The organism is Streptomyces sp. NBC_00442, from assembly GCF_036014195.1.
Taxonomy (GTDB): domain Bacteria; phylum Actinomycetota; class Actinomycetes; order Streptomycetales; family Streptomycetaceae; genus Streptomyces.
On the sequence record NZ_CP107918.1, the window covers coordinates 1,194,540 to 1,252,210 of the forward strand.

Here is a 57,671-nt window from a genome sequence, read left to right on the forward strand (position 1 = left end):
GTATATCCTGCTGCGGGGGCATGCAGACGAACATTTCGGCCGCCCGCCGGGCCGGTCGCAGAGCGGGAGGTGAGGTGGCCATGCCGGACCGACACGACCGCCCCGCGCGACCGTCGAAGCGGCATTCCTGGCGCAGACAGCCGTCCGCCGACGCCACGCCTCCCCCGGATCCGGCTCCCGCCGCCCGGCCCCACGGAACATGGCCGGCCCCCGCCGGACCCGATGCCACCAGCGACGCGAACGTACCGGCGACGGACGGGCAGGACGGCGGCCGGCCCGGCGGGCCGGTCGGCAGCATCGTGCAGTCCTCGCTGTACCGGGACGGGCGGCACATCGCCTCGCCAGGCACCCTCGCGGAGACATTCCGCCGACTGCGCGAGACGCCCGACGGCATGGCGTGGATCGGCCTGCAACGCCCGTCGGAAGCCGAACTCCACTCCCTGGCAGCCGAGTTCGACCTGCACGAGCTCGCGGTCGAGGACGCCCTGGAAGCCCATCAGCGCCCGAAGCTGGAACGCTACGGCGACACACTCTTCGTCGTGTTGCGCGCCGCGCGCTACCTCGACGCCCCGGAAGAGGTCGACTTCGGCGAACTCCACGTCTTCATCGGCCGGGACTTCCTCATCACGGTCCGCCACGGCGCCGCCCCCGACCTGTCCGCGGTCCGCCACCGCATGGAAGAGGACCCGGCGCTGCTGGCCCTTGGCCCGGAAGCGGTGCTGTACGCCATTCTCGACGCGGTGGTGGACGGGTACGCGCCCGTGGTCGCGGGCGTTCAGAACGACATCGACGAGATCGAGACGGAGGTCTTCCGGGGCGACCCGGAGGTGTCCCGCCGCATCTATGAACTCTCCCGCGAAATGGTCGAGTTCCAGCGCGCCACCCGCCCGCTGGTCGGCATGCTGCACGCCTTGATGGCCGGCTTCGCGAAGTACGGCACCGATGAGGAACTCCAGCGCTATCTCCGCGACGTGGCCGACCACGTCACCCACATCAGCGAACGCGTCGACGGCTTCCGCCAGGCCCTCACCGACATCCTCACGGTCAACGCCACACTGGTCACCCAGCAACAGAACGCGGAGATGCGGGCGCTGGCGGAGGCGGGCTTCGAGCAGAACGAGGAGATCAAGAAGATCTCGTCGTGGGCGGCCATTCTCTTTGCACCCACACTGGTGGGAACCATCTACGGCATGAACTTCGAGAACATGCCGGAGCTGGGCTGGGGCTTCGGGTATCCGTTCGCGATCCTGCTGATGGCGGTGGTGTGCGTCAGCCTGTACTTCATCTTCAAGCGGCGGCACTGGCTGTAGGCGGGGGCGTCAGTGCGTTGGCGCTCGTACTGACTGGGCGCAGCCCCAGTACCAGCTCCAGCTCCAGCTCCAGCAGTAGGACCGGCTTGCACCGGGAGTTGTCAGAGGCATGGGGCACACTGCGCCCCATGAATTTGGTGACCGCACACGACTACGCCTGGATCCGCACCGCGCCGCTCTTCCGCCACGCGATGGAGAGTGGATACACCCTGACTTTGATACAGGGGCGCAGCCCGCACGAGGTGCTGCGCGCGATGGAGGCAGAACCGCGCGGCACCGGGATGGGAACGACCGGGCTGATCGAGGCGAACGACGCCCACCGCGCCGAGACGGACTACGACTACTGGGACGAGTCCTACGTCGCGGGTGCCTTCAGCACCCCGGGCGAGAACGGCGACTGGACACTTGTCCTCGGCTTCGACGGTGGGCTGGAGATCGAGGGCTCGTGCGTGCAGGCCCTGTCGAAGGGCGGCCGGGTCGTGGTGCACTCGACCAACGGGGGCAAGCCCATCCACCTCTTCCACTGGTTCGAGGACGGTGAGCTCCGTACGACGTTCGAGGGCCCCTCGGCGCGCGACGGCAGCAGCCCCGATGCGTTGGTTCCCCTCATGCGGGCGGTCGGCTTCCCTCTGACTTCCGGGGGAGAGCACGACGAGAGCGCCCCGGTCGTCGACGAGAAGGCGGCGGTTCTCGCTCTGGCCGAGAGACTCACCGGCGTACGCGTCACCGAATCCCTCCTCCAGGACGCCATGTACGAACTGGGGCTCGTCCCGGAACAGCCCGCCGAGGAGTGGGCCGGCCTGGTCATCGACATCACCGATGCCCACGGGGAGCGTCTCCACAAGGAATGGACCTATGAGGAGATCGCGGCGGCTTCGGACCGGGCACGGGCGGAGGCGAACGCGCCCGTCGTGATCACCTACAACGAGCCTCTGACGACGGACCGTTCGCAGCGCGAGCCGCACGAGCCGCACGAGCCGCACGAGCCGCACGAGACAGGTGAGTAGCCAACGGGCGCGTGGAGGGCTCCCGGAGGGCGCCCCGCTTCGGCCGTCTCTCCGGCTGCGAGGGGATCCCCGATCAGCGGCGTCCGGTGGCCAGGACGACGAGGAACTGGCCGCCGCCCTCCTCGATGGCGGCGGTCACCGGCACCCCCGGTAGCAGTCGGGAGAACCGGTCCACCAGCCAGTCCGCCGCCTCCTGGGCGTCATTCCTGGTCGGGCAACGGCCCACCATCTCGCGGCCCCCTTTGCGCTCCAGCCTGTCGGCAACGGCGATCAGCGGCGCGGGTTCGACTACGTACAGGCGCTGTGGCCAGGCGATGGCCACCTTGACCGCGCCCTTGCGGCTGTTGCACCCGCGGTGCGCGAGCCGCTCGGTGACCTTGGCCTTCCGGTCGGCGGTCCGGCTGTCGACACTGGGCCCGCGCGGATCGTTCACCGACTCGTCGGGGTCGACCGGTTCGTCACACACCCAGCATCGCCAGCCGTCGCGCTCGGCCACATCATCAAGAAGGCTCATCCCGGCACGTTAGCCTGCCCGGCCGCCACGCACATACCAGGGCCCCGGCCGGCCAACAGCGCTGCGACGCCAGCCGCTCCATGGACGGCGCGACCCTCGCTGGAAAGGATCCGGGGCGGTCGCGACGAGGTCTGTCCCGTCCGGCCGTGAACCGGCAGCTGTCCGACGAGCAGGACCGTGGAACGTCGATGTCCGACCCCCTGGCTAGCCTGTTCTCGTGAAGCAGACCGACGACCGCCAGTTCCCCTCCGCGCTGGCCACTGCGATGGCCGTCCGATTCGACTGCGCCGACGGGAAGTCCGGCGTCGACTTCGAGCCCTTCCCGGCCTTCCTGTCCGCTGCCGATACCACCGAGTGGTTCCGGGCATGGACCGGGAACAGCGAACTGGACGGCAGTGACTTCCGCGTGTTCGGGCAGGACGGCACGGGCGGGTACGCGGCGTTCTGGCTCATCCGCCCGAGCCGGCCACTGGCCGAGCAGCCCGTGGTCTTCCTCGGCTCCGAGGGAGAGACCGGTGTCGTCGCCCGCGACCTGGGCGACTTCCTGTGGCTGCTGGCTGACGGCTTCGGCCCCTGGGAAGCCGCCACCTCGTACGAGCCGGACTGGCAGGCGCGGCCCAATCCAGAGTTGGCATCCATCGCCGAAGGGTTCGCACCGAACCAGCGCCGGTCGGCTGCAGCCGTGATCGAGCTGGCGAGCCGGGAGTTCCCCGACTTCGACGACACCGTCATGGAGCTCTGCCGCTGAACCCGGCACCATCTCCTGCACAACTGGGGGCACCTGGGGCACCGGCTGCACAAGGCCGCACGAAGGCCGCACGAAGGCGAAAGATCCGGAAAGCTCTCAGTGCAGTGCAGACGACCCGTGCGGCGCGGAGTCGCTGCTCGGTACGGTCTACCGGGTCCCACGCCGCTCCCCCGTACGTCATACCGTGGTCCCACGCCGCTCCCCCGGGCGGCGGAGGCAGGTCGTTCAAGGGGCCGATGCCCGAGCGAGGCCTCCGTGCGACGTTCGGAACATGACCACTGATCCACGGATGATGAAGCCGCCCCTTCGCACGGGGAGGCAGCGGGGGCCGCGCCGGGTGCACCGGATATCCCTGTTCTGGGCGATGGCGTACGCCGGATTCGGCCTGGTCTGCGCGTTGGAGGGGATTCCCCTGTTCTCCCGCGGCGGCATCCTGGGGCCGCCCGTGGCGGGTTGGGCGGTCGCGGCAGTGGGGACCCTGGCGGCAGTGGCCTGTGCGGCGGTCTCGCGCCACGGAGTGCGGCCCGCCCTGCGAGCACTGTTGTGGACGGTGTTCGGCCTGGCCGGACTCGCCGCGTTCAGCTTGCTCATGGATGTGATCACGCTCATGTTCGGTCAGGGCGTGGACAGTTGGCCCGTCGCCGCGCATCACGCTCTGGCGGCGTCCGGGGCGCTCCTGCTCGCGGCCACCGCCCGCTCCGATCGGCCGCCGACTGGCGCGGCCGCCACCCCGGCGCCCTCTGCCGCACCCCGGCCGGTTCACCTCGCGGCCTGGGCCGGCACGGCGGCCTTCCTCCCCTATGCGGTGATGAAGCAGATCTGGGCCTTCGGCGGCACCTTCGCCGGCACATCCGGTGCGCGGATGCGCGCGATCTCCGAGCGCAACGGCGCTTCGGGCATCTGGCTCACCCTGGAGTCGTGGGGCCTGGACGCCACGATGCTGCTGGCCGTGCTCGGCGTGTTCCTGCTGTGGGGCCTCGTGCGGCCTTGGGGGCAGGTCTTCCCACGCTGGACGCCGTTGTTACGAGGACGTCGCGTCCCGCTCTGGCTCCCGCTGGCTCCGGCCCTGATCGGCGCCGCCACGCTCGCCCCGTACGGTGTGCTCGGCCTCGGCTATGTGGCGATGGCCACGATGGACGTGGTGACCATCCAGAAGGGCGATTTCCCCTCACCTCAGGACGTGCTCCTGGTCGGCTGGGTCGGCATGACGGCATTCGCCGGGTACGGATGCGCGTTGGCGGTGGCGGCCCGTTCGTACTGGCTGCGGACGCGCCGGCGCCCCCTGAGCCTCGATGCCCGTGGCTGTCCGCGGCCGGACGACTCCCCGCCACCCGGCCACGGGTCCTGTGTGCCCCCTCCGCCGGACAGGCTCTAGGGACTGGTCCAGCCTCCTCGGCCGACGGCGTCCTGAACTGTGGCGAGGGGCCGAAAGAGTTCCCGGAGCCCGGCGACTTCGAGAATCCGCAGGTGCCAGGGCCGGACACAGACCAGGGCCAGTCGGCCGTCGCGTTCCAGCACCCTGCGCCGTGCCCGGCACAACAGGGTGAGGGCGGAACAGTCGAGGAACTCCACGGGCCGCAGATCCACGATCACCTGGGCGCCGTGCGGGGCAGTGGCCGCGTCGATGTGCACCCGTATTCCGGGGACGGTGCTCAGGTCGATGGTGCCGTGGATCTCGACCACGGTGATGCCGTAGACGAAGTAACTACGGGTGCGCCGGTACGGGGCCGGCATGCTCCCCGGCACAAGGTGACGCCGGTGCTGCCCCGATGCTGCGTTCGCATCCTGGATGCTCAAGGCGGTTCCTGACGTGAGGCCCCCGCAGGACGGGGAGTTCGTGGTCGTCGGACCGTCACCAAGGGCTGGGGCAACGCTCAACTAGCGTAAGGAATGGCATGGTTGCAGAAACGTCAACACACCCGAACACCCACCTGAAAGGGTGATAATCGCGCCGCACCCTTGACACGGTCGCTCCACCAGTCGAGACAGCGAGGGCAGAGACCGGTCCACGGGTTGATCCGGGGTGGGCGCGGCAGTTGGGTCGACGGACCGTCGGGCCGGAGGGGCTGCCTCCGGCCAAAGCCGGGCCGGGCGGGGGCCAAGCAGGGCACCCCCGGGTAGATTCGAAGCACGCTCGAGGGCGATCCCGGGTCCATGACGAAGGGCCCGCGTGCACGGCAGAACGGCAGAACGGCGGAACGGCAGAACCGCAGATCCGAGGCCACGATGGGCAGTTGGAGCCTGCGTGGTCTCGACGTAGGGCAGGCGGCCGCCGTCCGGTCACGGACGGTGTGACGGCGGCCGCCTGCACGAGGAGGTGGGCTCCCCTCCGCACTCTCCTCGCTCCCGCAGTCCTCACCGGCATCCGGGGCCCGCAGGAAGGGCCCCGGCTCGAACAGCCATGGGAGGACGAAGGGCCGGAGCCGCCGTATGCGGAGCAGCGACTCCGGCGACCCCTGATCACAGGGGTGGACGGTGGCGCAGGCCCGGGGGCTGGGGGCCAAGGGGCGGTCGGCTGAACCACTCGGTGCGCGGTTCGCGTACCGCTCGCCCTTGTCTCTACCAGGCATCGTAGGCCGGTCTCCTCACGAAGCAACCATGCGAATCCAGCCGGTGCGCACTCGCCATGGCCGAGCGGGGTCCGGCCGGAGCACCTGGGCACCCGCGGCCCCTCGCCACGGCCGGCGGTGTCCCCACGGGGTCGGTGCCGGACGCGGGGTGCGGCAGCGTGGCCGTTCCGTGCCGGACGCGGGGCGTGGCGGCGCGGCCGTTCCGGTGCCGGAGCTGGGCATGGTCCGTGCCGACCGGGACGCGGAGGAGTACGGTTGGGCCACCGGGAGCATTTCGCACACTGGCCTTCACGCCGACGTCGTTCCCGGTGAGCAAAGACACCGGGCGTCGTCCAAGGACAGTGCCCCCGGAGACAGGTTCGCGCCATGTCCGCGACCACGACCGACCCGCGATTGTTCCTCCAGCGCGAGCCCCCGCCACCTCCGGCGCCACCTTCGGCCGCGCGCATCGCGCTGAAACCCCCCGGCGCTACCCCCGGGCTCCTCGACGGCGCTTGGTGGCCCCGCTCACGTGACCTGCTGCGTGAACTTCCCGCACTGATCGACGTCCTCGACACGCGGTGGGCCCGGATCACTCGTATCGCGGTCAACCCCCGGCACTGGCCCGTCGTTCCACGGAAGATCCCGGTGACCGGGCACGTGGTGAAGGCGGGCTGGTTCAAGGACGAGCTCGACCCGCACAAGCTTCTGCTTCTGTCCTATACGGCCGGACGCTGGGACCTCCTCGTCATCCCGCCGGAGACCGCCGCCCCCGCGGCCGCCCGGCTGATGGCCGCCGCAACCGACAGCGACGGCCCGCAGCTCACCGCGAGCGCCCTCATGGACGCAGAGGCGGCTCTGCACGACGCGACGGCCGTCGACGGGCTGCAGGACCCTGAGGAGGCGTGGGAGTACGAGGGCGGCGCCTCCTCCAGCTACGCCGTTGTGGCGGCGCGCCCCAGCCGCCTCCTCGTGGGGATGTGACCGCAATGACCACGGCCCTGACCATCGTGATCACCCTGCTCCTGATCGTCGGCGCGGCACGCGTGATCCATCTGCTCAACGCGCAGCACGCCGACCGGATAGCGCTCCACCGCTACTCCCGCTTCCAGCCCCGTGGCCGGGACGCGCGCAGCGGCCCTGCTCCGCGGGCTCCCGCCCAGGCGGATCCGCCTGCCGTACCGGCCCGCCACGATGAGCGCGAGGGAGGGCCAGGACGTCTGCGTCTTCTGCGGCGCCGCTTCCGCCGGGAGGACGGCAGTCGATCCATGCCTCACCTCTGATCCGCGTCCCGTCACCGGGACTCGGTCAGGGGCCGCCGGCCTCATTCACGGGAGCCCCACCATGCCGCTTCTGATCACGCTCGTTGTCATCGTCGCCCTCCTTGCGCTGCTGGCCCTGGCCCTGTCCCTCAGGATCGTCAAGCAGTACGAACAGGGAGTGCTCTTCCGCTTGGGGCGCCTGGCCGGCACGCGTGCTCCCGGGCTGCGGACCATCATTCCCCTCGTCGACGTACTGCACCGGGTGTCGCTGCGCATCGTGACGATGCCGATCCAGTCGCAGGGCATCATCACCCGCGACAACGTCAGCGTGGACGTGTCGGCCGTGGCCTACTTCCGCGTCGTGGACGCCGTGAAGTCCGTCATCGCCATCGAGAACGTGAACGCCGCCATCAACCAGATCGCGCAGACCACCCTGCGCAAGGTCGTCGGCCAGCACACCCTGGACGAGACGCTGTCGGAGACCGACCGCATCAACCTGGGCATCCGCGAGATCCTCGACGTCGCCACCGCCGAGTGGGGCGTCGAGGTCACCCTCGTCGAACTCAAGGACATCCAACTGCCCGACAGCATGAAACGCGCGATGGCCCGACAGGCCGAGGCCGAGCGCGAGAAGCGAGCCAAAATCATCAACGCCGAAGGCGAATCGCTCGCCGCGGCAGCACTCGGAGACGCCTCCGACACCATGATGGCCCACCCCCTCGCGCTCCAACTCCGCAACCTGCAAAGCCTCGTGGAGATAGGCGTCGACAAGAACACCACCGTCGTCTTCCCCGCACCCCTGATGAGCACCATCGGCGAACTGGGCGCCTTCCTCAGCCGGGAAGCGGCAGCCGCGGGAGCGCCGCCGACCCCGCACCCGGCCGACGTCACCGAGGCCGCCCCGGGGCCGAACAACAAGCCCGGCTCACTCCCCCAGTACAACTGACCCCCCTCTGGCCCCAGACCCGGCCGGTCCGCCCGCAGCGCCACGCCGAGCCCGGGAGCCCACCGTGTCCGTCAGTTCCCTCCCATCGCCGCCCCTCACCGGGCCTTCGGCGGATGCTCCGTCGGCCTTTGCGACCGCCGGCCGGCAACCGGCAGCCGGTCGGCGCACGGTCGGCTTCGGTGGATGCCCACGGGATGCCCCGTCCCCGCACTCCCGCTCGCCGTGCGCCGACCGGGCCGGACGGACCCGTCCACACGACGTCATCCGCCCGCTCGGACGTCTCGGCCGCGTGGATGAAGGTCTACGGGCCCGTTCCCGGCCACGACGACGCCCGCCGCCCATCCCCCGCCCGCCCTCCCCACCGAAGGACCCGAACCCATGACCACGACCCTCCGCCCCCCTTCGTCCCTGCTGCCGGTACGCCTGCACCTGACGCCGCCGGGCAACGGGCCCCGCCCCGTCGACGGCGTCTGGTGGCCCCGCTCGGACGACCTGACCACCGAACTGCCGCGCCTGATACGGGCGTTGCCCCACTCGTGGCCGCAGATCGCCCTTGCCACCGTGAACGCTGCCATGTGGTCGGCCTTTCCCGGCCGGATCCTCGTCGCCAACCACGTGATCCGACTGCACCGGGCCACCAGCAACCGCACCCCGGACACGATCTGCCTCGTCGCCCCCGGCCATGGCCGATGGGACCTGCTGGTCGTGCCGACGCGCACCGAGAAGACCGAGGCACTGCGCCTCCTGTCCATGGCGGACGGCCCCGCAGCCGACCGGCCGGGCGCACCCCTTCGGCGTGCGTCCGCGCAACGGACGTGAGCCGGGCCGGCTCAGGACTCGGCCGATGCCGCCCTGCCCCGGGACAGGCGTTCCGGGACCGGTTCCACAGGCCCCCGCCGCCCCTGGTCGCCGCCCGCCGGCAGCGGACGGCGGTCGGGTCGGGCGGTCTAGACTTGTGGCAGCATGTGTCTGCTGTCCGCGGGGACCGGCCTCACCGAGGTGTTCCCCACTACCCCGGCGTCGAGGGCGCCCGGCTGATCCGGCATTCCCATCTGCAAGCACAGGCTGTCGGCCGAAGGAAAGCGGGCGGGTTGTAGTGCTCAGCGAGCAGGCTGCCTACGTTCTGCGCGAAATCCGGTCGGGTGCTCGCACGGACGATCAGCTTGCGCACCTGTGCGCCCGCCTTCTGGATGCCGACGGTCTGGCCGTCTCGCTGGTCGTGGACAGGGGGCATACGGAGTTGGTGTGGTGCCACGGCAACGCGTCGGCCGAGTTCGAGGACCTTCAGTTCACCGTCGGCGAGGGACCCGGCCCCGAAGCTCTCGTCTCCGGCCGCACGGTACGGGTGCCCGACCTCGCCCAGGTGCGGCCAGAACGATGGCCGGCCCTGCTGGGGGCCCTGGACGGCCTGCCCGTGCGAGCGGTGTTCGCCTTCCCCCTGGACCTTGGCGCCATCAAGGTCGGGGTGGTGACCGCGGTGCGCAGTCAGCCGCGCGCCATGTCCGCGCAGGAAGCCGACGACGCCACGGCCCTGGCCCGGCTGCTGACCGCACGCTTTCTGGGCGGCACCCAGGGCGTGCCCCAGGCCCTGCGACGGGCGGTCGTCCACCAGGCCACCGGAATGATCAGCGTGCAGCTGGGACGGCCCCTCGCCGAAGCCGTGATGCGACTGCGCGCCTACGCCTACACACAGGACCGTCCGATCACCGAGGTCGCGCAGGACGTGGTGGCCAGGCGGCTGCGATTCAACGACGACAAGACCGGGCCCCAGGTGCCCGACGGCGATAGGGGATGAGTGTCATGGGTCGCGAACAACGCCTGGCCGAGGTCTTTGTGGAGTTGGCGGACTCCCTGATCGACGACTTCGACGTCATCGAATTCCTCCAGAGCCTCTCCGTGCGGTGCGTCGAACTGCTGGGGATCTCGGCGGCCGGCATCATGCTCGGCGACGAACACGGCGAGCTCCACACCATCGCCGCCTCCGACGAGAACACCCACCTCCTCGAACTCTTCGCCATCCAGCACGACCAGGGGCCCTGTGTGGACACCTTCCGCAGTGGCACGCAGCACACCAGCATCGACCTCACCGACCCGAAGGCCACCGCCGCCTTCCCGCACTTCGCCCAGCAGGCACGGCAGAACGGCTTCGCCGTCACCCACGCCCTGCCCCTGCGGCTGCGCACCCGCATCGTCGGCGCGATGAACCTCTTCCACACCGAACCCGGCACGCTCACCCCGGAGAACACCGCGCTCGCCCAGGCGCTGGCCGACGTCGCCACCATCGCGATCCTCCAGCAGCGCACCCTGGAGCAGACCTACGTCGAGCGCGACCAGCTCCAGGCCGCCCTGACCAGCCGCATCGTCATCGAACAGGCCAAAGGCATCCTCGCCGAACGCTGGAACACCAGCCTCGACGACGCCTTCGACCGCTTCCGCACCTATGCCCGGACCAACGGTCTGCGCATCTCCGACCTCGCCCGCCAGATCATCGACAACGGTCCTCAGCACAGCGCCCTGATCTGAGACCGACCGTTCCTCGGTACGGCGCTTTCCACCGCAGCGTCGTCGTTGCCTGGTGGACGCACCGGTAGCGTGGGCCCATGGACGAGGCCCGCAGCCAAAACGCGCGACCTTCCGCCGAGGATCGCGGCTACCCCGTGTTCCAGGCGGCGCGCGCCGGCGGGGTCGGCGAGCTCGATGGCCGGATCGTCGGGTGCCGGGCCTGTCCTCGGCTGGTCGCCTGGCGCGAGGAGGTCGCCGCGACGAAGCGGGCCGCCTTCCGGGACTGGGATTACTGGGGCAGGCCGGTGCCGGGGTTCGGGCCGCACGACGCACCCCTGGTGGTGGTCGGTCTCGCGCCGGCCGCTCACGGCGCCAACCGGACGGGCCGCATGTTCACCGGGGACGCGTCGGGCGATTTCCTCTTCGCCGCCCTGCACGCCGTGGGTCTCGCCTCTCGGCCCACGGCCACCACCGCCGACGACGGCCTGGAGCTGTACGGGGTCAGGGTGACCTCCCCCGTGCACTGTGCTCCTCCCGGGAACAGGCCGACGCCCGCCGAGCGGGACACGTGCCGGCCGTGGCTTGCGGCCGAGCTCACCTTGCTGGGCCCTCGGGTGATCGTCGTCCTGGGGGCCTTCGGCTGGCAGACGCTTCTGCCCGTCCTCGCCGACGCCGGCTGGCAACTGCCGCGCCCCCGGCCCCCGTTCGCGCACGGCACCGTGGTGACATTGCGCCGGGGCGAGGAGCGCGGACGGGCGGCCATCGGCGAACTCCATGTGATCGGCTGCTACCACCCCAGCCAGCGCAACACGTTCACCGGGCGCCTGACCTCTCCCATGCTCGTCGACCTGCTCCACCAGGCCGCGGAGCTGGCGGGCTTGAGCGGATGAGCCGGCAGGGTGAGCACCGCGGCGGCCGGTGAGCACCGCGGCGGCCCCCGCACAGCGATGGGCGAAGGCGCCGGATGTCCCGCCGTACCCCAATGGCATGATCGACCGCGGGGCGAGCCCCCGTCCTCACCGACCAGCACCTACCTAAACGGCCAGACAATTGATACGCATATTTTCGCGCATGTCCCCTGGGACGAGTCGGACACCTCGCACCGCGCAGCTCGCCCCCCGGGGCCGGGCGCGGGGGGCGGTGTGGGGCGCCGCCGGTGTGGTGGCGCTCGGTTTCCTCGTCGCGCTGGAGGTCTTCGCGCGGCGCTGCGGCATACCCGGGCCGGTCACCGCCCAGCTGCGCGAGCTGGTCTTCGCGGCCAAGCCGGGACCCCTGTACGGCGGTCTGGCCCTGACGATGGTGGTGCTCACCTGGCGGCAGCGGTTCGTCGCGGCCGGGGCGGCCGTCGGGGTCGACATCGTTTTCGTGCTGGTGCGGTGGGCGGCCGGCGCCAAGGTGCCCGAGGGGCAGTACTTCGGCAATGGCGCGCTGTGGGCGATGCTCGGCTGCGCCGTCGTCGCGATCACGCGCCGCACCGGTGACGAACGCGTCCTGCTCCTGAAGGGCGTCGGCCTGGGGCTGCTCCTCGTGACCGGCCGCAAGATCGGTGACACCTGGCTGCTCATCACCTCCAAGACCCGCCCCACCGTGCTCGACCCGTATGTGGCGACCGCCGATCACGCACTCGGCAATCCCTCCTGGGCCGCGGGCCGCATACTCAAGGCCATGGGCCCGCTCAGCGGCCATGTCGTGCATGTGGTCTACGCACAGCTCGCGGTGGCCGCGGTGGTGGTCGCCCTCTACCAGCTGCGCAACGTGGCGGCCGAGCGCCGCTTCCCGCGCCACCATCTCGTCCGCACCTTCCTGGTGATCGGCCTCCTCGGGCCGGCCATCTACATGATCTTCCCGGTGGTCGGGCCGGTCTTCGCCTACGGTCCCGGTACCTCCGGCACCGGCGGCGTGGAATGGGCGGTGGCCAATCTGTGGCCGCACACACCGCCGGCCGTCGGCGTTCCGCACCCGGTGCCGTACGACGGGATCACGCCGCGCAACTGCATGCCGAGTCTTCATACGGCGTGGGCCACCGCGATCTTCGTCCACACCCGGAAGGGGCCGCGACTCCTGCGGTTCGCGGGGGCGTTCTGGCTGGTCGCCACGCTCGGCGCGACGCTGGGCTTCGGGTACCACTACGGCGTGGACCTCGTGGCCGGCGTCGTGTTCTCGCTCACCGTCGAGGCGGCGCTGCGCACCTTCGACCGCGGCTGGGACCGGTCGGGGGTCCGTCTGGTCGCGTACGGCACGGCGGTCTTCGCGGCGCTCCTGCTGGCGTACCGCTTCGTGCCGGTGACGATGGCGGAGCACCCGTGGGTGTCCGGCCCGCTCGTCGTTCTGGCGATGCTCTCGGTCATCCATGGATACCTGCGGACCACGCGGGCCTGGGAGCCGGACCCCGTACCCGTACTGCTGCCGGAGCCGCACCCCGAGCCGGTGTGAGTCCTGCGGTGAAGGGCCGCGCCCCCGTCACAGCTCGTTCGCCGGCCAGTCCAGGAGCCGGGCCCCGATGACGGCGGTCTGCAGGGTGTAGCGGTGGACCGGGTCCGCCGGATCCGCGCCGGTGAGCTGGTGGATGCGCTCCAGGCGGTAGGTGAAGGCCCGCACGCTCAGGCTGAGCCGGCGGGCCGCCTCGGCCGCGACACAGCCCGCGTCGAAGTAGGCGGTGAGGGTGTCCAGGAGCGCCTGGGCGCCGCCGCGCGCCCGTTGCAGCGGGCCGAGCGCACGGTGCACCAGGTCCGCCATGGCTTGGCGGTCGCGCATGAGGACGGGGAAGACCAGCAGGTCGGCGGCGTGCAGCACCGGGCCTTCCAGGTTCATGCGTGTGGCGAGGTCGAGGGCGTTGAGCGCTTCCTCGTAGGAGTGCGCGACGCCTCCCGCGCCGGGTTGCGGCCGGCCGACGGCGACCCGGCCCGCGGTGGCCGCGTAGGCCTGCTTGGCGAAGTGGCGCAGGACGTCGTCCTGGTCGGCCGGGGCGACGCAGATGAGCCGGCCGTCCTTGGTGGTGGTCAGGATGTGGCGGTTGCCGAAGCGGCCGAACAGCGCCTGCTGGACCCGTTGGGTGGCGGGGTGCGCGTCGTCGTAGGCGTCCGGGCCCTCGGCCACGGCCACGGCATGGGTGTGGGAGAGCAGCAGCCCGAAGCGTTCCGAGCGCTCCGCCAGGTTTCCCGGGTCGCTGCGCCCGAACAGAAGGTCGTCGATGAACTCGCGGCGCGATGCCTCCTCTTGGCGTACGGCGAGGAGCTGGGCGCGTTCGTGTCCTTCGGCCAGGGCGTCGATGACCTGGCCGACGGTGGCCAGGAGGTGGTCGAAGGAGGCGCGCGGCAGGTCGGAGCAGGCGGTGCGGGCCGTAGCCAAGTGCTGCTGCACCAGCGCGCGCAGGCTGTGGCCCGCTTCGGCGGCGCGTCCGCCCAGGGCGCGGCGCGACTCCAGTTCGTCGCGGGTGAGCCGGCGGCCGGTGGCGCAGGTTTCGGCCAGTATGCGGGCGTATCCGTCGAGGTAGTCCGTCGATGTTGCCTGCCCGCCGGCCCGTCCGGCGGCCTGTCCCGTGCCCTGCGCCCCGCCCCGCCCCGTGCCCTGCCCCGTCACTGGTTCTCCTGATGTCCATGCGCCGGAGCCGACTCCTTGACGCTCCGTCGGCGCCCGCCGCTCGACGCGGGACCGCGTGAGCGGGTGGTGGGCCCCCAGGGTCAGTATCCGGCATCGGAGAAGCGTAAAGACTGCCGGGATCCGGCAGTGCGAACAGGCGTGCCCCGTGGCCAAGATGGCCGAGGGGAAACACGGGGGGACGGCTCCGGTGCCGGCGAGCGACGACGCGCCTGGTGCCGGAGAACCCCGGTGCGTCCCGGTATCACCATCACCGGGACATCAGCGAAGGGGGCGCCAGGATGACGGAGTTCGTCTCTGCCGCGCTCGGATTCCCCGCCGCACTGTTCAGCGCGGCCCTGATCGTCGTCGTCGTCTTCTGGCTCCTCGTGCTCGTGGGAGCCGCCGAGCACAACACCTTCAACGGGGACGTGCACGGCCACGTGCTCGGCGGGGGCGGTGTTCCCGTGAGCGTCGCGGTGTCGCTGCTCACCGGGATCTCCTGGTTCGTCAGCCTCACCGGTTCCGTCCTGGTACGCCGCTCCGGGGCGTCCGGTGCCGCGGGCGCGGCCCTCGACGCCGGGGTGCTGGCCGTGGCCCTGCTGTGCGGCTGGCTCCTCACCCGGTTCATCGCCGGCCTTCTGCGGCGCGCCCTCCCCGACCACCCGCCGCCCTCCCGGCTCGACTTCGTGGGCCTGACCTGCACGATCCGTACCGGCTCCGTCTCGGTCGACTTCGGTCAGGCGGAGGTCGCGGCGACCGACGGATCGACCGCCCTGGTGCAGGTCCGCCAGAGCGGGACCGAGCCCCTGCGGCTCGGCAGCACGGGCCTGTTGTACGCGTTCGACGACGACGGCGAGTTCTTCTGGGTCGCGCCCTACGACGCGGCGCTCGACCCGCGCACCCGCACCTGACGCGTCCGCCCCGCCCTCCCCCTTCTCACTCCACCTGTCCCAAGGACGTCTCATGGATGCCATTTCCCTGGGCCTCGGCGTACTCGTCGCCGTTGTCCTGCTCATCGCGATCGCCCTGCTCCTGGTGGTCGGCAAGCTGTTCCGGAAGGTGGAGCAGGGCAGGGCGCTGATCATCTCCAAGACCAAGAAGGTCGATGTCACCTTCACCGGAGCCGTGGTCCTTCCGGTGCTGCACAAGGCCGAGTACATGGACATCTCGGTGAAGACCATCGAGATCCGCCGCACCGGGCGCGAGGGCCTGATCTGCCAGGACAACATCCGGGCCGACATCCACATCTCGTTCTTCGTGCGGGTCAACAAGACGGTCGAGGACGTCATCAAGGTCGCGCAGTCGATCGGCACCCAGCGGGCCAGTGACCGGGTCGCCATCCAGGACTTCTTCGCGGCGAAGTTCTCCGAGGCTCTCAAGACCGTGGGCAAGCAGCTCGACTTCGTGGACCTCTACACCAAGCGCGAGGAGTTCCGGGACCGGATCATCCGGGTCATCGGCACCGACCTGAACGGCTACCACCTCGACGACGCCGCCATCGACCACCTCGAACAGACCCCGATGACACAGCTGGACGCGGCGAACATCCTCGACGCGCAGGGCATCCGCAAGATCACCGAGCTGACGGCCGTCGAGCACGTACGCACCAACGAGTACCAGCGCACCGAGCAGAAGGAGATCACCCGGCAGAACGTGGACGCTCGGGAGACCATCCTGGAGCTTGAGCGGCGCCAGGCCGAGGCCGAGATCAAGCAGCGCCGCGAGGTCGAGACACTGCGCGCCCGCGAGGAGGCCGCGACGTCCAAGGTGCAGGAGGAGGAGCGGCTCGGCGCGCAGACCGCGTTCCTGCGCACGGAGGAGCAGCTCGGGGTGCAGCGGGAGAACCAGGCCCGGGAGATCGCGGTCGCGCAGAAGAACCGTGAGCGGGTCATCGCGGTCGAGAACGAGCGCATCGAGAAGGACCGGATGCTCGAAGTCATCGGCCGTGAACGGGAGACGGCGTTGTCCGCGATCGCCAAGGACAAGGAGGTCGAGGCCGAGCGCCGCGAGGTGGCCGACGTGGTCAGGGAGCGGATCGCCGTCGACCGCACGGTGGCCGAGCAGGAAGAGTCGATCAAGAAGCTCCGCATGGTCGAGGAGGCCGAGCGCACCCGGCAGGCCGTGATCATCGGCGCCGAGGCGGAGGCTCAGGAGAAGCTGGTCAAGGACATCAAGGCGGCGGAGGCCGCGGAGGCGGCCGCCAAGCACCGCGCCGCCGAGCAACTCACGCTGGCCGAGGCCCGGTTGAAGTCCGCCGATCTCGACGCGCGTGCCAAGCTGCGGCTCGCCGAGGGTCTCCAGGCGGAGGCGGCGGCCGAAGGTCTCGCCCAGGTCCAGGTCCGCGACAAGGAGGCCGAGGTCATCGAGAAAACCGGCCGCGCCGAGGCCGAGGCGACCGGAGCCCGCCTGAAGGCGGAGGCCGAGGGGTCCCGGCTCAAGGCGCTCGCGGCCGCGGCGGGCACCCAGGCGCAGGCCACGGCGGACGCCGCGATGATCGGCGAGAAGCTGAAGGCGGAGGCCGAGGGCCTGACCGAGAAGGCGGCCGCGATGGCGGCGCTCGACGACGCCTCGCGCGGCCACGAGGAGTACCGGCTGCGGCTCGCCGCGGAGAAGGAGATCCGCCTGGCCGGGCTCACCGCGCAGCGGCAGGTCGCGGAGGCGCAGGCCTCGGTCCTTGCCACCGGCCTGGAGAAGGCCGACATCAACATCGTCGGCGGCGAGTCCGTCTTCTTCGACCGGCTGGTGTCCTCGATCTCCCTCGGGCAGAGCGTCGACGCGTTCGTGCGGCACTCCGAGACCGCGCAGGCACTCGCGGGGCCCTGGCTCGACGGGAGCGCGAGCTTCCCCGAGGACGTGACCCGTGTGCTCGGCTCGGTGTCCACCGGAGATGTGCAGAACCTGACGGTGTCCGCGCTCCTGATGAAGATGATGAACTCCGGCGGCGCCAACGCCGCCCGGCTGGGCGAACTGCTGGACAAGGCGGGCCAGTTGGGGCTCACGGACCTGCCGGTCTCGGCACTGACCGGCCCGGCCGGCGGGTCGTCCAACGGCCCGGTCAACGGCTCCGCCAACGGCCCGGTCAACGGTTCGGTCAGCGGGCCGGTCAACGGTTCGGTCAGCGGGCCGTCCAACGGTTCGGCCACGGCCTGAGTCCCGGCCGGGAATGAGCCCGGGTCCGGGCCGCGGCGGCCCAAGCCCGGGTCCCGTACGTACGCACCCGCAGGGAGCCCCCACCATGAACAGCACGTCCCCCTCGTCCTCGTCCGCGATGGACGCGGGCACCTACGAGGTGTTGCGGGACCGGCTGGCCGCGCAGGCGGCCGAGCTGGCCCGCAGGGCCGAGGCGCTCAATACCCGCCGCGGCGAGGAGTTCGGGTCCACCGAGCTGTCCCTGACCGGCACCGATCACCTGCGCACCGCGGAGCCCTGCGTGGCCCGCGATGTCGTCGCGGTCGGCGACCGGCTGCTGTTCGGGTACAGCGGGGCCCTCGGCTCGAAGGACGCGACCGCCGTCGGTGACGTCTTCGCGCTGTACGACCGCGATCTCGAACGGGTCCCCGAGGACGCCGTGCCCGGCCTGCTCGACGACCCGGCGTTCGTCCGCGAGTTCACCGAGCTCCACCGCTACTACCGGCAGGCCCGGCTGCTGCGGCTGCGCCGCGTCGAGGGGAAGCTGCTCGCCGTCTTCCGGACCGGCGAGAGCGGCGACGACATCCGGGTGCTGCGCTGGGCCGTGGACGCCGACGACAGCGTCACGTTCCTGGACGCCCGCGGAGAGCGCGACCACGTCTTCCCGCCGTCCCAGGACGTCGAGTGGACCGCGGCCACCCGCGAGGACCACGTGCTCGGCCGCCACCCGCACGTCTCCATTGGCGGCGAGGTGTTCGTGGCGACGGTCGGCGGCGTCCTGACCGTCAAGGACGAGAACACCACCGAGACGGCGCGGGGGATCTACTCCGAGCCGGTCGACGAGCCGCTGCAGTCGCTCGCCGACGCCGACGTCGAGTACGCCCGTGCGGGCCGGCTCATCCTGCTGCGCGTGCGCCCTTACAAGGAGGAGGCGTGGCGCCACCTCGTCTTCAACCGCGCCACCAGGACCGTTGTGCGTCTCGACGGCATCGGGCAGGCGTGCCTGCGGCTGCCCGACGACCAGGGCCTCGTCTTCCCCGGCGGCTACTATCTCGCCACCGGCGCCGCCAAGACGTTCGACATCGCCACCGACGGCCTGGAGTTCGAGCGGATCCTGCGCTCACCGGGCGGCGAGGACGTGCTGTACGCCTTCCACGCGCGGGCCGAGGGCCACGGCCTTCTCCTGCCGTACCACGCCATCCGCAAGACGGTCGCCGCCCCGCTCTCCTGCCACGGCCACGCGCTGTTCGACGACGGCACGCTGCTGGTGCTGCGCGCCGACCTCACGGGCGCCGCCGCCGAAGCCGCCCGGATCCACCCGATCCAGCGGTGGCGTTCGCCCTACGTCAGCGACACCCATGCGGCCGCCCGGCCCGCCGGCGGGGGGCCCTTGGCCCGCATCGGCAACGCGGACCTCGTGCGCGGCATCTCCGACTGTCTCTTCGTCGCCCGTGCGGTCACCGAGACCGGCGCGCCGACCACCGGCGTGTACGAGGCCCTGCTCGCATCCTGTGTGCGCACCGCCGACACCCATCACTGGCTGGGCGATTCCGACGTGGGCGACCTGCTCGGCCCGTTGAGCGAGGTGCGTACCACGGCCGAGCAGGTGCTGGCCGAGTTCGAGACCGTGCAGACCCTCACCCGGCAGGCGGCCGAGGCCCTGGAGGAGGCCGCTGCCCGGATCGCGTCGCTGGTGCGCCGGCTGCGCGGCGAGACGCCGCGCGGCGCAGTCGACTGGGTGGCCGGTCTCACCGAACTGCGCCGCGCACAAGGGCACTTGATCACCCTCAGGGACCTCCGGTACGCGGACACCGCGCGCATCGACGAGCTCGCCGCGGACGTCACGGGCGACATCGCCTCCTTCGCGCAGCGGGCCGTGGCCTTCCTCGCGCGCGACGACGCGTTCGCCGGGTATCACGAGGACATCGCCCAGCTCGCGTCGCAGGCCGAGGGGATCGCGACGGTCGCCGAGGCCGACCCGGTCGCGGCCCGGCTCGACGAGCGGACCGAGGGCCTCAGGACCGTCACCGAGGTGGTGGCGGGCCTCGACGTCGGCGACGCCACCGTCCGCACCTCGATCCTGGAGCGGATCGCGGAGGTCCTCGGCGGCGTCAACCGGGCCCGCGCCACCCTCGACGCACGCACCCGCGACCTGCGCACCCACGAGGGTGCGGCCGAACTCGCCGCGGAAATCGGATTGTTGGGCCAGTCCGTCACCGGGGCGCTCGCCACCGCCGACACCCCCGAGCGTTGCGACGAACACCTCGCCGGGCTCCTGCTGCGCCTGGAGGACCTGGAGTCGCGGTTCGCGCACTGTGACGACGCGCTCGCCGAACTCGGCACCAGGCGCACCGAGGTGTACGAGGCGTTCTCGGCCCGCAAGCAGACGCTGCAGGACGCCCGCGCCCGCCGCGCCGAACGCCTGGCCGACTCGGCCGCCCGCGTCCTGGAGACGATCGCCCGACGCCTGACGGGCCTCGCCGACCTGGACGCGGTCAACACCTACTTCGCCTCCGACCCGATGGTCGCCAAGGTCCGCAGGACAGCGGACGAACTGCGCGAACTGGGCGACCGCGTCAGGGCCGAGGAGCTGGACGGCCGGATCAAGGCGGCCCGCCAGGAGGCCGGGCGCACCCTTCGCGACCGCAGCGAGCTGTACGCGGACGGCGGCAGGACCGTACGCCTGGGGCGCCACACGTTCGCGGTGAACACCCAGCCGCTGGACCTGACCCTGGTGCCGCACGGCGACGGCCTGGCCTTCGCCCTCACCGGCACGGACTACCGCTCCCCGGTCCAGGACCCGGCGTTCGCGGTGACGCGCCCCCACTGGGAGCAGTCTCTGCCGTCCGAGAACGCCGAGGTGTACCGCGCCGAGTACCTCGCCGTGCGCCTGTTCACCGAGCACGGGGCGGCCGCCCTCGCCGACGCCGATCTTTCGGCGCTCGTGCGGCGGGCCGCCGGCGCGGCGTACGACGAAGGGTACGAGCGGGGCGTCCACGACCATGACGCCGCCCTGGTGCTCGGCGCCCTGCTGCGGCTGCACGAGGGCGCGGGCCTGCTCCGCCACGGGCCCGTGGCCCGCGCCGAGGCCCAGCTCTTCTGGGCGCACCGCACCACCGGTCCCGAGCGGGCCGCCTGGACGCGGCGCGCGACGTCACTGGCCCGCGCCCGCGCCACGTTCGGTCTCGCCCCGGCCATCGACGCGTTCCTGGCCGAACTCGCCGCCGCCATGGGGGATGCGGGCCCGGCGGCCGCGTACCTCTTCGACGAGCTGGCGTGCGCTCCCGACGGGTTCGTCACGCGCGCCGCCACCCGTGACCTGCTCGACAAGTTCCGCCGGGCGGCGGGCACTTCGGCATACGAGGAGGACGTGACGGCGCTCGACGCCCTGGCCGACCGGCGCCAGCTCGTCGAGGCCTGGCTCTCCTCCTACGCCCTGGCGGCGGGCGAGCCCCTCGACGAGGGCGATCTGGCGGAGGCGGTCGCCGTGGAACTCTGTCCGGACCTCGTCCGCTACGACTGCGAGGCGCCCGTGTCCGTCACGGTCGAGGGGCTGCTCGGCACCCATCCGCGCATCACCCCCGGCCGCACCCTCGTGGTGCGCATCGACGAACTCCTCGCACGGACAAGGGAGTTCATGGAGCAGACCGCCACGGGATTCCGCGACTACCAGCGGCTGCGCACTGCCCTGGTCGCCGCGGAACGGGGGCGGATCCGCCTGGAGGAGTACCAGCCGCGGGTCATGTCGTCGTTCGTGCGCAACCGCCTCCTCGACGAGGTCTATCTGCCGCTCATCGGCGACAGCCTGGCCAAGCAGCTCGGCACGACGGGTGACACCAAGCGGACCGACAGCAGTGGCCTGCTGCTGCTCATCTCCCCGCCCGGCTACGGCAAGACGACCTTGATGGAGTACGTGGCGAACCGGCTCGGCCTGGTCCTGGTCAAGGTCAGCGGCCCGGCGCTCGGCCACGGCGTCATCTCGCTCGACCCGTCCGAGGCACCCGACGCCACTGCCCGCCGAGAGGTCGAGAAGATCAACTTCGCGCTCGAAGCGGGCAACAACACGCTGCTCTACCTCGACGACATCCAGCACACCTCGCCGGAGCTGCTCCAGAAGTTCATCCCGCTGTGCGACGCCACCCGCCGCATGGAGGGCGTACGGGACGGCCGGGCCCGCAGCCACGACCTGCGCGGCAAGCGCTTCGCCGTCTGCATGGCGGGCAACCCCTATACCGAGTCCGGGCAGCTCTTCACCATCCCCGACATGCTGGCCAACCGCGCCGACGTATGGAACCTCGGCTCCGTGCTCACCGGCAAGGAGAGTGCTTTCGCGCTGAGCTTCGTCGAGAACGCGCTGACCGCGAACCCGGTGCTCGCCCCGCTCGCCGGGCGCGACCGCGCGGACCTCGATCTGCTGGTGCGTCTCGCCGAACACGACCCGTCCGCCCGAGCCGACCGGCTCAACCACCCTTACGCACCTGCCGAGTTGGAGCGCATCCTCACGGTGTTGCGTCACCTGCTGACCGCCCGGTCCACCGTTCTCGCCGTCAACGCCGCCTACATGGCGTCCGCGGCGCAGAGCGACAGCGCCCGCGCGGAACCGCCGTTCCAGCTCCAGGGCTCGTACCGCAACATGAACAAGATCGCCGCGCGGATCGACCCCGTCATGAACGAGGCCGAGCTCGCCGCCGTCATCGACGACCACTACTCGGGCGAGGCGCAGACCCTCACCACGGGCGCCGAAGCCAACCTCCTCAAGCTGGCCGGGCTGCGGGGCACTCTCACCGCCGAGCAGGAAGCACGCTGGGCGGAGATCACCTCCGCGTACGTGCGCACGCAGGCGCTGGGCGGCCCCGAGGGCGACCCGCTCACCCGCGCCGTCGCGGCGCTCGCCCTGCTGGCGGACCGCATCGCGGCGGTCGAAACGGCGATCGTCCGCACAGGCGATCCCCGGTACGCCCTGGCCAACCCGGTCGCCCGGCCCGTCGCAAGCCGACACCCGGGCCCCGACAAACCGGCGTGACGGGCCGGGACGGGCCGTCCGACACCGCGGATGGACTCATGCCGCGGCGTGACGCCGGCTTCGCCGCGGGCCCCCGCAAGCGCGCGATGCGCCGGTGCGAGGGCTCGCGGCGAAGCAACTGCCGTGCGCGCGGCGCGAGTTGAGCTCAGGCCGCGCGGCGGACCCGGGCGGCCTTGCGGGCCTCGGCCAGCTCGCGGGTCTCGCCGCCGCGGCGCGAGGTGGTGCTCCGGCCGGCCTGGCCGCGGGCGGTGCCGCGTCCTCGGAACGGGGCCTGGCCGCGCTGCTTGGGACGCTCCTCCGCGGAGGCGGCGGGACCCACGGGAATGCCGGAGGGCGTCTGGGCGCCGGTGATGCGGCTCAACTCGGCCTCGCCCGAGCGGACCTGAGTGATCGTCGGGGTGATCCCGGCGGCCATCATCAGGCGGCTCATCTCGCGGCGCTGGTTGGGCATGACGAGGGTGACGACGCTGCCGGACTCGCCGGCGCGGGCGGTGCGGCCGCCGCGGTGCAGGTAGTCCTTGTGGTCGGTCGGCGGGTCGACGTTGACCACGAGGTCGAGGTTGTCGACGTGGATGCCGCGCGCCGCGACGTTGGTGGCGACCAGGACGGACACCGCGCCGGTCTTGAACTGCGCAAGAGTGCGGGTGCGCTGGGGCTGGGACTTCCCGCCGTGCAGGGCCGCGGCCCGCACCCCGCTCTGGAGCAGGTGCTTGGTGAGCTGGTCGACGGCGTGCTTGGTGTCCAAGAACATGATCACTCGGCCGTCGCGGGCCGCGATCTCGGTGGTCGTGGCGTACTTGTCGGCGCTCTGCACGTGCAGCACGTGGTGCTCCATCGTGGTGACCGCTCCGGCCGAGGGGTCGACGGAGTGGACCACCGGGTCGTGCAGGTAGCGCCGGACCAGGAGGTCGACGTTGCGGTCGAGGGTGGCCGAGAACAGCATCCGCTGGCCCTCGGGGCGCACCTGGTCGAGAAGCTCGGTGACCTGCGGCATGAAGCCCATGTCGGCCATCTGGTCGGCCTCGTCGAGCACCGTGATGGCGACCTGGTCGAGGCGGCAGTCGCGGCGCTCGATGAGGTCCTTGAGGCGGCCGGGCGTGGCCACGACGACCTCCGCGCCGGAGCGCAGCGCGCCGGCCTGTCGGCCGATCGACATACCGCCGACGACGGTGGCCATGCGCAGCCTCAGCGCCTTGGCGTACGGGGTGAGGGCGTCGGTGACCTGCTGGGCCAGCTCACGCGTGGGGACCAGGACCAGGGCGAGGGGCTTCTTCGACTCGGCGCGGCGTCCTGCGGTGCGCACCAAGAGGGCGAGGCCGAAGGCGAGGGTCTTGCCCGAGCCGGTGCGGCCGCGGCCCAGGACGTCCCGCCCGGCCAGCGAGTTCGGCAGCGTGGCCGCCTGGATCGGGAACGGCTCGTTCATGCCGAGGCTGGTGAGCAGTTCGAGGACCGGCGCGGGCATGTCGAGGTCGCCGAAGTTCGCGACGGGCGGCAGGGCCGGCGTGATGGTGACGGGGAGGGCGAACTCGCCCTGCGGGGCGGCGGGCCTGCGGCCGCCGCCGGGGCGGTTCGAGCCCTGGGGGCGGAAGCGGGCCCCCCGGTCGGTGCTGCCGCCCTTGCGGGCGGCGGAGTAGCGGTCGTTCGTGCGAGCTGAACGGTTCAAGGAGAACCTTCCTCGATATGGCACGTATCGAGGGACATCCGGCGTGGTGGAGCTGCCGGAACATCGCAAGAACGAGCCGAAAACAGAAGTCGAATTCTGATCCGGCCGCACCGGGGCGCGGAAATTCCTCGCCCGTTGTCGGAATGCCGGGCATCCGCCGCCCGGTGGGGCGGTCGGGCCGGATCAGGACAGCGGGCCGATGCGCGCCGGGCCGTGGCCACGGCGGTTGGTCCGCTGGGTGGCGGGACTCCCGGGGCGGTCCCCGGTGTCCCGCGGGCCGCGAGAGTGCCGTCACGTCGTGACGGCGGGCCCGGTGGAACAGCAAACGGGCTGGGGCCCGCACCCCAAGGTGCGGGCCCCAGCCGCGTGCAGAAAACGCTTCAGCGTCAGGCAGGCGTGATGTTCTCGGCCTGCGGGCCCTTCTGGCCCTGCGTGACGTCGAAGTTCACCTTCTGGCCTTCCTGAAGCTCACGGAAGCCCTGGGTGGCGATGTTCGAGTAGTGGGCGAACACGTCCGGGCCGCCACCCTCCTGCTCAATGAAGCCGAAGCCCTTTTCCGCGTTGAACCACTTCACGGTGCCAGTAGCCATGTCATATCTCCTTCGGGGCAATGCCCGGGGGTCCGCACTGTGCTGACCCCGTCGTTACCGCGATGATTGCCCCGTCCGGAAAAAACACCGGAAATACAAAAGCGCCCGACGGCATAAAACCATCGAGGCACTTGAAGTCTTTGGGAACCACAACTGCAACTGGGATCAACAGTAGCACGGTTCCCGGAAGCAGGCGCGGCAAATACCACCATTTTGGGCGCGTCGCCAGGAACCCTCGTCGTACATCGCACGAATTTCAGCGGCCCCGCAGGAAAAATATTCGGCTCGCGGCGGGCCCGTCCGGCCGTGCCGGGGCGCCCCGAGCGGGCGGGCGGGGAGTGCCTGGCCGGGCGCCCGCGACGGCACGCCTTGGTAGCGTCGCGGCGTGGGTCTCATGCGCGGGGCGGACGGCGGTGGAGCACCGGTGATGACGGCGCGGGCGCTTCGGATGTCACGGGTGGGCTCGGCGGTGCTGGTGCTCGGTGTGGCGGTGCCCACGTTCGTCGCGGCCGGCACCGGCACGCGGGCTGTAGCCGCGCTGCTGCTCGCCGTGGTGCAGGCCGTCCTGCTGTGGTGGGTGCTGAGCCGGCCCGGTGCGGTGCTCACCGCCAGCGCGCTGCTCGGCTCCGCGATGTGGCTGCTCCTTCCCGCCCTGAGCCTGACCGGCGCCATGCTCGGGGCCCAGATCGCCCTGTGTGTGCTGTCGGCCCTGCGGCCGGTGCGGACATCGCGGTGGTGGCTGCTCGGCATGCTCGCGCTGGCCCCGCTCGCGTACGTCGGCGCGGGCACGCTGGTGCTCGTCACCCATGTCCTGGCCGTGACGCTGGCATGGACCGCCGGGCAGTGGCGCAGGGCCCACCAGGACCGGCTGGCCGCCGAGACACGGCGGGCGGTCGCCGAGGAGCGGGCCAGGATCGCCCGCGAGGTGCACGACGTGGTGGCCCACACCGTCTCGGTGATGGTGATCCAGGCGAGCGCCGCCGAGGACGTCTTCGCCACGCACCCCGAGCAGGCCAGGCAGGCGCTGCGCGCGATCGACAGCGCGGGCCGCTCGGCCCTCGGAGAACTGCGTCTGCTGCTGCGCGCCGAGACGGGCGAGCACGCGGCGGGGACGTACGACAGGGGCGGGCGCGGCGCGCAGGACGTGGCCGGCGGCGGGAGCGGGAGCGACGACGCGCGGCGCCCGCCGCGCGGGCTCGGGGACCTCGCCGAGCTGGCCGCGGGCGCGCGGGCCGCCGGGCTCGCCGTCGAGCTCCACGAGGAGGGCGGTGCGCAGGATCCCCCGGCCGCCGTGGCCCTCGCGGCGTACCGGATCGTGCAGGAGGCGCTGACCAACACGCTGCGGCACGCGGGGGCGAGCCGGGTGCGGGTGTCGGTGTGCCGGGACGAGGAGTCAGTACGCGTCGAGGTGTGCGACAACGGCCGTCCCGGCAGCCGGAGTCGGGGCCCTGCCGGGTCGGGGCGGGGGCTCGCGGGGATGCGTGAGCGGGCCGCGCTGCTCGACGGCACCCTGGAGGCCGGGCCCGGCCCCGACGGAGGTTTCGAGGTGCGCGCGGTGCTGCCGATAAAGTACGCCTCGTGACGATCCGGGTGGTGGTGGCCGACGACCAGGCGCTGGTACGCGGCGGGTTCCGGCTGATCATCGATGCCCGGGACGACCTGGAAGTGGTCGGCGAGGCCGCCGACGGGCGCCACGCGGTGCGCCTGGTCGAGGAGTTGAGGCCGGACGTCGTCCTGATGGACGTGCGGATGCCCGTGATGGACGGCATCGACGCGACGCGGGCCATCGTCGATTCGGGCAGCGCGAGCCGCGTCCTCGTCGTCACCACCTTCGACCTGGACGAACACGTCCTGACCGCGCTGCGCGCCGGGGCCAGCGGATTCCTGCTCAAGGACATCAGGCCCGCCGAGCTCGCGGAGGCGGTCCGGGTCGTCGCGCGCGGGGACGCGCTGCTCGCGCCGACCGTGACGCGCCGCATGCTGGACCGCTTCGCGCACACCACCGCTCCCCCGGCGCCCGGCGCCCTGGCCCAGCTCTCCCCCCGCGAGCGCGAGGTGCTCACCCTGATCGGGCAGGCGCTGTCCAACACCGAGATCGCCCGGCAGCTGCATCTGTCGGAGGCGACCGTGAAGACCCATGTGTCGGCGGTGCTGCGCAAGCTGCGGCTGCGCGACCGGGTGCAGGCGGTGGTCGCCGCCTACGACCACGGCCTGGTCGAGCCGCGCCGCGGCTGAGCCGCGCCATGCCTTCTCGTCCCCCGGGGTGAGTCGCCCGCGCACTCATCCCGTGGGCCGAGCGCGGATCGGTCCGTGGGGTGGATCCCCTCGCGCCGCGGAGTGCCTAGCGTCGCTTCCATGACGCTCTCTCTGTACGGCCGGATGTATCTCACGGCCTACGACACCGATGCCGGTGCGCTGTACGACCGCACCCGGGCGGGCTTCCTGCTGCGTGTCGCGGTCCTGGCCGAGCTGGCCCGCGCCGGTCACATCGCCGACCGCGCGGGCGAGGTGGTGGTCCTGGACGCGGGCCCCACCGGCGACCCCGTACTCGATCTCGCCCTGCTCCCTCTCGCGGCGCACCGGCGTACCTGGAAGGTGTGGACGCGCACCGGCCGCAACGAGACCCTGTCCGCCGTCGAGGACCGGCTCGCGGCCCTCGGTGTGATCACCGTGCGGGAGCGCCCGGCCCGCTTCGCGCGCCCGGCCCGGCGCGACGTGACGGTGCGCGCGCCGGGGGACGTACGGGCGCTCCAGGGCTCTCTCGCCGGGGTGCTGCGGGCCGAGGGGCCCGTCGATCCGGACGACGCCGTCCTGGTGGCCCTCGCCTCGGCGGGCGGGGTGCGCCATGTCGTGTCGCGCGCCGACGCCAAGGCCCGCGAGGACCGGGTGGACGCGCTGACCGGACGTCTCGACGCCGTCTCGCCCTCGCTCGGCCGGGCCGTCCGCCGGCTCGGGACCACCCTCGTCGCGGCCCAGGGCGGGATGGGCGGTGGCTGAGGTGCGCGCGTGGGTGGCCGCGCTCGCGGGCGCGCTGGCCCTGACGCTCCCGCTGCCCGCGTCCCAGGCGCACCCGCCGGCCGCACGGGCGACGTCGTCGGCGGCGCCCGTGGTGCACACGCGGGCGGGCGCCGTACGCGGCTCGGAGCGTGACGGATACCGGATCTTCGACGGCATCCCGTACGCCGCGCCGCCCGTCGGCGCGCTGCGCTGGACCGCGCCGCGCCCGGCCGCCGCCTGGTCCGGGGTCCTTGACGCGACGAGGCCGGGCTCCGCCTGCGCGCAGCCGGCCGGCGAGGTGCCGGGCGGCAGCACGAGCGAGGACTGTCTGTATCTGAACGTGACCGCACCCGCCGGCGCGTCCGCGGGCCGTCCCCGGCCGGTGATCGTGTGGCTGCACGGCGGCGGCTTCACCAGCGGCGCGGGCAGCTCCTACGACGCGCACCGGATGGTCAGGGGCGGCGACGTGGTCGTGGTCACCGTCAACTACCGCCTCGGGGCGCTCGGTTTCCTCGGCCTTGCGGGGCTGAACGGGTCGGGCACCTTCGGCCTCGCCGATCAGCAGGCGGCGCTGCGGTACGTACGGGAGAACATCGGGGCGTTCGGCGGTGACGCGCGGAACGTGACGCTGGCCGGAGAGTCGGCCGGGAGTTACGCGGTCTGCGCACAGCTCGCCTCGCCGTCGGCCGTCGGCCTGTTCCAGCGGGCGATCATGGAGAGCGGCCCCTGCACGGGGGGCCCGGCACGCCCCTTCGCCCCGTTCTCGGTGGCTCCCCCTGCGGCACAGGCGGCCGGGGCGCGGCTCGTGACCGCGGTCGGCTGCGCGAAGGCATCGGACGTGCCGGCCTGTCTGCGGCGGGTGCCGGTCGCCCGGCTGCTCGCGGCTCAGGGCGCGGACGCGCAGCCCGAGCACGGCACGGGCCTGCTGCCGCGCGCCCCGGCCGAGGCCCTCGCATCGGGCCGGACGGCCCGCGTCCCGGTGCTCGTCGGCGCCAATCACGACGAAGGCACCATCTGGGCGGCGGGCATCATGGCGGCCGGAACTACCGTCACTCCGGGCAACTGGCCCCGCGTGGCATGGGAGTTCGTGCCTGATCCGGCGCGCTCCGGGGAGGTGGTACGCGCCTACCCGGTGGGTGCGACCGACGGCGGGCCGGTGTTCGGCGCGGTCATCGGCGACGCGAACTACGCCTGCCCCACGCTGCGCACGGGGTCGCTGTTCGCGGCGCACCAGCGGGTCTGGCGCTACGAGTTCGCCGACCCCGACCCGCCGCGCCCCCTCCCCGCTCCCCCGCCGTTCCCGCTGGGAGCCACCCACACCACGGAACTGCCGTACCTCTTCGATCTGGGCGGCCGCGCACGGGAGATGACGGTACGTCAGCATCGCCTTGCCGACACCATGATCGGGTACTGGACGCGGTTCGCACGCTCCGGCGACCCCAACGGCGGGGGCGCGCCGCGCTGGTCGCACTCCCAGGTGCAGAGCCTCGCTCCGGACAGCACTGGGCCGGTGCGGCCGGCCCCGGGGCACCACTGCGGGCTGTGGGCGACGATGCCGTGAGGGAGGCCGGGGCGGCGGGGCCGCTCAGACGGCGGGGAAGCTGAAGGTGTAGCCCTGCCGCGCCAGCCAGGGCAGCACCTCCTTGAGAGCGTCGACCGTCTGGGCGCGGGCGCCGCCGCCGTCGTGGAAGAGCACGATCGGGCCGTTCTTGAGCTCGTGCTTGACCGTGTTCACGATGGTCGCGGTGCCCGGCTGCGCCCAGTCCTTGGTGTCGACGTTCCAGCCGAGCGGCCGCATCCCGTGGGCGGCCGCGATGTGCCGGTTGTCGGGGGTGAAGGCGCCGCCGGGCGCGCGGAAGTACCGCACCTTGGCGCCGCCCGCCGCCTCCTCGATCATCTTCTGGGCGTCCAGGACTTCGGCGCTCTGGTAGGCGACGGGTTTCTTGTTCATGGCCTCGTCGTGGCTGACCGTGTGGTCGCACAGCCGGTGCCCGGCCGCGACGATCTGCTTGACCAGGGCGGGGTTGGCCCGAGCCTGCGGCCCGATCATGCAGAAGGTGGCCTTGACGCCGTACTGCTTCAGGACCGCGAGGACCTTCGGCGTCCAGACCGGGCTCGGGCCGTCGTCGATGGTGATCGAGACCGACTTGCCGCCGCTCTCGGTGGCGTGGTCGATGGTCTCCGATATGCCGGCGGCGCCGGGCGGCGCGGCGGGACCCGTGGCGCCGCGGGAGCCGTCCGATCCGTCCGGCGCGCTGTCGTCGCCGGCGGACCTCGATGGCTCGGCCGGCCGGCCGCCGGGCTTGCCGCCCGGCTTGTCGTCGGAGTGCGAGGGGGCCGTGGAGTGGGCGACGAAGGGGCCGGGACCGTCGGCGGAGGTGTCGCTGCCGAGGAACACCGCGGCGGCCACGCCGCCCGTCATGACGACGGCCGCGGCCGCGGCCATCACGATGCGGCGTGTGTGGGCAGTCGGTCGCGCCATGGTTTCCCCATCCCCTCAGTACGTGCCGGTTCGGCAGCCGGGCTTCACCAGTTGGCCACGATCGCACGATCGCGCTCGAATCCCGAAATGTGAATTCTCCGACCGGGTATGGACGGAAAACACCCCCTTCTCGGCAACACCCGCACGGGGTAAGGCGGTTGACGAGACCTCAGCGATGCGGGAGTCCGGTGCGGGCGCCGTGCGCCGGGACCTTGGTCCCTCACACGCAAGCAAAGAGCGCACCAAGGGTCTTTCCGGTTCCCTCTCCCAGCAGGCCGTTCCCCCGAAGGACCTTCGTCCCCGGACGGGCCGTCCCGGCCGCTCCCGACGAGAGCCTCGTCACTCCGGCCGGCTCGCGCGGCGCGGCGGGCCAAAGCCGCCGGCCGGCCGCACGGTCAGAACTCGTCGACGGTGTGCGGCAGTTCCGCCGTGCGCAGCGCCTCGTCCAGGGCCTGTGCCGCACCCGGGGTGTGTTCGGTCACCAGGCCCGCCCCGACGAGGCGGCGGACCTCGGTGCCGCCGAGGTAGCAGGCGGCCAGGTCGCGCACGTCGAGGGTGAGGTCGGGTGCGGACGAGGTCGGCTCGTAAGTGCAGCCGTGCACGGACGCGGTCAGGCGGAAGCGGCCGGAGTTGGCCGGGATGCGGTCGTCGCGCACCTCCAGGGCGAGGAAGACCTCGGCCGCCCAGGAGCGGGCGATGAGCGCGGCCCGTACGTCCACCAGGCGGATCCACAACGCGGGGAACTGGGCGACCGCCTTGACCTGGTCCCGGTCGGTGGCGAACAGGAGCAGCGGGTCGTCCGGCGCCAGGCCCCAGGCGCGGACGGTGCCGGTGAGGTCGATGCCGGCGAGGTAGTTCCACAGCGCGGCCTCGCCGGCCGGAGTGTCCGCGGCCAGCTCGGCGACCTGGACGGTGCCCGGCTTGGCGGGGTCGTCCTCGCGCCGTGTGCGGTAGACGGCGTATCCGGCGAGCGGTTCGCCGATGGGGCCGAGGCCGACGATGCGGGGCGGGCCGAGCTCCTCGTCGTCCTCGTCGCTCTCGGGCAGCCACTCGCCGCGCCAGCGGCCGGCGTCGCGCGCGATGCGGCCGGCACGGCGGGCGCGGGTCGCCTCGTAGTAGGGGCCGAGTTCGGCGGGGGCGTCGTCCGGGTCGATGAGGCGCAGCGCACGGGGGTCGGCGTCGATGCGCAGGGCGAGGGGGCGGGTGGAGTCGATCTCGACGGAGGTGCCGTAGGTGCCGGCGCCGAAGCCGAAGCGGCCGTAGATGGCGGCTTCGGTCGCCCAGAGCGCCGCGACGGGACGGCCGTGTTCCGCGCAGCGCCGGAACACCTCGGCGATCATCCCGGAGAGCACGCCACGGCGGCGGTGGGTGGGTGCGACGGAGACGAACGTGAGGCCGGGGCAAGGGAGTTCACCGCCCGGGACCGACAGCGTGAAGCGGTGGGCGACGAGGAAGCCGACGAGCGCGTCGCCGTCATAGGCGCCGACGCGGTCGCAGCGCAGCACCATCGCGCGGTGGTACTCCCGCTTCTCCGGCTCGTCGGGCCGGTCGTGGAAGACGAGCCACCACAGTTCCAGGGCGCGGTCGACGTCGGACTCGGGCACGTCGCGGAACTCCAGCTCGCTCATGCGGCGACCCTAACCCGCACGAAAGGGACGATCACGCACAGAACGACCGGGTCGGGGACGGGTCCGAGCGGGCCCTGGTTCATCCGGCGGGCAGCTCCGCCGGCGCGCCTCGCGGGGCACGGCCGGCTCGTACGGCGACCGGCACGGTGAGGGTTCCCGCCGCCAGGAACAGGGCGTCGAGCCCCAGCCACCCCGTGCCGCCCCCGCCGGTGACCAGGACCGCGACGAGCAACGACCCGCCCGCCCTGGCCGGATCGGAGGCGAGACTCCGGACGCCGAGGCACTCGCCCCGGCGCTCCCGCGCGGCAAGACCGTACGGGATGCCCCAGCCGCCGGCCGAGGAGAGAGGACGAGCGCCATGGACCCGGCCCGCGAATCGAGGGCGAGCGCCGGCCCCGCGCCGGGGCCGCCGAGCGAGAAGCCGATGTTGATCATCACCCTGCTGTAGGCGCTGGCGGCGACCAGTGCCGTGGGGTCGGCGATCGGGGCGCGGTGGGCGTTCTTGACCGGGCGGCTCGCGCTCTCGGCCAGGGAGACCGCACAGACGGCGGCGACGAAGCCGGGGAACGAGCCGACGAGGAGGCAGCCGGCGAAGGCCACCGCGCGGACCAGGACCGCGGCCGGGAGGACGCGGCTGTGGACGCGGCTGTGTCCGAGGCGGTCGCCGAGGCGGCCGGCATCTCGGGGTGACGGCGAGCGCGGTCTCCCACCATCTGGCAGTACCGCACCGGACGGGCATGGTCGGCCGTGCACGGGCGGGGCCCGTGATGCTCTGCGCCCGCACGGAGCTGGGCGAGCAACTGGCGTGCGGCGATTGACCGTTGACGCTCCCGCGACCCCACTGGCCGGCGAGGACCTCGGCGGATCCCGCCTCACGTCGCACCAGCACGCTACGGCTGGAGCGCTACGGGAGCACTAGGCGACCGACCCTATGCGGCGTCCCGTGGGTTCCGTGCCGTCGTGGTGGATCGGGGTGTGGGCTCCGGTCAGCGAGACGCCGCTGCCGCCGCGCCGGTTCGCGACGATCTCGGCGGCGATGGACAGGGCGGTCTCCTCGGGCGTACGGGCGCCGAGGTCGAGGCCGATCGGCGAGCGCAGCCGGTTCAGTTCGAGTTCGGTGACCCCCGCTTCGCGCAGCCGCCTGTTGCGGTCCAGGTGGGTGCGGCGCGAGCCCATCGCGCCGACGTACGCGAGCGGCATCCTGAGCGCGCTCTCCAGCAGGGGGATGTCGAATTTCGCGTCGTGGGTGAGGACGCACAGCACGGTGCGCGCGTCGACGGTGGTGCGCGCCAGGTACTTGTGCGGCCACTCCACGGCGATCTCGTCCGCGTCGGGGAAACGGGCCCTGGTCGCGAAGACGGGCCGGGCGTCGCACACCGTCACGTGGTAGTTCAGGAACTTCCCGACCCTCACCAGGGCAGCGGCGAAGTCGATGGCACCGAAGACGATCATGCGGGGAGCCGGGACGCTCGATTCGACCAGGACGGTGAGCGGCTGGCCGCACAGCCGGCCGTCGGCCCCGAGCGAGAGCGTGGTGGTGCGGCCCGCGTCGAGCAGGGCGACGGCTTCGTCGGCCACGGTGCGGTCCAGTTCGGGATGTCCGCCGAGCACACCCTCGTACCCGCCGCCCGGGTGGACGAGCAGGGCGCGCCCCACGAGTTCGGCCGGCCCGTCGGTGATACGCGCGAGGGCGGCTGCCTCGCCGCTCGCCGAGGCGGCGAGGGCTGCGGCGAACACCGGCCGGGCGGGCGAGCCCGCCAGGACCGGGGTGATGAGTATGTCGATGACGCCGCCGCAGGTCAGGCCGACCGCGAAGGCGTCCTCGTCGCTGTACCCGAAGCCCTCCAGGACGGTCTGGCCGTCTTCGAGCGCCTGTCGGCACAGTTCGTAGACCGCGCCCTCCACACACCCTCCGGAGACCGAGCCGATCGCCGTACCCTCGCTGTCCACGGCGAGGGCGGCTCCCGGCTGTCGGGGCGCGCTGCCGCCGACGGCCACCACCGTGGCCACGGCGAACTCGCGTCCCTGCTCGACCCACCGGTTGAGCTCGTCGGCGATGTCCAGCATGTTCGGTTCTCCTTACGGATGTGCGAAGGGCACCAGCGGCACGGCCGCTACTTGACGCCCAGCCAGTTCTCGATCGGATGGAGCGCGAAGTAGATGGTGAAGACGGCCGTCAGGGCCCACATGAACCCGCCGATCTCACGCCACTTGCCCTGGGCCGCCTTGATGACGGTGTAGGCGATGACACCCGCGCCGACACCGGCGGTGATGTTGTACGTGAACGGCATCAGGACCACGGTGAGGAACACCGGGATGGAGACCGCCCGGTCGCTCCAGTCCACGTGCTTGGCGGCGCTCATCATCATCGAGCCGATGACCACGAGGGCCGCGGAGGCGACCTGGGCGGGAACGAGCTGGGTGACCGGGGTGAAGAAGAGGCAGGCCGCGAAGAAGAGGCCGGTGACGACCGAGGAGAGACCGGTACGGGCTCCCTCACCGGCGCCGGATGCCGACTCGATGAAGACGGTCTGGCCGGAAGCGCCGGCGACGCCACCGATCGCGCCGCCCGCACCGTCGATGAACAGCGCCTTGGACAGGCCCGGCATACGGCCCTGGTCGTCGGCGAGCTTGGCTTCCTGACCGACGCCGATGATGGTGGCCATCGCGTCGAAGAAGCCGGCGAGCACCAGGGTGAAGACGATCATGCCCACGCTGATGGCACCGATGGAGCCCCAGCCGCCGAACTCGACGTGGCCGAAGAGGCCGAAGTCGGGTGTGGAGACCGCGCTGCCGCTGAGGCCGGGGGCGGTGCCGCCCCAGTCGGCGTCGGTCAGACCGCCGACCTTGGTGACCACGAAGGCCAGGACGCTGCCCGAGACGATGCCGATCAGGATCGCGCCGGGGACCTTGCGGGCCTGGAGCGCGAAGATCAGCAGCAGGGTGAGGGCGAAGAAGAAGACGGGCCAGCCGACCAGCTGACCGGTGAGGCCGAGGGTGACCGGCGGTCCGTGTTCGGGGCCCTTGCCGACGAATCCGGCCTTCACCAGGCCGAGCAGGGCGACGAACATGCCGATGCCCATGGTGATGGCGTGCTTGAGCGCCAGGGGGATGGCGTTCATGATCATCTCGCGGAGGCCGGTGACGACCAGGAGCATGATCACGACGCCGTACATGACGCACATGCCCATGGCCTGCGGCCAGGTCATGTTGGGGACCACCTGGGTGGTCAGGGCCGCGGAGACGTTCAGTCCGGCGGCGAGCGCGAGCGGAACCTTTCCGATGAAGCCCATCAGCAGGGTGCTGACCGCGGCCGCGAGCGCGGTGGCGGTCACCAGGCCCGCATGGCCCAGCGTGTGCTTGTCGACGTCGGGCGTCGAGAGGATCAGAGGGTTGAGCAGGAGGATGTAACACATCGCCATGAAGGTGGTGATGCCGCCGCGCACTTCCTGCGCGAACGTGGATCCTCGCTCGGATATGTGAAAGTACCGGTCGAGCCAGGACCTGCCGGCGGGGGGACGGGAGCCGGAGCCCGCGTCCTCGACGGTGGTCTTTGGCTCCACAGACTGCTGGGTCATGGTGCCTACTCCCAAGGTTCACAGGGGCACCCGCATAAGACTTGATGTCCTCAGGTCAGACAAGCTGCGGGATTTGGGATTGATGCGTGGGCTGCACGACCCGGGGGACGGCCCGAGACGAACGGTGTCTGCTCCTGCGGGGGTACCAACCGGTACCGCAGTGCAGATGGCTACGGGTGTTGCTGTTGTTGCCGGTGTGACTCGATAACGCTGGTGGTGCTGGTACTTCGGATCTGGCTGGTACTTCGGATAGTGCTGGTGAGCGGGTGTTGCTCCTGAGCGGGTGCTGCTTGTTACGAGGACCGCGAGCGGTGCGGTACTGGTGTGCTCCGGACGGTGCGGGCGACGGAAGTGTGACGTTCCTGGGAGGCACGCACCGCCCGGAGGGCTTGGGGGATCCCTGGGGATCAGACTCCGTTTCCCGTGAGGTGCTCGGGACGGACCGGAGTCCTGTTGAGCCGAAGACCCGTCGCGTCCCGGATCGCCGCGAGGACGGCCGGGGTGGACGAGAGGGTCGGTGCCTCGCCGACGCCGCGCAGGCCGTACGGCGCGTGCGGGTCGGCGAGCTCCAGGACATCGACCGGCATCGCCGGAGTGTCGAGGATGGTCGGGATCAGATAGTCCGTGAAGGACGGGTTGCGTACCTTCGCGGTCTTCGGGTCCACGATGATCTCCTCCATCACCGCGACGCCCAGGCCCTGGGTGGTACCACCCTGGATCTGGCCGACGACGGAGAGCATGTTGAGGGCCTTGCCCACATCCTGCGCGGTGGCGAGCTCCACGACCTTGACGAGGCCGAGCTCGGTGTCCACCTCCACCACCGCGCGGTGCGCGGCGAAGGTGTACTGGACGTGGCCGTTGCCCTGGCCTGTGACCAGGTCGAACGCCTGGGTGGGGCGGTGCCGGAACTCCAGCTCCACATCGATCTCCTCACCCTCGATCACGTCCGCCAGGTCGGCGAGGACCTCGCCGCCGTCGGTGACGACCTTCCCGGCTTCGAGCAGCAGCTCGGCCGTGGCCCAGGCGGGGTGGTAGGAGCCGAATTTGCGGCGGCCGATCTCCAGCACCCGCGCGCGGACGGCCTCGCAGGTGTTCTTCACGGCGCCGCCGGTCATGTACGTCTGCCGGGAGGCGGAGGTGGAACCGGCGGAGCCGACCCGGGTGTCGGCGGGGTGGATGGTCACCTGCGCGACCCCCAGTTCCGTACGGGCGATCTGGGCGTGCACGGTGACACCGCCCTGACCGACCTCCGCCATGGCCGTGTGGACCATCGCGACGGGGCTGCCGTTGATGACTTCCAGGCGTACCCGGGCGGTGGAGTAGTCGTCGAAGCCTTCGGAGAAGCCGACGTTCTTGATGCCGACCGCGTAGCCGACGCCCCGTACGACACCCTCGCCGTGCGTGGTGTTGGACAGGCCGCCGGGCAGGGCGCGCACATCCGCGGCCTCGCCGGCCGCGAGCCACTGCTGCTCGGGCGGCAGCGGGCGCGCCTTGACCCGGCGCAGGAGCTCGGCGACCGGGGCCGGCGAGTCCACGATCTGGCCCGTCGGCATGACCGCGCCCCGCTCCATGGCGTTGAGCTGCCGGAACTCGACGGGGTCCATGCCCAGTTCCGCCGCGACCCGGTCCATCTGGGCCTCGTAGGCGAAGCAGGCCTGGACGGCGCCGAAGCCGCGCATCGCGCCGCAGGGAGGGTTGTTGGTGTAGAGCGCGATCGCCTCGATGTCGACGTCGTCGACGACGTAGGGGCCCACGGACAGCGAGGAGGCGTTGCCGACGACGGCCGGGGAGGCCGAGGCGTAGGCGCCGCCGTCCAGGACGATCCGGCACTTCATGTGCGTGAGCTTGCCGTCCTTGGTGGCGCCGTGCTCGTAGGAGAGCGTGGCCGGGTGGCGGTGCACATGGCCGAAGAAGGACTCGAACCGGTTGTAGACCATCTTGACCGGCCGGCCCGTGCGCAGCGCCAGGAGGCAGGCGTGGATCTGCATCGAGATGTCCTCGCGGCCGCCGAAGGCGCCGCCGACGCCGGAGAGCGTCATGCGGACCTTCTCCGGCGGCAGGCCGAGGACCGGGGCGATCTGCCGGAGGTCGGAGTGCAGCCACTGGGTGGCGACGTACAGGTCGACGCCGCCGTCGTCGGCGGGCACCGCGAGGCCGGACTCGGGGCCGAGGAAGGCCTGGTCCTGCATGCCGAAGGTGTACTCGCCCGTGACGATCACGTCGGCGCGCTCGCGCGCCTGCTCCACGTTGCCGCGGACGATCGGCTGGCGGTGCACGATGTTGGGGTGCGGGACGTGGGCGGCGTGGTGGTCGTCGCGGTCCTCGTGGATCAGCGGCGCGTCCGGGGCGAGGGCCGAGGCCTCGTCCGTGACGAGCGGCAGCTCCGTGTAGTCGACCTTGATCTTGGCGGCCGCGCGGCGGGCGGTCTCCGGGTGGTCGGCGGCCACGAGGGCGACCGGCTCGCCGTGGTGCCGCACCCGGCCGTGGGCCAGGACCGGGGTGTCCTGGATTTCGAGGCCGTAGTTCTTCGTCGTCGCCGGCAGGTCGTCGTAGGTGAGCACGGCGTGGACGCCGGGCACCGCGAGGGCCTCGGAGATGTCGATGCCGTCGATCAGGGCGTGGGCCACGGTGGAGCGGAGCGTATGGCCCCACACCATGTCCTCGTGCCACATGTCCGAGGAGTAGGCGAAGGCGCCGGTGACCTTGAGGGTGCCGTCCGGACGCAGGGTCGACTGGCCGATGCCGCCCCGGGTGTGGTTCTGGGACACATTGGTGGGTGTGCCGGCCGGTGTGGTGCGGGTCTTCTGCGCCATGGTCACACCGCCTCTTCCTGACGGGCGGCCGCGAGGCGGACCGCGTCCAGGATCTTCTCGTAACCGGTGCAGCGGCACAGGTTGCCCGAGAGCGCCTCGCGGATGTCCGCGTCGGACGGCTCGGAGTTGCGCTCCAGGAGCTCGTCGGCGGCGACCAGGAGACCCGGGGTGCAGAAACCGCACTGCACGGCGCCGGCGTCGATGAAGGCCTGCTGGATCGGGGAGAGCTCGCCCGCCTCTCCAGTCTGCCCGCCCCCGGCCCGCGAGCCGAACTCTCCCTCGGACCCGTGGGCCGACCAGCGCCGGGCGGCGTCGATGGACGTACCGCAGGCGCCCGGGGCGCAGCCGTCTGCGGGGCGCGCGGCGGCGCGGTGGGCTGCGTAGTCGGCCAGCCCCTCCACGGTGACGACCTCGCGGCCCTCGATCTGGCCGGCGGCGACGAGACAGGAGCAGACCGGAACGCCGTCGAGGCGCACCGTGCAGGAACCGCACTCGCCCTGCTCACAGGCGTTCTTCGACCCCGGAAGCCCCATGCGCTCGCGCAGGACGTAGAGAAGGCTCTCGCCCTCCCACACGTCGTCGGCCTGCTGCTCACGCCCATTGACCGTGAAGTTCACGCGCATGGTCATGCAGCTCCTTCCAGGGTGTGGCCGCCGCGGTAGGACTCCCACGTCCACATCAGCGTGCGGCGGGCCATGACGCCGATGGCGTGACGGCGGTAGCTCGCGGTGCCGCGGACGTCGTCGATCGGGTTGCAGGCGGCCGAGGCGAGCTGGGCGAACTGCTGGGCGACCGACGGGGTGATGATCTTGCCGTTGTCCCAGAAGCCGCCCTCGTCGAGCGCCGCGTTCAGGAATTCTTCGGCCGTGTTCGCCCGAATGGGGGTCGGCGCCGCCGAACCGATGCCGGTGCGGACCGTGCGCGTCGCGGGGTGCAGGGCCAGGCCGAACGCGCAGACCGCGATGACCATGGCGTTGCGGGTGCCGACCTTGGAGAACTGCTGGGGGCCGTCCGCCTTGGGGATGTGGACGGCCTTGATCAGCTCGTCCGCCTCCATGGCGTTGCGCTTGACGCCCGTGTAGAACGCGTCGATCGGGATCAGCCGGACCCCGCGCGCCTGCGACTCGACCTCGACGTCGGCCCCGGAGGACAGCAGCGCCGGGTGGGCGTCGCCGGCCGGCGAGGCGGTGCCGAGGTTGCCGCCGACGCCGCCGCGGTTGCGGATCTGCGGGGAGGCGACGGTGTGCGAGGCGAGCGCCAGGCCCGGCAGCTCGGCCCGCAGGCTCTCCATGATCGCGGTGTACGGGACGGACGGACCGAGCCGGACGCTGTCCGCCGAGACCTCCCACTGGGCGAGCTCGCCGATGCGGTTGAGGTCGAGCAGGTACTCCGGCCTGCGGTGATCGAAGTTGATCTCGACCATGATGTCGGTGCCACCCGCGATGGGCGCAGCGGTGGGGTGCTCGGCCTTGACAGCGAGCGCCTCCTCCCAGCTGGCCGGGCGAAGGAAGTCCATGACTGGCTCCTCTTCTCAAGATCGGGGTCTTACGCGCGGGACCCGGTGACGGGTGGCCCTGGACATCTCAGTCGTTCACGTGTTGTTAACGCGGTGTGGAATCAGTACACAAGCCACGATCCCTCGGGTGCAGTCACCGAAACCATGAAGCAGTTGGCTGGTCTCCGCTCACGTTCTGTAGATTCGTATGAAAGGCGGTGCGCTGTTGACCCACCGTCTTCCAACGGCAACATCAAGACAGATCGGCGGCGACACGCGATGCGGCTGCGCGCACTTCTGGAAACCGAGGCGCTGGGGCTGCGGCTGCTCGGCGGCGAGGACGAGCTGGACCGTACGGTACGGGGGGTCATGACCACCGACCTGCGGGATCCGAGTCGGTACCTCACGGGCGGCGAGCTGGTTCTGACGGGGCTCGCCTGGCGCCGGGACGCCGAAGATTCTGAGCCATTCGTACGCATCCTTGCGGGTGCCGGTGTGGCGGGGCTCGCGGCCGGCGAGGCGGAGCTCAGCGCCATTCCCGATGATCTTGTTTTGGCTTGTTCTCGCCATCGGCTCCCGCTCTTCGCGGTGAACGAGTCGGTCGCGTTCGCAACCATCACCGAGCATGTCGTACGACAGGTGTCCGGCGAACGCGCGGGCGACCTCGCGGCCGTCGTGGACCGTCACCGCAGGCTGATGACGTCGGGCCCCGCGGGAGGCGGCCCCGAGGTGGTCCTGGACCTGCTGGGCTCCGACCTCGATCTGCGGGCCTGGGTGCTTTCTCCCACCGGCCGCCAGATCGCGGGCGTCGGCGACCCGCTGCCGCCCGCGCTCGGTGCGGCGCTGGCCGCCGAGCACCTGGGCGCCACCCGCACCGGGCGCCGGGGCCCGCACCGGGCCGCCGTGGACGGCGTGACCTACTCGCTCTTCCCGATCCGCAACAACGGGCGCGGCGCCGCGCCCGCCGCCCGTGATGTGCGCGAGAGCGTGCTTTCGGACTGGCTGCTGGCCGTCGAGGCGGACGCGAGCGACTGGCCGGCCGCACGGCTCGACCTCCTCCAGGGCGTCACCCAGCTCATCGCGGTCGAGCGCGACCGGCGCGACGCGGCCCGTACGGTGCGCCGCCGGCTCGCCCAGGAGGTCCTCGAACTGGTCCAGGCCGGCGCCGCGCCCGCCGAGATCGCGGCCCGCCTCAGGGTCGCGGCCCCCGTGCTGCTGCCCGGCCTCGGCTCGGCGCCGCACTGGCAGGTCGTGGTGGCGCGGGTGGACTGGGAACGCGACTCGGGCGCGGAGATCGAGAGCGGCCCGGTCGCCCAGTCCCTCCTGGAGGAGATCCTGGTCGACCCCGCGGTCGTCGGCGCCGAGTCCTCCGACCGGATCGCCGTGGCCCACGCGGGCGACGAGGCGATCGCGCTCGTACCGCTGCCCCCGGTCACGCCCGAGGACCCCGAGGGCGGACTGCACGCGGACGCGCTCCTGGACATCGTGCGCGCGCCGCTCTCGGCGGGTCTCGCCGACGACGGCCGTCTGACACTGGGTGTCAGCGCCGCCGTCCATTCGGCCGAGGGCCTGCGCGGCGCCCTGGAGGAGGCCCGGCACGCCCGCCGGGTCGCCGCGGCCCGCCCCGGCCGGGTGTGCGCGGCCGGCCACCACGAGCTGGCCTCGCACGTGCTGCTGCTCCCGTTCGTGCCGGACGACGTGCGGCGCGCCTTCACGGCCCGCCTCCTCGACCCGCTGCGCGACTACGACCGGCGCCACCGGGCCGAACTCATCCCGACCCTGGAGGCCTTCCTGGACTGCGACGGCTCGTGGACGCGGTGTGCGACGCGGCTGCACCTGCACGTCAACACCCTGCGCTACCGGGTGGGCAGGATCGAGCAGTTGACGGCCCGTGACCTGTCCCGCCTCGAGGACAAGCTCGACTTCTTCCTGGCGCTTCGTATGAGCTGACAGTCGATCCCGGCCAGTGTCGGACGATTGTGAACTCATTCACGCACCCCCCTTGGCCCGGCGTGCCATTCCGTGTTCAGATGCGGATCTACTCAGCAGCTCGATGGCGCGCTCGGGGAGGGCAACGTGGCGTACACCGCCATGTCTGGTTCCGGAACGACTGCAGATGACGGGGATCCGCTCCAGACCGCGGTGTGGCGGCTGCGCTCGCGCGGCTGCTGGACGGATGCCGCCGCCCTGCTCGAACCTCATGCGGGAACGCCGGCCGGCGCCCTTCAGCGCACCGCCCTGCTGACCGAACGCTGTGTCTACACGGAGTCCGGCTGGGCGGAGGCCGACGAGGCGCTGCGGGGCGCGGAGGCGATAGCCCGCAGCGACGACGAGCGCGGCGCGGCCGCATGCGAGCGCGGCTATCTCGCCTACGCCTCCACGCTGTTCGGCGTGCGGGACCGGGCGGACGAGGCACGTTCGGCGTTCGGCCGGGCGGCCGCGCTGACCGCCCCGGCGGGGCGCGGCCGGGCGCTGCTCGACTTCCGCCGCGGTCTGCTCGCCGAGAACGTGGCCGACGCGCCCGAGGCCGCCCGCGCCGCCTACCGCCGCGCCCACGAGGGCGCCGCCGCGCACGGCGACACGCTGCTGCTCTCCTTCACGTGGCGCCATCTGGCCGGACTCGCCCTGCGCGAAGGGGAGTTGACCCAGGCGCGGCACGGCTTCACCGAGTCCCTGCGAATCCGCGAGGAGCTCGGCTACCTCATCGGCACGGCCCCGGCGCTCGCGGCGCTCGCCGACACGGAGGAGGAGCCGGTCTCGACCCGGCTGCGCACGGAGGCCGCCCGGCTCGTACGCCTCCTCGGCGTCCCCACCTGGCTGGTGACGCATCTGGGGGCGGTGCCGCCTCCGTCACCGGCGACCTGACGACGTGTCGGATCGATGAACCGGCTTGATCCGAAGGGGAGTTGATCCGAAGGGGAGTCGATCCGACGCGGGGCGGGTCGACTCAGAGTACCGAGCCGGTGAAATGTTCCCGGACGAGGGCCTGGACGACCGGCAGGTCCTGGGCGCACAGCGCGTCCAGGAGGGCGAGGTGTTCGGCCGCGTCCGCCACCAGGTCGCCGCGGCGGGCGACCGGCGCCGCGGTCAGCGGCCACTGCGAGCGCCGGTGCAGGTCGTCGGCGACCTGCACCAGTTGCCGATTGCCCGCGAGGGCGAGGACCGCACGGTGGAAGGCTCGGTCGCACTCGGCGTACCCCGCCCGGTCACCGGTCGCGGCGGCTTCGGTGGTGGCCTCGGCGAGCGGGCGCAGCTCCGCCCAGCGGGCCGCCGGCACACTGCGGGCCAGCCGCAGCATCACCGGCACCTCGATCATGGCCCGCACCTCGGCGAGCTCGGCGAGCTCGCGGGCGCTGCGCTCGGTGACCCGGAAGCCCCGGTTCGGCACGACCTCGACAGCACCCTCGATGCTGAGCTGCTGCATGGCCTCGCGCACGGGCGTCGCGGAGACGCCGAACCGCTCCCCCAGCGCCGGCGCGGAGTAGACCTCGCCGGGCACCAGGTCGCCGTCGACCAGCGCGGTGCGCAGGGCCGCCAGGATCTGGCCGCGCACGGAGTGACGGTGGACGGCGCGGGGCGGGGGCGGCCCGCCGTGGGTGTGCTCGTTGTGGGTGTGCTCGTTGTGGGTGTGCTCGCCGTGGGTGTGCTCGCCGTGGGTGTGCTCGCCGCGCGCGTCGTTCCTGGTCTGGCCGGGGACGCGGGGTGCCCCGGACGGAGGTATCGCCGCCTCGCGCGCTCTGCCCTGCTCCACCCCGGCCTCCTACGGCTCCGCCTGCCCCACACAGACCATAGGCGGACAAAGCGCGAGTTCAAACATCGCATCGATCGGCTAAGGTAAGCCTTACCTGTCAACGATCGTGATTCGGTGGTCCCGCATGACCGTTTCCACCTTGCTGCCCCGCCCGCTGCCGAGTCCCGTGGCGGACTCCTACGCCCGGCTCGCCGAGGTGTTCCCCGGCCTGGGGATCAGGGAGCTGGCCGGGGCGGAGCGGGCGCCGCACGGCGCGGGCTGGGTCGGCGCGGCGGAGCTCGCGGACGGCGGCCCGGCCCTCGACGCCTTCCTGGCCTGGGACAACGCCCAGGTCGTACGGGACTACGGCCACCAGGCCCGCCCCGATGTCATCGCCTCCTTCGGCTTCCACCGCTACGCCTGGCCCGCCTGCCTCCTGGTGACGGTGCCGTGGTTCCTGCACCGGCGGGTGCCGCGGATCCCGGTCGCCGACGTGGCGTTCCAGCGCACCCTCGGCCGGATGACCGTACGGGTACGGGATTTCGCCTGTCTGCCCGACGACCCGGCCTCCGACCTTCCGGGCGCCCATGTCGTACGGGACGAGGAGGACTTGCGGGGTGAGGTGCGGTCCGCGGTGGCCGAGCACCTCGGTCCGGTGCTCGACGGTTTCGGGCCGCGCATGCGGCGCGGCAGGCGGGCGCTGTGGGGCATGGCGACGGACGAGATCGTCGAGGGCCTCTGGTACGCCGGCGAGCTGCTCGGCGAGGAGGCGCGCGCGATGGCCGAACTCGACGCGCTGCTCCCGGGCACCACCAAGCCGTACGTGGGCACTCCGGGCTTTCGCGAGCTGACCGCGCCCGACGGACGAAGCCTGCCGACCCGGGACCGCGCGAGCTGCTGCTTCTTCTACACGGTGCGCCCCGAGGACACCTGCGTCACGTGTCCGCGCACCTGCGACGCGGACCGGGTGCGGCGGCTCAGCGCCGCATCCTGACTCCATGCCACCCGTCCGGGTGAGGGTCGGTCGAACCCAACTGACGCGCCGGGAACGGAAGTTCGAGCCAATACCCCCTATCCGACCCTCCTCGGACTCCATTGGCGTCCTCTTGCCCCGAAACCCCCTTGCCGGCCCGCGCGGCTGGAGCAGTATGGCGGCCGATACGCCCTACGCGATGCAAGGGACACCGCATGCGACTGACCGACATATCGCTGGACTGGCTGCTTCCGGGCGGCGTGATGATCGTGGGGGTCGTCGTGGCTCTGGTAGTGCTCGCGCGAGGCAAGCGCGCCGGTGACAACGCCACCGGCGAGGACTCCTGGGAACGCAGCGAGGAGCGCCGCAGAAGGAAGGAGGCGGTGTACGGCACCGCTTCCTATGTGCTCCTGTTCTGCTGCGCGGCGGTGGCCGCCGCGCTCTCCTTCCACGGTCTGGTCGGCTTCGGCCGGCAGAACCTCAACCTGACGGACGGCTGGGAATACCTCGTTCCCTTCGGGCTCGACGGGGCGGCCATGTTCTGTTCCGTCCTCGCGGTGCGCGAGGCGAGCCATGGTGACGCGGCGCTCGGCTCGCGCCTGCTGGTGTGGACGTTCGCGGGGGCGGCGGCCTGGTTCAACTGGGTGCACGCGCCGCGCGGCATGGCCCACGCGGGCGCCCCGCAGTTCTTCGCCGGGATGTCGCTGTCGGCGGCGGTGCTCTTCGACCGCGCCCTGAAGCAGACCCGCCGGGCGGCGCTGCGCGAACAGGGCCTGGTGCCACGGCCGTTGCCGCAGATCCGGATCGTGCGGTGGCTGCGGGCGCCTCGGGAGACCTTCGGCGCCTGGTCGCTGATGCTCCTCGAAGGCGTGCGCACCCTGGACGAGGCGGTCGACGAGGTCCGCGAGGACAAGCGCACCAAGGAGGAGAACAAGCTCCGCAGGCGCGACCAGGAGAAGCTGGACCGGGCGCACTTCAAGGCGCTCAGCCGGCAGAACCGGGCCTGGGGCCGCGGCAGGGGCGGCGGCCGTCAGGTCGACGTCCAGGGGATCGGCCCCGGGCCGGGCTCCGCGCAGCCCAAGGCTGTCGCGGAGCCGGCCATAGCGGAGCCGGGACAACTGCCCCTGCGCAACCGGCCCTCGCTACAGGCCGTCGGGACCACTGATCCCGCGTCGGCCACGACCGTGGACCTCACCGCCGAGGACGACACCCAGGCACTTCCCCGGCTCGACTCCCTGGAGCGCAAACTGAAGGATCTTGAGCAGCAGTTCGGATAGCCGCGCGCCGGCCGTTCACGGGCCGTCCGTCGACCGCACCACGGGAGACCTCTCCCGCTGCCGGTCCCGGGCGGCACGTTCGCCAGGCCGTGTCTTCAAAGTCCCGTCCGGTCGGCCTGCGGGCGGACGACGCCACTTTGATGACACTCCCTAGTACCGCGGCGGCGCACCGCCGTCGAGTTCGAACCAGACGACCTTTCCCCGGTCGTGCTCCTGCACCCCCCAGGCGTCCGCCAGCGCCTCCACGAGGAGCAGTCCCCTGCCGTGCGTGCCGTCGTCGCAGGACGGCCGGTACGGCGTGGGCAGTTCGGCCACGAAATCCTTCACCTCGACGCGCAGCCCGGACGTGCTGACCACGGCCGTGACCACGGCGCCCCGGTCGGTGTGGATGAGGGCGTTGGTCAGCAATTCGCTGGTGAGCAGCTCCGCCACGTCAGCCGCGCCCGAATGCCGCGACGACACGAGAAGTTCCCGCAGCGCACGACGGATGTCCCGCACGGCCGCCAGGTCGGCCTGCCCCACTCTCCTGCACAGCAGACGCTGGTCCCCCTGCTGCGCATCAGGTGTCCGGAAGGGCCCGCTCCCCGCGGGACCGAATCCTGCCTGATGCCCTGTCATAACCCCCACCTGCACGCTGTGACGACCTTCTTTCCCTCGAACACCCACACGGGATGCATGCCCCCGCCCGGCCACGGTCACGCATCGTGATTTGACGACAACCGAACGAGAAGGTTCTCCGGTCGCCGCCGAAGCGGCTCGACCGAGCTCCAACTCCCGTGTCCGGCAGGCGGGTTGCCGACACCGTGCGCTCCTCCACGCGCCCGTCCACGCGCCCGCACGAGCCGCTGTCCGAGCGCCCTCGCCACCGCCCGCTCGGCATGTGCGGGTCGAGTCCGCCCGCCGCCCCCCTCTCGTTGACGGCGGCATACGGAACGTTCGGGGCCGCTGCTCTGCACGGCTCGCCCGGCGGGGCCGCACCGGGGCGGACCGGCCGCGCCGAAGACGCCCGGCCGCCCGGCGTCAGCCCCTGTACCGACATGCCGGTACCGATCCCGGCGTACGCGACGAGCGGGCACCGCACAGGGTGCTGGACGTCGAGGTGGGGCCGGAACCCCGTGGGTGGGACCGCGATGCGGCGCTCTGCGCGGTCGCGGGGCCGGGCCTCCGCGCCCCGCTGCCCGCCCCGGGCGCGTACAGCCTCCCGTACGGCGGTCCCGGCCGGTTGCGGAAGGTGCTCCTCCCCCATCGGTGCCACGACATCCCGCCCGGTTCGCGGGGCGTCCGGGCACCGCCGGGCGCACGGGGCGTAGGCGCGCGTACGCACGACAGCGGACAACCCGGTCGCGGGGCCGGCTCATCGACCGCCCGGTCGCGGAGCCGGCTAGTAGGGCACCGTGCCGCACCAGGTCTGGGCCCAGGCGGACGGGCCGTACTTGTTGGCCGCGCGCACCGCCACACAGATCTCGTCGCCCGAGAAGGGCCCGTTGATCGTGTAGTTGAGGTCGCCGGTGGAGAGGATCGTGTCCACGCTCTTCTTCGTGAAGTTGCTGCCCTTGTTGGTGTAGTGGATGTCGTAGCGGGTCGCTCCGGAGATCGAGGACCAGCTCGCGACGATCGGCATGGAACACGCGCCGACACAGGAGTTGGCGTACTTGAGCTGGTAAGCGGTCATGGCGGGCGGTGGGGAGCCCGCGGGCTGCCCGGTGGATCCGGACGAGCCCGACCCGCCCGAGCTACCGCCCGATCCGGTGTGCCCACCGGAACCGGAGCCGCCGACCGCTCCCCCGCCGGCGCCCCTCGTGGATCCCCCGGCGGAGGCGCTTCCCCCGCCGCCACCACCGGGGGATCCCGCACCGCCGCCGTTGGTCTGGGTGTTCTGTCCGCCGGCGCCGCCGACGGTGACGCCGCCCTTGCCGTCCTGACCCTGCGTGCCGCCCTTGGCCGGATCGCTCGCCGTCGCCGAGGGTGAACTGCCGGCCGGGCTGGGCGAGTTGCTCGCCAAGGGCGTGGCGCTGACGCCGGGCCCGGCACTGGCGCCGGCGCTCGGTCCCGTGCTCGCGCTCGCGCTGTTGCTCGGCGGCTTGGCGTGCGCGTCGTTCTTGCTGTCGCTCGCGAAGGGCTGGAGCACGGCGAGCGTGCCGCCGCCCACGGTGAGGACGGCGATGACGGGGAGCACGACGAGCCTGCGCCGGCGGCGGGACTTCTCCTCGGGCTCGCGTGCCGTGACGGTGCCCTCCCCCACGAACCCTTCGGGGAACCCGGTCCCGGGGCGCAGACCGATCGTCGCCCGGTCCACGGGCTCCTCCCGCAGGGGCTTCGCCTCCGCGTCGAGCAGCCGCGCGGACTGCTGGGCGAGCCGCTCGACGACGCGGGCGGGCAACCAGGCGCCGCGCCCGGCGCTCGGACGCGTACGCTCCGGATCCGCCAACAGCTCGTCCACACCGGGGCGTTCGGCGATGTCCTTGGTCAGGCAGCGGGCGACGAGCGCGCGCAGCGAGTCGTCCTCCACGCCCGACAGGTCGGGCTCGCCCTCCACGATCTGGAACATCACGGCGTGCTGGTTACTGGCCCCCTGCCCGAACGGGAGCTGCCCGGTCGCCGCATAGGTCAGCACACACCCGAGGGTGAACACGTCGCTCTTGACCCCGGCGCTCTGGCCGCGCACCTGCTCGGGCGACATGAAGCCGGGAGAGCCGACCGCCATCCCCGTGCTGGTCAGCAAGGACTCCACGGATGTCTCCAGGGCCCGCGCGATCCCGAAGTCGATGACCTTGGTGCCGTCCACGGTGAGCATCACGTTGGACGGCTTCAGGTCGCGGTGCACGATCCCCGCGCCGTGGATGTCCTTGAGCGCCTTCAACAGCCCCTCGGCGAGGGCGTGCAGGGACGCGGGCGGCAGCGGCCCGTACCGCCGCACGATCTGTTCGAGCGAGAGCCCGGGAACGTATCCCGTGGCCACCCAGGGCGGCTCGTCGCCCGGCCCCGCGTCGAGCACAGGCGCCGTGTACCGCTCACCGACCTTGCGCGCCGCCTCGATCTCCCGCCGGAAGCGCGCCCTGAACTGTTCGTCGGACACGTGCTCCTCGTGCACGACCTTCACCGCGACGGTGCGCCCGCTGTCCGACCGTGCGAGGAACACCCGCCCCATGCCGCCGGCGCCGAGCCGGCCCAGCAGCAGATACGGTCCGATCCGCGCGGGGTCACTCGCCGCGAGCGGCTTGATCCCCCCGTCGGCGTAATCGTCCTTCTCGCCGCGTCCGTCCCCGTTAGTACCGCTCATGATGATGTGGCTCCCCCGGCCCTTGTCGCCTGGTCATCGGCGCAACTTCGTTGAGGGTAGTCGCTGTTGAGACGCCGAGTGAAGGTGAGGACGCGCCGGGCGGGCGGGGCGGTTCTGTGCGGCGGGGCGGTTCTGTGCGGCGGGGCGGTTCTGTGCGGCGGTCCGCCTCTTGGGGGCGGGCCCTACGGCCTGGGTACGTTGCGCAGGTTCGAGCGGGCCATCTGGAGCATGCGGCCCACGCCGCCGTCCAGGACGATCTTGCCGGCGGAGAGCGCGAACCCCGACACCATGTCCGCGCTGATCTTCGGCGGGATGGAGAGCGCGTTGGGATCGGTGACGATGTCGACGAGGGCCGGTCCCTTGTGCTTGAAGGCGTCCCTGAGAGCGCTCCCGAGCTGCTTGGGCTTCTCGACCCGTACCCCGTACGCCCCCGCGGCGCGGGCGATGGCCGCGAAGTCGGGGTTCTTGTTGGTCGTTCCGTACGAGGGCAGGCCGGCGACCAGCATTTCCAGTTCGACCATGCCGAGCGAGGAGTTGTTGAAAAGCACGATCTTCACGGGCAGGTCGTACTGGACGAGAGTGAGAAAGTCACCCATCAGCATGGTGAAGCCGCCGTCGCCGGACATCGAGACGACCTGGCGGTTCCGGTCGATGAACTGGGCGCCGATGGCCTGCGGCAGAGCGTTGGCCATCGAGCCGTGGCTGAACGAACCGATGACGCGGCGTCTGCCGTTGGGCGAGATGTAACGGGCCGCCCAGACGTTGCACATACCGGTGTCCACCGTGAAGATCGCGTCGTCGTCGGCGAGTTCGTCCAGGACGGAGGCCACGTACTCGGGGTGGATCGGGACGTGCTTGTCCACCTTGCGGGTGTACGCCTTGACGACGCCCTCCAGCGCGTCGGCGTGCTTCTTGAGCATCTTGTCGAGGAACTTGCGGTCCGTCTTGACCTTCACGCGCGGTGTCAGACAGCGCAGGGTCTCCTTCACGTCGCCCCACACCGCGAGGTCCAGCTTCGAGCGTCGGCCCAGGTGTTCGGGGCGCACATCGACCTGGACGATCTTGACGTCGTCGGGCAGGAAGGCGTTGTACGGGAAGTCGGTGCCGAGCAGGATCAGCAGATCGCACTCGTGGGTCGCCTCGTAGGCCGCGCCGTACCCGAGGAGGCCGCTCATGCCGACGTCGTAGGGGTTGTCGTACTGGATCCATTCCTTGCCGCGCAGCGCGTGCCCGACGGGCGACTTGACCCGCTCGGCGAACTCCATGACCTCCGCGTGCGCGCCCGCCGTGCCGCTGCCGCAGAACAGGGTGACGCGCTTGGCCCGGTCGATGAGGGCCGCGAGCTTGTCGATCTCGGTGTCCCCGGGGCGCACGGTGGGCCGCGACGTGACCAGGGCGTGGTCGATCGCCTTGTCGGGGGCGGGCGCGGAGGCGATGTCGCCGGGCAGCGCGAGGACGCTGACCCCGCCCTGACCGATCGCGTGCTGGATCGCCGTCTGCATCACGCGCGGCATCTGCTGCGGGTTCGAGATCAGCTCGCTGTAGTGGGAGCACTCCCGGAACAGCTGGTCCGGGTGGGTCTCCTGGAAGTAGCCGAGGCCGATCTCCGACGACGGGATCTGCGAGGCGAGGGCGAGGACGGGCGCCATCGAGCGGTGCGCGTCGTACAGGCCGTTGATGAGGTGGAGGTTGCCGGGCCCGCACGATCCGGCGCACGCGGCGAGGCTGCCGGTGAGCTGAGCCTCGGCGCCGGCCGCGAACGCGGCGACCTCCTCGTGCCTGACCTGGATCCAGTCGATGCCGGGGGTGCGGCGGATGGCGTCGACGACAGGGTTCAGACTGTCGCCGACGACTCCGTACAGCCGCTTGACGCCCGCGCGCCGGAGGATGTCGACGAACTGCTCCGCAACGTTCTGCTTGGCCATGGATCCATCAACCCATGCCCTCTGCCGTTACGCCTCCCAGACTGCTACAGCCGTACGGTCGTCGGCGTAACCCTTCACCCTGAGCTGAAGGTCGGCGAGGAACGCGGCGAGCCCCGGTGGCTCGGGGCTGGCCCAGCGCTCCGCCAGCTCCTTGCCGAGAGCGCTCTCACCGCGCAGGGGTTCGGCGAGACCGGGGCTGCACAGCAGGAGGGCATCGCCCGGACGGGCCACCGAGGCCCGGAAGCGGAACGGTTCGCCGGGCGGAGCCGGTGCGTCGATGGAGGGGCGGAGGGGATCGACGGTGTTGAGGTCCATCGTCAGGCGGTCCCCCTGCTCGGTCTCGGCGGGGGCGGAACCGAAGCCCACCACCGGCGCCCCGAGCATGGCGCCGGGCTCCGGCACGGCGGGCTCGATGTCCTGCCAGACCCCGCCGCGCAGCCGGAACAGGCCGCCGTGCCCGACGCCGAAGAACACCCGGGTGCGGCAGGCGGGGTCGGCGGAGAGCAGCAGACAGCGCAGGCTCGCGGTGTACTCCTCCGGCACCATGCCGAGCTCGCCGGCGCGGGCCCGCAGCATTCCGTAGCTGCGGTCGGTGAGCCGGTGCAGGCCCGACTTGAGGTCGCCGCGCCGGCCCGCCCTGATGTCCTCGGCCAGGCGCACATGGCTGCGGCCGATGGCTCCGCCGATCCAGTGGCAGGCGTCGGCGGCGGCGAGGTGCGCCCGGTCGCTGGTGCGCGCACCACTGGCGACGGCGACCAGGACCAGGGCGTTCTCGCCGGTGCCGAAGCGGGCGGTGAGCAGGGCGTCGCGGCGGGGCTCGCCCCGGTAGCGCGCGGAGTCCCCGCGCGACGAGCCGGCCCGCAGGACGTACGCGCCGTAGCGGGCGCCGTCGAGCACGGTGTCGGCGACGAGTTCGTCGAGCGCGTCGGGGCGGGCGGTGGCCAGCGCGGTGGGCTCGGCGTCGTAGGTGGGCGGTCCGTCACCCACATGGCCGGTACGGGGCCGGGGCGCGGGCGCGAACTGCTCCGGCGGGGCGGTCCGCGCCGGCCCGAACTGCTCGTCGGGCGCGGTGACGGGCGGGCCTGACCTGCCGGTGGCGGGCGTACGCAGACTGCTCGGCGCGTTCGCGACGCGCGGCCCGTCGTCGGCGCCGCTTGGCTCCGGCTGCGCGGTGACCGGCGCCGCACCCGGCCGGGCCGGGGGCCGGTCCGCCGCGTCCGGCGCGGTCCCCTCCGCCCAGCCCGGCGGCAGCTCGGGGACGGGCTCCGCCGGCGGAGGCGGGGCCGCGGCCACGGATTCCCACCAGGCGGCGGGCTTGCGCGGCCCGGCCGCGCTCCCGGCCGCGCTCCCCGGGCCCCACGGGGCGGCGGGGCCGGGCGCGGAGGCGGGGGGCGGCACGGGTTCCGGGCCGGGGGGCTCCACGGCGGGGCGTTCCGGCGCGGCGGCCGGGGGCTCGGGGGCCGGGCGTACCGGGGGCTCGGGGGCCGACCCTTCCGGCGCGGCGGCCTCGGGTACGGCCGCCTCGGGTGCCGCAGCCTCCGGTACGGGCGCCGCACGCGAACCGGCCGCCTCCCGGGACGCCGCCTCCGGGGCCGCCGCACGTGATCCGGCGGTATGCGAACCGGCGGCGCGTGAACCCGCCGCGTGCGAAGCCTCCGCGTGTGAACCCGCCGCGTCGGGGCCGACCGCCTCGGAGTCCGGGCCTGGGCCGGGCACGGGGTCGGGGCCTGGGCCGGCCCTCTCCTCCGTCGGGGGTGAACCCACCGTGTCCGACGCCGAGTTGAAGCGGTCGTCGAGGCTGTCGCGCGAACCGTCGGGACCGGCGTCCGGTGCCGACTCGTCGTACAGCCGGTTCCACCAGTCGTCGTCCCGGGTCGGCCTCTCCCCCTGCTGACTCATGCCCTTATTGTCCACCGCTGGAGGCATACGAAAACGGGGCATCGGGAAAATGTGCTCAACGGACAAGCGTCGCAACGGCAGAAAAGTCCGCCGGGCGCCCCCACCCCCCACGGGGAGGACACCCGGCGGACCGCCTTCGTGGATCAGCGCACCGCGTACGCGTTCACCACGGTCTGGGTGACCGAGTTGCCGTTGGCGTCGGTCAGTTCGGCCTTCAGGGTCACGTCCTTGGAGGTGGCTCCCGCGTGGTTCACGGTCGCCGTCCACCTACCGCCCTGATGGCTGGTATTCGCCTTGGTCCAGGTGGTTCCGCCGTCGTAGGAGTACGACAGCCCGGCCGACACCAGGGCGGCCGGGGTGTAGCCGGCGTGGCCCGTGACCGAGAGCGCGATCTTCTGGCCGTCAACCGCCGGCACCGTCTTGAGGCCGTCCTGCGGCACGGCGTAGTGGGGGAAGAGCAGCGGAATGCCCTGGGAGAACGCCTTCTCGTCGAGGTGCGAGCGGAACTTCCAGCTCGTGACGACTTCCTGGGAGCGCTTCCAGACCGCGCCGGAGGGCCCGATCTTCTGGTTGTCGCTGATGAGTTCGTACGCCGCGTCGTCCGCGGGGACGGTGAACACACCCGAGGGCCAGCCGCTGCTGTCGTAGTCCTCGCCGTTGCGGCGCAGCAGCAGGGAGCCGATGTCGCCGAACGAGCCGGGCTGCGCGCTGTGTTCGGTGTCGCCCCACATGTTGGGGGCGAAGCCGATCAGGTTGCCCTGGCGTTCGGCGGCGAGCAGCGGCTTGCCCGTCGCGTCGCGCCCGGCGTCGGGGCCGATCACGCCGTCGTACCAGCTCTCCGTGGTCTGCTCGCCCGGCCGGTGGGCCCTGGCCGGGGAGAGCATGAACTCGCCGAAGGGGAAGCTGGACGAGACGAAGTGGTCCCAGGTGGTGCCGCCCGCCGTGTAGTACTCGGTGCGGGTGGAGGGGACGGCCACCAGGTCGATGCCGGAGACCCCGATCGGGTCGCCACCGACCGGGCGGTGTGCGCTCACGCCGTCGATGAAGTCGGCCGGCACGCCCATCGAGTGGTAGGTGGAGACGGTGCGGCCGAGCTGTCCGTCGCGGACCCGGTAGGTCCGGTCGGAGCCGAAGCCGCCGTCCTCCTGGAAGCCGAGGTTGTAGACGTAGCCGCTCTTCGCGGTCGCCTTCCAGTCGAGGCTCACCGGACCGTGCGCCAGCCGCCCGGCGAGGTCCGTCGCCTCCGCCGTCTCGACGGCGAGCGTGGGCAGCGGGCCGCCCGTGAAGCCGTACGCCGGCAGCCAGCGGCCGGCCGAGGGACGGTGCACGACGAGCGCCGTGGCGCCCGCGGCCTTGGCGTCCTTGCCCAGGGTCGCGAGCGAGTCGGCGCCGTCCGGTACCGCGACGAAGGCGATCCTTCCGCTCACCCCGGCGGACTTGAGCTCGTCCGGGGTGCCCCGACCCGCGTCGACGAGCGGGGCCCGGCCGGTGCCGTCGAGGTTGTCGGAGCCGGTGCTGGCGGTGACCGGGTGCAGCGCGGGGCCGCCGGTCACCGACAGCTTCTCGAACTGCGGGGCGTAGGCCCGCCAGTAGCTGCCGAACTCGAAGTCGCCGGTACGGGCGCTGCCCCGGACATCCGCGTAGTAGTCCGTGATCAGGCGCGATCCGGTGATGGAGCCCGAGTGCAGCCACTGGCCGCCCCAGGAGCGGGCGAAGTCGAGGGTGGTGGTGCGGACTTCGCTGGGCCGGTCGGTCCGCACGGAGAGGCGGTGCGCGGTGCGGGCGTCCAGGACGAGGGTGGTGTCCTTCTTCAGGTCGAGCTGCGGGCGGCCGAGGTAGCTGACCGAGCCGACGTTCTCGCCGGTGGCGTCGCCGGGGTCGGCGGTGGCGACGAACGAGGACACGAAGTAGGCGCCGGGGCGTAGCCGGTAGACCTGGTCGACGGCGCCCTCGTTGAAGCGGCGCTCGCCGGTGGCGGTGTCGGTGCCGATGACGTCGAGCGAGGAGGCTCCCGCGGCGGGACTGCCTTGGCGGTCGACGAGCTTGACGCGCAGGGTGACGGTCTCCGGCTCGACGTAGAGCGAGAACGGTGTGGAGACCCGCACGCCGTTGGCCGTGGCGAGCACGCGGCCCGTGACGTCTCCGTACTGGGCGGCCTTGAGGCGGGCGCTGGGGTCGATGGCGAGCGGCACCTTGACGGTGGCGCCTGCCGGGACCGTCACCGAGGCGGAACTCAGCTTCGCCACCGCGGAGTTGACGGCCGAGCCGTCGTTGCCGGTGACGCCCGCGACCTTGAGGGCGAGCTTCACGGCCCGGTCGGAGACGTTGGTGTAGGGCACGGTGACGGTGGTGCGGTCGCTCTTGTCCTGCGGCCAGTCGAAGGCGCCGGCCTGTACGGCGGGCGCACCGAGGACGGTCTCGTCGATGGCGGCCTTGACGTCGAGCCGGCCGCCGCCGGTCTCGCGCACGTCCCCGGGTATCGCGCTGTTGGCGGACGAGACGAGTGCGGACTTGATCTGCTGCGCCGTCCAGTCGGGGTGGCGCTGCTTGACGATGGCGGCGGCGCCCGCGACGTGCGGGGTGGCCATGGAGGTGCCGGACATGGACTGGTACGCGTAGACGCCGCGGCCGCCGGCGTTGGCGGCCAGGATGTCGACGCCGGGCGCGGTGATCTCCGGCTTCAGGGTGTGGGTGAAGGGCGCGGGGCCGCGGCTGGAGAAGCTCGCGGTGGTGTCGTCGTGGTCGACGGCTCCGACGGTCAGGACGCCGGGCGCGCAGCCGGGTGAGGACACGGTGTTCAGGCCCGGACCGGCATTGCCCGCGGCGACGACGAACAGGGTGTGGTCGGTCTCGGTGGCGAGTTGTTGCGCGGCGACGCTCATCGGGTCGGTGCAGTCGGTGGGCACGGGGCTGCCGAGCGACATGGAGACGACGTCGGCCTTGTTGTCGACGGCCCACTGCATTCCGGCGATGATCCACGAACTGTCGCCGGAGCCCGAGTCGTTGAGGACCTTCCCGACGAGGAGGCCGGTGCCGGGTGCGATGCCCTTCTCCTTGCCGTCACTCGCCGCGCCCGAGCCGCCGACCGTGGACGTGGTGTGGGTGCCGTGGCCCTGACGGTCCTCGGTGTCGGGCGAGTCGGTGAAGTTCTCGGAGGCCACGATGCGGCCCTTGAGGTCGGGGTGTTCGGCGTCGACGCCGGTGTCGAGGACGGCGACCTTGGTGCCCTTGCCGTCGTAACCGGCGGCTCGGGCGAGGTCGGCGCGGATCTGCTTCGAGGACTGGTCGAGGGAGGCGGTCACCTTCCGGTCGAGCCACAGCTTCTTGATCCCGGGGGACGCCGACCGGGTGCGGGGGCCGGTGGCGTCCGCCCACACCTGGGCCGCCTTCGTCTTGTCCGCGCTCAGGGCGCGACCGTTGACAGCGGGCAGGCTCAGCCCCGCCTTGGCGCCGCGCGGCACGGCCGGGGCGGCCGACCTCGCCGTCGCGCCGTCGTAGATCGCGATGAGCGGAATGGTCTTGCTGTGCGCGTCGTCGTAGCCCTGGCGGATGAGCCCGGAGACGTTGAAGAGCTCCTCATCCGCCTTGCCCGCGGCGAGCGCCGGCGCCGCGTCGTCCGGGTAGACGTACAGCTCGCCGCCCGAGCGCCGGGTCTGGACGAGGGGCATGGAGCCGTCCTCGCGCGGCAGGGCGGTGACGCCGGTGGGCGCCCCCGAGGCGTCCCTGCTCACGACGACCTTGTCGCCGGTGACGAGGGTGACGGTGGCCGGTGTTCCCGTGCTGCTCGCGGCGCTGCCCACGAGTGGTCTCTTGGCGGTGTCCGCCGTGCCGTCGCCTCGTGGCGCTGCCACGGACGGCGCCACCGCGGTGACGGCGAGGGCGGCGGCGGTCGCCACCCCCAGAGCCGTACGCGATATCGGGCGCATCGCTCTCCCCAGATGAATCCGGAACAAAAGACACCGTGCCCGAAGAGCACAAATGCCCTGCGCCCGGAGGCTGTTGGTGCTGCGGTGGCTCGACATTGGCAGAGCGGCGACGGATACGGCGATGATGTTGTGCGGCGGGTTTGTGCCGGGGCGGTTTCCCGCCATCGCGCAGGTGAGGGCCTGGACACAGGCTTTGAGGGAGGCGGTCCGTGGTGCTGGGAGCGATAGGTCTCGACGAGACGCAGGAGTCGGCGTACCGCGCCCTGGTCGCGGTGGGCGCGGCCGAGGTGAGTGACCTGGCGCACCGGCTCGCGCTGCCGGAGAGCGAGACCGAGCGCGCGCTGCGCCGCCTGGAGCGGCACGGCCTTGCCGCACAGTCCTCCGCCCGCACCGGGCGGTGGGTGGCGGCCCCGCCGGGGGTCGCGCTCGGCGCGCTGCTCACCCAGCAGCGCCACGAGCTGGAGCAGGCGGAGCTGGCGGCGGCGCTGCTCGCCACGGAGTACAGGGCCGAGGCGGCCGAGCCGGCCGTGCACGACCTCGTCGAGGTGGTGACCGGCGCGAGCGCGGTCGCCCACCGCTTCCACCAGTTGCAGCTGGGCGCGGCCGACGAGGTGTGCGCGCTGGTGACGGGCCGCCCGGTCGCGGTGACCGGCATGGACAACGAGTCCGAGGAGCGGGCCTCGATCCGCGGGGTCGCCTACCGGGTGGTGGTCGAGCGTGAGGTGCTCACGCTGCCCGCCGGGATCGTCGAGCTGACCGCGGCGCTCGGCCGCGACGAGCAGGTGCGCACGGTGGAGCGAGTGCCGACCAAGCTCGTCGTCGCGGACCGCACCCTCGCGATGGTGC

At 72.1% G+C, this 57,671-nt stretch carries 43 protein-coding genes (1 of these 43 only partly in view); 24 read left to right on the plus strand and 19 right to left on the minus strand.

The window, feature by feature from the left end; translation table 11 throughout:
* The first annotated feature begins 80 nt into the window (after positions 1–80).
* Both OG432_RS05455 and OG432_RS05460 read left to right on the plus strand, forming a co-directional pair.
* A complete protein-coding gene (locus tag OG432_RS05455) occupies positions 81–1,310 on the plus strand; it encodes a magnesium and cobalt transport protein CorA (protein WP_328308289.1) in 1,230 nt (409 codons plus the stop codon).
* A 128-nt stretch (positions 1,311–1,438) separates the two neighbouring features.
* Positions 1,439–2,317 carry a DUF6461 domain-containing protein gene (locus tag OG432_RS05460; RefSeq protein ID WP_328308291.1) on the plus strand — a complete coding sequence of 293 codons (879 nt, stop codon included), beginning with the start codon at positions 1,439–1,441 and terminating at the stop codon, positions 2,315–2,317.
* A 73-nt stretch (positions 2,318–2,390) separates the two neighbouring features.
* Here OG432_RS05460 and OG432_RS05465 read toward each other — a convergent pair whose 3' ends face one another.
* The gene (locus tag OG432_RS05465; protein ID WP_328308293.1) at positions 2,391–2,831 is read right to left on the minus strand and encodes a hypothetical protein; all 441 of its coding nucleotides are present in this window, start codon (positions 2,829–2,831) and stop codon (positions 2,391–2,393) included.
* A 217-nt stretch (positions 2,832–3,048) separates the two neighbouring features.
* Between OG432_RS05465 and OG432_RS05470 the strand changes: the two genes are divergently transcribed.
* Together OG432_RS05470 and OG432_RS05475 are read left to right on the plus strand one after the other, a co-directional pair.
* Positions 3,049–3,579: an SMI1/KNR4 family protein gene (locus tag OG432_RS05470; protein WP_328308295.1), complete on the plus strand. Its 531-nt coding sequence runs from the start codon at positions 3,049–3,051 to the stop codon at positions 3,577–3,579.
* A gap of 271 nt (positions 3,580–3,850) precedes the next feature.
* Entirely contained in the window at positions 3,851–4,954 is a 1,104-nt protein-coding gene (locus OG432_RS05475) for a hypothetical protein (protein ID WP_328308297.1), read from the plus strand.
* On the opposite strand, the gene OG432_RS05480 is transcribed toward OG432_RS05475, so the two are convergent.
* Entirely contained in the window at positions 4,951–5,313 is a 363-nt protein-coding gene (locus OG432_RS05480; RefSeq protein ID WP_328308299.1) for an STAS domain-containing protein, read from the minus strand. The genes OG432_RS05475 and OG432_RS05480 overlap by 4 nt on opposite strands.
* 1,202 nt (positions 5,314–6,515) lie before the next feature.
* Here OG432_RS05480 and OG432_RS05485 point away from each other — a divergent pair.
* The 8 genes from OG432_RS05485 to OG432_RS05520 all read left to right on the plus strand — a co-directional run bounded on the left by OG432_RS05485 (position 6,516) and on the right by OG432_RS05520 (position 13,271).
* Positions 6,516–7,112: a DUF5994 family protein gene (locus OG432_RS05485; RefSeq protein ID WP_328308301.1), complete on the plus strand. Its 597-nt coding sequence runs from the start codon at positions 6,516–6,518 to the stop codon at positions 7,110–7,112.
* A gap of 5 nt (positions 7,113–7,117) precedes the next feature.
* Positions 7,118–7,411, plus strand: a complete 294-nt coding sequence (locus tag OG432_RS05490) for a hypothetical protein (RefSeq protein ID WP_328308303.1) — start codon at positions 7,118–7,120, stop codon at positions 7,409–7,411.
* A 61-nt stretch (positions 7,412–7,472) separates the two neighbouring features.
* Positions 7,473–8,336: a slipin family protein gene (locus OG432_RS05495; RefSeq protein ID WP_328308304.1), complete on the plus strand. Its 864-nt coding sequence runs from the start codon at positions 7,473–7,475 to the stop codon at positions 8,334–8,336.
* A 378-nt stretch (positions 8,337–8,714) separates the two neighbouring features.
* The gene (locus OG432_RS05500; RefSeq protein WP_328308305.1) at positions 8,715–9,155 is read left to right on the plus strand and encodes a DUF5994 family protein; all 441 of its coding nucleotides are present in this window, start codon (positions 8,715–8,717) and stop codon (positions 9,153–9,155) included.
* Positions 9,156–9,432: 277 nt separating this feature from the next.
* Positions 9,433–10,131, plus strand: a complete 699-nt coding sequence (locus tag OG432_RS05505; protein ID WP_328308307.1) for a GAF and ANTAR domain-containing protein — start codon at positions 9,433–9,435, stop codon at positions 10,129–10,131.
* Between the two features lie 5 nt (positions 10,132–10,136).
* On the plus strand, positions 10,137–10,859 hold the full coding sequence (locus OG432_RS05510) for a GAF and ANTAR domain-containing protein (protein WP_328308309.1): 723 nt from the start codon (positions 10,137–10,139) through the stop codon (positions 10,857–10,859).
* A gap of 77 nt (positions 10,860–10,936) precedes the next feature.
* Entirely contained in the window at positions 10,937–11,728 is a 792-nt protein-coding gene (locus tag OG432_RS05515; protein ID WP_328308311.1) for a uracil-DNA glycosylase, read from the plus strand.
* A gap of 181 nt (positions 11,729–11,909) precedes the next feature.
* Entirely contained in the window at positions 11,910–13,271 is a 1,362-nt protein-coding gene (locus OG432_RS05520; protein ID WP_328308312.1) for a phosphatase PAP2 family protein, read from the plus strand.
* 27 nt (positions 13,272–13,298) lie between these two features.
* Here OG432_RS05520 and OG432_RS05525 read toward each other — a convergent pair whose 3' ends face one another.
* Positions 13,299–14,309 (minus strand): PucR family transcriptional regulator, encoded by a 1,011-nt coding sequence (locus OG432_RS05525; protein ID WP_328315007.1) that lies wholly within the window; start codon positions 14,307–14,309, stop codon positions 13,299–13,301.
* Between the two features lie 407 nt (positions 14,310–14,716).
* On the opposite strand from OG432_RS05525, the gene OG432_RS05530 reads away from it, so the two are divergent.
* The 3 genes from OG432_RS05530 (at position 14,717) to OG432_RS05540 (ending at position 22,569) form a co-directional block, all read left to right on the plus strand.
* A complete protein-coding gene (locus OG432_RS05530) occupies positions 14,717–15,328 on the plus strand; it encodes a hypothetical protein (protein WP_328308313.1) in 612 nt (203 codons plus the stop codon).
* Positions 15,329–15,380: 52 nt separating this feature from the next.
* Entirely contained in the window at positions 15,381–17,567 is a 2,187-nt protein-coding gene (locus OG432_RS05535; RefSeq protein WP_328308314.1) for a flotillin family protein, read from the plus strand.
* A gap of 85 nt (positions 17,568–17,652) precedes the next feature.
* The gene (locus OG432_RS05540; protein WP_328308316.1) at positions 17,653–22,569 is read left to right on the plus strand and encodes a DNA repair ATPase; all 4,917 of its coding nucleotides are present in this window, start codon (positions 17,653–17,655) and stop codon (positions 22,567–22,569) included.
* Positions 22,570–22,714: 145 nt separating this feature from the next.
* Here the strand turns inward: OG432_RS05540 and OG432_RS05545 are convergent, their stop codons facing one another.
* The gene (locus OG432_RS05545; RefSeq protein WP_328308318.1) at positions 22,715–24,232 is read right to left on the minus strand and encodes a DEAD/DEAH box helicase; all 1,518 of its coding nucleotides are present in this window, start codon (positions 24,230–24,232) and stop codon (positions 22,715–22,717) included.
* 386 nt (positions 24,233–24,618) lie between these two features.
* Positions 24,619–24,822: a cold-shock protein gene (locus OG432_RS05550; protein ID WP_035796868.1), complete on the minus strand. Its 204-nt coding sequence runs from the start codon at positions 24,820–24,822 to the stop codon at positions 24,619–24,621.
* A 394-nt stretch (positions 24,823–25,216) separates the two neighbouring features.
* Between OG432_RS05550 and OG432_RS05555 the strand changes: the two genes are divergently transcribed.
* From OG432_RS05555 to OG432_RS05570, 4 genes are all read left to right on the plus strand, one after another.
* Positions 25,217–26,404: a sensor histidine kinase gene (locus OG432_RS05555; RefSeq protein ID WP_328315008.1), complete on the plus strand. Its 1,188-nt coding sequence runs from the start codon at positions 25,217–25,219 to the stop codon at positions 26,402–26,404.
* The gene (locus tag OG432_RS05560) at positions 26,401–27,057 is read left to right on the plus strand and encodes a response regulator transcription factor (RefSeq protein ID WP_328308323.1); all 657 of its coding nucleotides are present in this window, start codon (positions 26,401–26,403) and stop codon (positions 27,055–27,057) included. The genes OG432_RS05555 and OG432_RS05560 overlap by 4 nt, the downstream gene beginning before the upstream one ends.
* Before the next feature lie 120 nt (positions 27,058–27,177).
* Positions 27,178–27,819: a GOLPH3/VPS74 family protein gene (locus OG432_RS05565; RefSeq protein ID WP_328308325.1), complete on the plus strand. Its 642-nt coding sequence runs from the start codon at positions 27,178–27,180 to the stop codon at positions 27,817–27,819.
* Positions 27,812–29,380 (plus strand): carboxylesterase/lipase family protein, encoded by a 1,569-nt coding sequence (locus OG432_RS05570; protein ID WP_328308327.1) that lies wholly within the window; start codon positions 27,812–27,814, stop codon positions 29,378–29,380. The genes OG432_RS05565 and OG432_RS05570 overlap by 8 nt, the downstream gene beginning before the upstream one ends.
* A 24-nt stretch (positions 29,381–29,404) precedes the next feature.
* On the opposite strand, the gene OG432_RS05575 is transcribed toward OG432_RS05570, so the two are convergent.
* From OG432_RS05575 to OG432_RS05610, 8 genes are all read right to left on the minus strand, one after another.
* The gene (locus OG432_RS05575) at positions 29,405–30,301 is read right to left on the minus strand and encodes a polysaccharide deacetylase family protein (RefSeq protein WP_328308329.1); all 897 of its coding nucleotides are present in this window, start codon (positions 30,299–30,301) and stop codon (positions 29,405–29,407) included.
* Positions 30,302–30,696: 395 nt separating this feature from the next.
* On the minus strand, positions 30,697–31,929 hold the full coding sequence (locus OG432_RS05580; protein ID WP_328308331.1) for a GNAT family N-acetyltransferase: 1,233 nt from the start codon (positions 31,927–31,929) through the stop codon (positions 30,697–30,699).
* Positions 31,930–32,008: 79 nt separating this feature from the next.
* The gene (locus tag OG432_RS05585) at positions 32,009–32,161 is read right to left on the minus strand and encodes a hypothetical protein (RefSeq protein WP_328308333.1); all 153 of its coding nucleotides are present in this window, start codon (positions 32,159–32,161) and stop codon (positions 32,009–32,011) included.
* 683 nt (positions 32,162–32,844) lie between these two features.
* Positions 32,845–33,996: an XdhC family protein gene (locus OG432_RS05590; RefSeq protein WP_328308335.1), complete on the minus strand. Its 1,152-nt coding sequence runs from the start codon at positions 33,994–33,996 to the stop codon at positions 32,845–32,847.
* A 47-nt stretch (positions 33,997–34,043) separates the two neighbouring features.
* Complete coding sequence (locus tag OG432_RS05595; protein ID WP_328308337.1) at positions 34,044–35,507, minus strand: NCS2 family permease; 1,464 nt, start codon at positions 35,505–35,507, stop codon at positions 34,044–34,046.
* A 407-nt stretch (positions 35,508–35,914) separates the two neighbouring features.
* Positions 35,915–38,320 (minus strand): xanthine dehydrogenase family protein molybdopterin-binding subunit, encoded by a 2,406-nt coding sequence (locus tag OG432_RS05600; RefSeq protein ID WP_328308339.1) that lies wholly within the window; start codon positions 38,318–38,320, stop codon positions 35,915–35,917.
* A 2-nt stretch (positions 38,321–38,322) separates the two neighbouring features.
* Positions 38,323–38,943, minus strand: coding sequence for a (2Fe-2S)-binding protein (locus tag OG432_RS05605; protein WP_328315009.1), 621 nt, complete (start codon positions 38,941–38,943; stop codon positions 38,323–38,325).
* Between the two features lie 2 nt (positions 38,944–38,945).
* Positions 38,946–39,836: an FAD binding domain-containing protein gene (locus tag OG432_RS05610; RefSeq protein ID WP_328308341.1), complete on the minus strand. Its 891-nt coding sequence runs from the start codon at positions 39,834–39,836 to the stop codon at positions 38,946–38,948.
* Positions 39,837–40,094: 258 nt separating this feature from the next.
* Here OG432_RS05610 and OG432_RS05615 point away from each other — a divergent pair, with 258 nt between their 5' ends.
* Positions 40,095–41,765 (plus strand): PucR family transcriptional regulator, encoded by a 1,671-nt coding sequence (locus OG432_RS05615; RefSeq protein ID WP_328308343.1) that lies wholly within the window; start codon positions 40,095–40,097, stop codon positions 41,763–41,765.
* A gap of 141 nt (positions 41,766–41,906) precedes the next feature.
* Positions 41,907–42,680: a hypothetical protein gene (locus tag OG432_RS05620; protein ID WP_328315010.1), complete on the plus strand. Its 774-nt coding sequence runs from the start codon at positions 41,907–41,909 to the stop codon at positions 42,678–42,680.
* A gap of 82 nt (positions 42,681–42,762) precedes the next feature.
* Here OG432_RS05620 and OG432_RS05625 read toward each other — a convergent pair whose 3' ends face one another.
* Positions 42,763–43,566: a GntR family transcriptional regulator gene (locus tag OG432_RS05625; protein WP_328308345.1), complete on the minus strand. Its 804-nt coding sequence runs from the start codon at positions 43,564–43,566 to the stop codon at positions 42,763–42,765.
* A gap of 124 nt (positions 43,567–43,690) precedes the next feature.
* Here OG432_RS05625 and OG432_RS05630 point away from each other — a divergent pair, with 124 nt between their 5' ends.
* The gene (locus tag OG432_RS05630; RefSeq protein WP_328308347.1) at positions 43,691–44,539 is read left to right on the plus strand and encodes a (2Fe-2S)-binding protein; all 849 of its coding nucleotides are present in this window, start codon (positions 43,691–43,693) and stop codon (positions 44,537–44,539) included.
* Positions 44,540–44,733: 194 nt separating this feature from the next.
* Positions 44,734–45,795, plus strand: a complete 1,062-nt coding sequence (locus OG432_RS05635) for a DUF2637 domain-containing protein (protein WP_328308349.1) — start codon at positions 44,734–44,736, stop codon at positions 45,793–45,795.
* A 150-nt stretch (positions 45,796–45,945) separates the two neighbouring features.
* Here OG432_RS05635 and OG432_RS05640 read toward each other — a convergent pair whose 3' ends face one another.
* From OG432_RS05640 to OG432_RS05660, 5 genes are all read right to left on the minus strand, one after another.
* The gene (locus tag OG432_RS05640) at positions 45,946–46,413 is read right to left on the minus strand and encodes an ATP-binding protein (RefSeq protein WP_328308351.1); all 468 of its coding nucleotides are present in this window, start codon (positions 46,411–46,413) and stop codon (positions 45,946–45,948) included.
* Between the two features lie 763 nt (positions 46,414–47,176).
* Entirely contained in the window at positions 47,177–49,075 is a 1,899-nt protein-coding gene (locus OG432_RS05645) for a serine/threonine-protein kinase (protein WP_328308353.1), read from the minus strand.
* Positions 49,076–49,257: 182 nt separating this feature from the next.
* Positions 49,258–51,000 (minus strand): pyruvate dehydrogenase, encoded by a 1,743-nt coding sequence (locus tag OG432_RS05650; protein WP_328308355.1) that lies wholly within the window; start codon positions 50,998–51,000, stop codon positions 49,258–49,260.
* Between the two features lie 27 nt (positions 51,001–51,027).
* The gene (locus OG432_RS05655) at positions 51,028–52,899 is read right to left on the minus strand and encodes a protein phosphatase 2C domain-containing protein (RefSeq protein ID WP_328308357.1); all 1,872 of its coding nucleotides are present in this window, start codon (positions 52,897–52,899) and stop codon (positions 51,028–51,030) included.
* Between the two features lie 143 nt (positions 52,900–53,042).
* Positions 53,043–56,825: a S8 family peptidase gene (locus tag OG432_RS05660; RefSeq protein WP_328308359.1), complete on the minus strand. Its 3,783-nt coding sequence runs from the start codon at positions 56,823–56,825 to the stop codon at positions 53,043–53,045.
* Positions 56,826–57,037: 212 nt separating this feature from the next.
* On the opposite strand from OG432_RS05660, the gene OG432_RS05665 reads away from it, so the two are divergent.
* Positions 57,038–57,671 carry the 5' portion of a helix-turn-helix domain-containing protein gene (locus OG432_RS05665; protein WP_328315011.1) on the plus strand. It continues 347 nt past the right edge of the window, so the window shows 634 of its 981 coding nt (coding positions 1–634); the start codon lies at positions 57,038–57,040; the stop codon falls past the right edge of the window.

Bases quoted from the DNA above. Each gene is read 5' to 3' on its own strand.
- OG432_RS05640 (WP_328308351.1), bottom strand. From the start codon at position 46,413: ATGACAGGGCATCAGGCAGGATTCGGTCCCGCGGGGAGCGGGCCCTTC.
- OG432_RS05510 (WP_328308309.1), top strand. From the start codon at position 10,137: ATGGGTCGCGAACAACGCCTGGCCGAGGTCTTTGTGGAGTTGGCGGAC.
- OG432_RS05590 (WP_328308335.1), bottom strand. From the start codon at position 33,996: ATGCTGGACATCGCCGACGAGCTCAACCGGTGGGTCGAGCAGGGACGC.
- OG432_RS05575 (WP_328308329.1), bottom strand. From the start codon at position 30,301: ATGGCGCGACCGACTGCCCACACACGCCGCATCGTGATGGCCGCGGCC.
- OG432_RS05535 (WP_328308314.1), top strand. From the start codon at position 15,381: ATGGATGCCATTTCCCTGGGCCTCGGCGTACTCGTCGCCGTTGTCCTG.
- OG432_RS05635 (WP_328308349.1), top strand. From the start codon at position 44,734: ATGCGACTGACCGACATATCGCTGGACTGGCTGCTTCCGGGCGGCGTG.
- OG432_RS05520 (WP_328308312.1), top strand. From the start codon at position 11,910: ATGTCCCCTGGGACGAGTCGGACACCTCGCACCGCGCAGCTCGCCCCC.
- OG432_RS05495 (WP_328308304.1), top strand. From the start codon at position 7,473: ATGCCGCTTCTGATCACGCTCGTTGTCATCGTCGCCCTCCTTGCGCTG.
- OG432_RS05465 (WP_328308293.1), bottom strand. From the start codon at position 2,831: ATGAGCCTTCTTGATGATGTGGCCGAGCGCGACGGCTGGCGATGCTGG.
- OG432_RS05475 (WP_328308297.1), top strand. From the start codon at position 3,851: ATGACCACTGATCCACGGATGATGAAGCCGCCCCTTCGCACGGGGAGG.
- OG432_RS05600 (WP_328308339.1), bottom strand. From the start codon at position 38,320: ATGGCGCAGAAGACCCGCACCACACCGGCCGGCACACCCACCAATGTG.
- OG432_RS05485 (WP_328308301.1), top strand. From the start codon at position 6,516: ATGTCCGCGACCACGACCGACCCGCGATTGTTCCTCCAGCGCGAGCCC.
- OG432_RS05480 (WP_328308299.1), bottom strand. From the start codon at position 5,313: ATGCCGGCCCCGTACCGGCGCACCCGTAGTTACTTCGTCTACGGCATC.
- OG432_RS05650 (WP_328308355.1), bottom strand. From the start codon at position 51,000: ATGGCCAAGCAGAACGTTGCGGAGCAGTTCGTCGACATCCTCCGGCGC.
- OG432_RS05645 (WP_328308353.1), bottom strand. From the start codon at position 49,075: ATGAGCGGTACTAACGGGGACGGACGCGGCGAGAAGGACGATTACGCC.
- OG432_RS05555 (WP_328315008.1), top strand. From the start codon at position 25,217: ATGCGCGGGGCGGACGGCGGTGGAGCACCGGTGATGACGGCGCGGGCG.
- OG432_RS05490 (WP_328308303.1), top strand. From the start codon at position 7,118: ATGACCACGGCCCTGACCATCGTGATCACCCTGCTCCTGATCGTCGGC.
- OG432_RS05615 (WP_328308343.1), top strand. From the start codon at position 40,095: ATGCGGCTGCGCGCACTTCTGGAAACCGAGGCGCTGGGGCTGCGGCTG.
- OG432_RS05540 (WP_328308316.1), top strand. From the start codon at position 17,653: ATGAACAGCACGTCCCCCTCGTCCTCGTCCGCGATGGACGCGGGCACC.
- OG432_RS05530 (WP_328308313.1), top strand. From the start codon at position 14,717: ATGACGGAGTTCGTCTCTGCCGCGCTCGGATTCCCCGCCGCACTGTTC.
- OG432_RS05605 (WP_328315009.1), bottom strand. From the start codon at position 38,943: ATGCGCGTGAACTTCACGGTCAATGGGCGTGAGCAGCAGGCCGACGAC.
- OG432_RS05595 (WP_328308337.1), bottom strand. From the start codon at position 35,507: ATGACCCAGCAGTCTGTGGAGCCAAAGACCACCGTCGAGGACGCGGGC.
- OG432_RS05620 (WP_328315010.1), top strand. From the start codon at position 41,907: ATGTCTGGTTCCGGAACGACTGCAGATGACGGGGATCCGCTCCAGACC.
- OG432_RS05660 (WP_328308359.1), bottom strand. From the start codon at position 56,825: ATGCGCCCGATATCGCGTACGGCTCTGGGGGTGGCGACCGCCGCCGCC.
- OG432_RS05500 (WP_328308305.1), top strand. From the start codon at position 8,715: ATGACCACGACCCTCCGCCCCCCTTCGTCCCTGCTGCCGGTACGCCTG.
- OG432_RS05630 (WP_328308347.1), top strand. From the start codon at position 43,691: ATGACCGTTTCCACCTTGCTGCCCCGCCCGCTGCCGAGTCCCGTGGCG.
- OG432_RS05565 (WP_328308325.1), top strand. From the start codon at position 27,178: ATGACGCTCTCTCTGTACGGCCGGATGTATCTCACGGCCTACGACACC.
- OG432_RS05455 (WP_328308289.1), top strand. From the start codon at position 81: ATGCCGGACCGACACGACCGCCCCGCGCGACCGTCGAAGCGGCATTCC.
- OG432_RS05655 (WP_328308357.1), bottom strand. From the start codon at position 52,899: ATGAGTCAGCAGGGGGAGAGGCCGACCCGGGACGACGACTGGTGGAAC.
- OG432_RS05515 (WP_328308311.1), top strand. From the start codon at position 10,937: ATGGACGAGGCCCGCAGCCAAAACGCGCGACCTTCCGCCGAGGATCGC.
- OG432_RS05580 (WP_328308331.1), bottom strand. From the start codon at position 31,929: ATGAGCGAGCTGGAGTTCCGCGACGTGCCCGAGTCCGACGTCGACCGC.
- OG432_RS05550 (WP_035796868.1), bottom strand. From the start codon at position 24,822: ATGGCTACTGGCACCGTGAAGTGGTTCAACGCGGAAAAGGGCTTCGGC.
- OG432_RS05610 (WP_328308341.1), bottom strand. From the start codon at position 39,836: ATGGACTTCCTTCGCCCGGCCAGCTGGGAGGAGGCGCTCGCTGTCAAG.
- OG432_RS05460 (WP_328308291.1), top strand. From the start codon at position 1,439: ATGAATTTGGTGACCGCACACGACTACGCCTGGATCCGCACCGCGCCG.